Source organism: Mesorhizobium sp. CA15, assembly GCF_020165215.1.
In the GTDB taxonomy this organism is placed as follows: domain Bacteria; phylum Pseudomonadota; class Alphaproteobacteria; order Rhizobiales; family Rhizobiaceae; genus Mesorhizobium.
Genome location: NZ_JAIUHQ010000025.1, coordinates 1 through 55,947 on the forward strand (window position 1 = coordinate 1; position 55,947 = coordinate 55,947).

Here is a 55,947-nt window from a genome sequence, read left to right on the forward strand (position 1 = left end):
GGGGCGATGCCCTTCCTCCTTCTCCCCTTGTGGGAGAAGGTGGATCGGCGCGCAGCGCCGAGACGGATGAGGGGTGTTCCAGCGGAATGAGACGCTGGCTTTCCCTGGAGCACCCCTCATCCGTCGCCTTCGGCGACACCTTCTCCCACAAGGAGGGCTTTGCACGGGAGCCGATATTTGGCGCACATGACACATGGACGTTTTTTGAAAGGCGATCGGGCCGCCTTTGCGAGGTAATTTTGCCCGGCTCCTGGAGCCTCAGGCCGCCGTCGCGGCGGATTTTGGGCAGACTCCGCCTCATGCCGGCTTCCTCCTCGGGTAGAGGACGGCGGCCGCTCGCTGCAGATTGTAACCGCAGCCGGCAAGCATGCATTGTGTCCGGTTGGTCGCCAGGTTGAAGAAGCGCAGCCGCCGCATGCCGTAACGTTGCTTGAACACCGCAAACGGCCGCTCCACCGCCGCCCGTATCTTCGAGATCAGCCGGTTGCGCAGCTTCTGGCGCGGCGTCAGCGGATGGTGCTTGTTGGCTCGATGCATCAGCCGGTCCTTGATGCCGGCCCGCTTAAGTCGGGCATGCCGGGCATGGGTGTAGTAGGCCTGGTCGCCATAGGCCGCCTCGTCATCCCCGCTGATCAGGCCGTCGGCCGGCTCGGTGTCGGTGATCGATGCATCCGTGAAGTCCATGCGCCGGATCAGCGTGTGAGCATCGTCGACGCCGTTGTGCACCTTATAGCCGAACACGGTCTTTTTGCCCTTGCGCCCCCAACGCGCATCAGTGTCGGCCGATGGCCGCACCGATTCCTCCTCACCCTTCTTCGGCTTCGCCGGCGGGCGCGCGGCGGCCTGCATGAAGGAGGCATCAATCAGCGTGCCGCGCTTGACGATCAGCCCTTTCTGCTCAAGCTGCCGCGTGATCTCATCGAACACCCCATCGATCAGCCCATCGCGCTTAAGCTCTTCGCGGAAGCGCCACAATGTCGAATGGTCCGGCGTGCGGTCCGAGAGGCTGAAGCCGGCAAAGCGGCGGAACGATAGCCGGTCGCGCAGTTGTGCCTCGAGGGCGGGATCGCTCAGATTGTTCCACACGCCCAGAAGCAGACAGCGCAGCAATGCCTCGGCCGGATAGCTGGTGTTGCCCCGTCCCGACCCGCTGCGCTGACCAAGAAGCGCCTTGATCGGTACCCAGTCGATCACTCGCGCGATCTGGTCGAGCTCCGTCGTGTCCGACCATGCCAGCCCATCCGCAAGGCTCAGTTGACCAAGCATGCGATCGACCATCCGAATCATCCCCTATTCATTCCCTACGCACGGAATCACCAACCTGGTTCCGTGCAAAGTCCTCACAAGGGGAGAAGGAGAAAGGCGCTATCGCCGCAGCAACTTCTCCAACTCGCCCGCATTCGTCACCACCGGCATGCACACCTGCCCGCTGCAGAACCAGGCGCCGGGCTTATCCGTCGGCGGCAAAACGCCGCCCGGCAACAACGGTCGATTCGCTTCCGAACCGACCGGAACGACAATGTCGACCCGGCGCGGGTCTGGATTCCGATTCGCAACCGGAACGAGGCGTGGTGAATCTAGCTCGTCTACAATGACGAGCTTCAGCGGCTCGAGCGTCAGGGCACAGGCGTTGACGATGCCGGCCTGGCCGTAGGCCTGCTGCGAGGCGCGGCCCATTGCATGCTCGGCGGTCGTCCACGCCTTTTCCCAGAGAGCGATATCGCCGGTGAGCGATGACAGCCGCACCAGCGCCTCGACGATCTGGCTGGTGGCCGACGGGATTGCTTCATCCACATCACCGCGGATGCGGATCGGAACGTCGCCGCTGTCCGACGCCGTCAGCCAGTAGCCGCTCTTTTGTTCATCCAGGTGCCAGCGGTCGAGCTCGCCGACGAACTGCCTGGCGCGATCGGAATAGGCCGGATCGCCGGTCGCCTCGAACAGCGCGATCGCCGCGTTGGTCATGGCGGCGTAATCGCTGGACAGCGCCGGAAAGAGCTTTTTCGCGCCTAGCATGGAATGCGGCAGCCGTCCGTCCTGGCCGGCCTCGACGATATGGCCGAAGGCTTTTGCGGCGGCGTCGATCCAGTCATGCCGCCCAAGCGAGCGGCCCGCCTCGGCGAGCGCTGCGATCATCAGCCCGTTCCAGTCGGTGAGCGCCTTGCCGTCGCGGCCCGGCCTGACCCGCCCTTCGCGGACGCCCAACAGCTTTGCCTTCAGAGACGCCAATTGCGCATAGTCGGCGATGCCTTGAGCTTGCTGCGCCTCGCTCTGGCGAATGATCGGCTTGCCTTCCCAGCCATGCGCTGCGGCGAGCTCGAAATACCGGAAGAAGGTCGACGTATCGTCGCCGAGCGCGGCTTCGACTTCGTCGCGATTCCATGTGTAGAAAAGCCCCTCCTCGCCGTCGCTGTCGGCGTCGAGACTGGCGGCGAAGGCGCCGCCTTCGACCAGCATCTCGCGCAGCAGCCAGCCGACGGTCTCTTCGATTCGTACCCGGAACAAACCGTTGCCGGTGGCCGCATGGGCCCAGTTGCACAGGCGGATGAGCTGGGCGTTGTCGTAAAGCATCTTCTCGAAATGCGGCACCAGCCATTCGGCGTCGGTGGAGTAGCGGCTGAGACCGCCGCCGACATGATCGTAGATACCGCCGGCGAGCATTTTTTCGAGGCTGGCGAGCACCGCGTGGCGATGCGCGGCCTCGCCGTCACGCAGCCAGGACAGCCAAAGCGTGTGCATGAAGGGCGCGTTGGGGAATTTCGGCGCGCCCTTCAAGCCGCCGAGATCGCGGTCGATCATGCCGCCGATGCGGGTGGCGAGGTCGGCCAGCGTGTCGCGATCGAGCACCGCCTTGCCCGTCGCGCCGGCGAGCCGCTGCTCGACATGGGCGGTCAGCCCGTCGGCGCTTTCGGCGAGGCTCCGCTGCTTCTCGCGCCAGGCCTTGTCGACCGCTTCCAGCACCTGGATGAAGCCCGGCCTTCCGTAACGCGCCTCGCGCGGGAAATAGGTGCCGCCCCAGAAAGGCTTGCCGTCGGGTGTCAGAAACATGGTCAGCGGCCAGCCGCCCTGCTCGCCCATGGCATGGAGTGCGGCCATATAGATCTGGTCGATGTCGGGCCGCTCTTCGCGATCGACCTTGATATTCACGTAGAGCCGGTTCATGACGCCGGCCACGGCGTCGTTCTCAAAGCTTTCATGGGCCATGACATGGCACCAGTGGCAAGCGGCGTAACCGATGGAGAGCAGGATCGGCCGCCCGAGCTGCTTCGCTTCGGCAAGGGCCGCAGGCGACCAGCCGCGCCAATGGACAGGATTGTCGCTGTGCTGCTGCAGATAAGGGCTGGCCTCTTCGGCAAGCAGGTTTCGTGCGGGTAAGGTCACAATGGACGGCTCTTTTTTGGGTCTGATGCATCAACGCTGGAGCATGATGCCGAAAAGTGTGAAGCGGCTTTCGGCCGTGCTCTATCTTTCAATCTAGGCGGTTCGGCAGGTCCGGCAAATGGTTTCCCCAATGGCTTCGAAGGATTCGATCGTCTCACTGTCGAGCGGCCGCTTGCCGGCAGGCATCGCCGTCATCCGAATTTCCGGCCCCAAAACTCGGTTCGTGGTCGAAACGATAGCCGGATCCGTTAAGGATCGGTTTACCACGTTGCGAAGGCTCCGGGCGGCGGACGGCTCGATCATCGATCACGGCCTCGTCCTGTTCTTTCCAGGTCCCGGCAGCTTCACCGGCGAGGACGTTGCCGAGTTCCAGGTCCATGGCAGCCGCGCCGTCGCGGCCAAGATGCTGGAGACGATCACGCAGTTCGATGGGGTGCGGCATGCGGAGCCGGGCGAGTTCACCCGGCGCGCCTTTCTCAACGGCAAGCTTGACCTCGTCGAGACCGAGGCGCTCGCCGATCTGGTCAATGCCGAGACAGAAGCGCAGCGCCGCTTTGCCCTGCGCAATGCCGAAGGCGCGCAGAGCGAGCTTTATTCGAGCTGGCGCCGCCGGCTGATCCATGCACGAGCCATGATCGAGGCGGAGATCGACTTCGCCGAGGAAGAGGATGTGCCAGGTTCCGTTTCGGAGGCGGTCTGGTCCGACGTGTCGGCAATGATCGGGGAAATCGATCGCCATATGGGAGGTTTCAAGGCCGCGGAGATCATTCGCGATGGTTTCGAAGTCGTGATCCTCGGCGCCCCGAACGCCGGCAAGTCCAGCCTGTTCAACGCCTTGGCGAAGCGCGAGGCTGCGATCGTCACCGACGAGCCGGGCACTACGCGCGATCTGCTCGAGGTGGTGATGGACCTCAATGGGCTGAAGGTGCGGCTTGTCGATACGGCCGGTCTGCGGGAGGCTGCGGGCAAGATCGAGTCGATCGGTATCGAAAGGGCGCGGGCCAAAGCTGACGTGGCGGATCTCGTTCTGCTGCTGGAGGATATGGCTGATCCGGCGCCCGTTGGGGGTATTCCAGGTGGAGCTCCGGTGCTGAGGATCGGAACGAAGTCGGATATCGCCAATGCCGGCGCCGGGAAATATGACCTCGTGATTTCTTCCAAGGACGGCGGCGGTCTGGACCGCCTTCTGAACGAGATAGGGGCCCGCGCCGCCGCTGCGGTTGGCGAGGTGGGTGACGTGCTGCCATCCAGGCTGCGCCATGTAGAGTTGCTCAAAGAGGCAGCGGATTTCCTGCGGGCGGCACTGTCGGGCCAAAGCCAGGAGCTGCGCGCCGAGGAACTGCGGCTGGCGGCCGAGCGTCTTGGCCGGATTGTCGGCGCGGTCGATGTCGAGGATTTGCTCGACGTCATCTTTTCGCAGTTCTGCATCGGTAAGTGATTCACGTGAAACACGGATTGGGGCGCTACCCCGCAATGATTCACGTGAAACACCGCCGCCGCTGCCAGCTTCGCAGTTGTCGGCTGGGATCGCAATGCTCGCCATTCATTGTTTCACGTGAAACGAGTCCACCTCTCCTTGACACCAGCCGCCGTCGGGGACATCTGTCAACCCAATCTCTGAAAGCGGATTCTTGGAAAAATGACCAATCACTATGATGTGGTGGTGGTGGGCGGCGGCCATGCCGGTTGCGAGGCGGCGAGTGCTGCCGCGCGCGCCGGCGCCAGGACCGCACTGGTAACTCTGCGCTTCGAGACGATCGGCGTCATGTCCTGCAACCCGGCGATCGGCGGTCTCGGCAAGGGGCATCTCGTGCGCGAGATCGACGCCATGGACGGGCTCATGGGGCGCATCGCCGACGCCGCCGGCATCCAGTTCCGCCTGCTCAACCGCCGCAAGGGGCCGGCCGTGCGCGGTCCGCGCACCCAGGCCGACCGCAAGCTTTATCGCTTGGCAATGCAGGAAGCGATTCGGCAGCAGAACGATCTCGACGTGATCGAGGGCGAAGTCCTCGACCTTGAGATCGAAAACGGTAGCGTCGCAGCCGTGCTGGTTTCCGGCAATCGGCGGCTGGCCTGCGGCGCCGTCGTGCTGACCACCGGAACTTTCCTGCGCGGGCTGATCCATATCGGCGAAAGGAAGATCGTCGCCGGGCGGATGAACGAGCAGGCAAGTCTCGGCCTGTCGGCGACGATGGCGCGCGCGGGTTTCAAGCTCGGACGCCTGAAGACCGGAACGCCCCCTCGCCTCGACGGCCGCACCATCGACTGGGCCTCGCTGGATGTCCAAGCGGCCGACGAGGATCCAGTGCCGTTCTCGCTGATGACGGACAAAATCGCCAATCCGCAGATACATTGCGGCATCACCCGCACCATGCCGGAGACGCATGAGCTGATCCGCGCCAATCTCGGTCGTTCGGCCATGTATTCCGGCTCGATTGAAGGCATCGGGCCGCGCTACTGTCCCTCGATCGAGGACAAGATCGTCAAGTTCGGCGACCGCGAGGGCCATCAGATCTTCCTCGAGCCCGAAGGCCTCGACGACGACACCGTCTATCCGAACGGCATCTCGACCTCGCTGCCGGAAGACGTGCAGCTCGACATGCTGAAGACGATCCCCGGGCTGGAAAAGGCGACGATGCTGCAGCCCGGCTATGCCATCGAATACGACCATGTCGATCCGCGCGAGCTGAAGACGACGCTGGAGACGAAGCGGCTCGCCGGCCTGTTCCTGGCCGGGCAGATCAACGGCACGACCGGTTATGAAGAGGCTGGCGCGCAAGGCCTGCTCGCCGGCATCAACGCCGCGCGGGCGGCATCCGGCGATGAGCCGTTCGTGCTCAGCCGCACCGAGGCCTATATCGGCGTGATGGTCGATGACCTGACCAGCCGGGGCATCGCCGAGCCCTATCGCATGTTCACCTCGCGCGCGGAGTTCCGGTTGTCGCTGCGCGCCGACAATGCCGACGAGCGGCTGACGCCGTTGGCGGAAAAACTCGGCATCGTGTCAACAGAGCGGCTGCAGCGTTTTGGCGCGCTGGCGCAGAAGCTCGACGAAGCCCGCACGCTGGCAAAGTCTGTGACGCTTACGCCGAATGAAGCGGCACGGCATGGGCTGGAGATCAACAAGGACGGCGTGCGCCGCTCGGCCTATGCGCTGCTGGCGCATCCGGGCGTCGACATGGCCTGGCTGAAAAGGGTCGAGCCGCGCTTTGCCGAACTGGACGCCAAGACGGCGGAGCGGCTCGAAACGGAGGCGAAATATTCAGTTTACCTCGATCGCCAGCAAGCCGACGCCGCACAGATCAGGCATGAGGAATCGCGGCTCATCCCCGAGGCGCTCGATTTCGCGGACGTTCCGGGACTTTCAAACGAGCTGAAGCAGAAGATGAAGGCGCGCCAGCCGCGCTCGATCGCCGATGCGCAGCGCATGGAAGGCATGACACCCGCCGCGCTTGCCATCATTGTCGCGCATGTCCGCAACGCCGAGTTCGCAGCGCGAAGGGACGTGGCGTGAGCGCGGATGCCTGGGCGAGCCTGCAAAAGGCAGCGGGTCCGGTTTCACGTGAAACATTCGAGCGGCTGCAGGCTTTCGAACAGCTGTTCCTGAAATGGAACCGCAGCATCAATCTGGCGGCGCCGTCGACACTGGACGATGTGTGGCGCCGCCATATCCTGGACAGCGCCCAGCTTGCGCGAATCGCACCCACCGCGACACGCTGGATCGATCTCGGCTCAGGCGGCGGTTTTCCCGGCCTGGTACTGGCTTTCCTGCTGGCGGAGCGCCCCAGCGCATCGATCGCCCTGGTCGAAAGCAACCGCAAGAAGGCGTCGTTCCTGCAATCCGTCATAGGCCAGTTCGATCTGCCGGCGCGTGTCGTGGCCAGGCGCATCGATGACAGCTATGCGCCTGTTTCAACACCGGAAATCGTCACAGCCAGGGCGTTGGCAGCTCTTCCGGACCTGCTCGACCTGTCGGCGCCCTGGCTGACTAGGGGCGCACGCGCGCTCTTTCACAAAGGCCGGGATTACCGCGCCGAGGTGGAAGAAAGCACTCACCGCTGGGGCTTCGATCTGGTAGAACATTCGAGCATGACCGACGCCGAAGGCGTCATCCTCGACATCACCGACTTGCGCCCAGCGAAACAGCAATGAATTACTGGCATAAATCCATGAAAACCGGACCGCGTATCATCACTGTCGCCAACCAGAAAGGCGGCGTCGGCAAGACGACGACGGCCATCAACCTGGCCACGGCGCTGGCCGCGATCGGCGAGCGCGTGCTGATCGTCGACCTCGACCCGCAGGGCAATGCCAGCACCGGGCTGGGCATCGACCGCAAGGATCGCACGGTTTCGTCCTATGACGTGCTGACCGGCGAGCTCGAGCTGGAGCAGGCCGCGGTGCCGACAGCGGTGCCCGGCCTCTCCATCATACCCTCGACGCTCGACCTTCTCGGCATCGAGATGGAAATCGCCTCGGCGCCCGACCGCGTGCTCAAGTTGCGCAATGCGCTGCGCGCCGCCTCCGAGCGTTCGGCGCCGTTCGGCTATGTGCTGATCGACTGCCCGCCCTCGCTCAACCTTTTGACTTTGAATTCAATGGCGGCGGCCGATTCCGTTCTCGTGCCGCTGCAATGCGAGTTCTTCGCGCTGGAAGGTCTCAGCCAGTTGCTGGAGACGGTCGAACAGGTGCGCAATACCATCAATCCGGACCTCACCATCCAGGGTATCGTGCTCACCATGTATGACGGGCGCAACAACCTCGCCAACCAGGTGGTGCAGGATGTGCGCACCCATATGGGCGACAAGGTCTATGAGACGATCATCCCGCGCAATGTGCGCGTCTCCGAGGCTCCGTCCTACGGCAAGCCGGCGATCCTCTACGACCTGAAATGCTCGGGCAGCCAGGCCTATCTGCAGCTCGCCTCCGAGGTGATCCGCCGCGAGCGCAAGCTGCGCGCCGCCTGAGCATCATCGCGCGGCTTGGTTAATCAGCCGATCCGATTCCGAAACGATCTGGACAAACTCATGAGCGAAGACCAATCGAGAAAAAGACTGGGCCGCGGCCTCGCGGCGCTGATCGGCGAAATCGACCGTCCGGCGGCGCCCGAAAAGCCGGGCGCGGCGGTGGCGGCCGACGGCAAGGTGCCGATCGAGTTCGTCAGCCCGAACCCGAAGAATCCGCGCCGGCATTTCGGCGATGCCGAGCTCACCGACCTGGCCCAGTCGATCCGCGAGCACGGCGTGGTGCAGCCGGTCGTGGCGCGCCCCTCGCCGTCGCAGCCCGGCCGCTACGAGATCATCGCCGGCGAGCGGCGCTGGCGGGCGGCGCAGCGCGCCGGTCTGACCGAAATCCCGCTGATCGTGCGCGACGTCAACGACCGCACCGCGCTGGAGCTGGCGATCATCGAGAACGTCCAGCGCGCCGATCTCAATCCTGTCGAGGAGGCGCAAGGCTACCAGCAGCTCATCGACGAGCATGGCTACACGCAGGCCGATCTCGGCCAGGTGATCGGCAAGAGCCGCAGCCATGTCGCCAACACGCTGAGGCTGTTGAAGCTGCCCAACGTCATTCACGACATGCTGGTCGACGGCGATTTGTCGGCCGGCCACGCCCGAACGCTGGTCACCGCCGAAGACCCGGCCGGGCTCGCCAAGCGCATCGTCAAGGAAGGGCTTTCGGTGCGCCAGGCCGAAGCCTTGGCGCAAATGCCCGCCGGCCCCACGCCAGCCAAGGTGAAATCCCCCGCGAGCCCGCCCGAGAAGGACCCCGACACGCTGGCGCTCGAGAAGCTGATGACCGACACAATCGGCATGATCGTGAGCATCGAGCACAAGGGCAAGGGCGGCACGCTCAAGGTCAACTACCGCTCGCTGGAACAACTCGACGAGCTCTGCCGACGTCTGAAGGACGAGCGGTAGGGGGCCGAGGCGCCATGTTATTTGGCGGTAGCTGAGGTTTTGGCTGAACGTTGGATACCTCTGATATATCCGTGATAGACATAAATGGGCTGGCGATGCGCCGGCCCTTTTTTTGTTTGCGCGGTGCGCGGCTAAGATGCCGGGAACTGCGAATCCTTCCCTGCGAGAAGATGCCCCGGCAGGACAGACGAGCGTGCTGTCCCGTCAACCTGTCCTTCGTCATTCTAGGGCGGAGCAAGGAGCGAAGCGACGCGCGCAGACCCTAGAATCCATGCCGGGACGGTCGAGAGCCGCCAGGGTGCAGAACGCTCACCAACCAATTCCGCGAAACAGCTCGAACCATTCCGGATTGCTCTTTTCGATCAGTTCAATCTTCCATCGCCGTGGCCAGCGTTTCAGTGACGTCTCACGCTGGATGGCATCAGCGATGTCGAAATATTCCTCGTACCAGACGAGACGCTGCACACCGCAACGGCTGGCGAAGCTGGAACCTTGGCCATTCTTGTGCTCGGGTATGCGGCGGGCAAGGTCATTGGTGACACCGATATAGATCGTGCCCCCTTTCTGGCTAGCAGTCATGTAGACATAGCCGGTCATCTGGCGATCCTAGCTGGCGCAGCCATCGGCGCCTATTCTGGACCGCAGCATTCTACGGCCAATGCCATGGCATGGATTCTAGGGTCTGCGCGCGTCGCTCCGCTCCTTGCTCCGCCCTAGAATGACGAAGGATATGTCGGCGAGAGACAGCGCCCCTCCCCAGCGCCCTCCGCTTGACAGTCCACGGCAACGGCGTACGCTCTATTAGCTTGACCTTAAATTACTGCCCCGGCGTGCCGATCAGTCGCGGTGAGGGCTATCTGCCGTTCTCCGTGAAACGGCAGATAGCCTCGCCAAAGCCGGACACGCCTGACACAATGGGAGGTGTAAATGGCAGTCAGTTGGCGGTTGTCTGGAAGCTACTTCGAAAACTGCAGCTGCGATGTCGTATGTCCTTGCCTGTTGTCCACCCAGGCGCAGCTGACATCGAAGCCGACGAAAGGCGTTTGCGACGTCGCCTTGGTCTTTCATATCGACAAGGGCAGTTTCGGGGACGTTCGATTGGACGGGCTCAATGTCGCGATGGTTGCTCACACGCCAGGCCCGATGGCGGAGGGCAATTGGACGGCCGCAGCCTATATTGACGACCATGCGGATGACAGGCAGACCGAAGCGCTGGGCGCCATCTTCACCGGCGCCGCGGGCGGGCCGATGGCCGCCTTCGCGCCGATGATCAGCACCAATCTCGGAGCCAAGAAGGTGCCGATCAGATACCAGGCCGACGGCAAGAAGCGGTCGGTGGAGATTGCCGGCGTGATGCAGCTGGCGGTCGAACCGTTGCCGACAATGCGCGAGGACGGCGAGATGTGGGTGGCCTCCGGCCATCCCGTCAATCCCGACTGGCTCGGTATGGCGATGGGCGTGGAAGGCAATACTTTCAGCGACCATGGCATGAGTTGGGACAATTCCCGCCGAAACGCGCACTACGCTCCGATCAATTGGTCCGGCCAGCAATAGTCCCGCACGCATGGTCGGAACGGCCTCGCCCATGACGCTGACATTGCAGCGAAACATCATTCTCGCCCTGTTGGGCGCGGTCGCCGCGGCGGCGTGGGTCTTGCTCATCCGGCAGCGGATCGGCGCGGACGCAGATATGCGCATGGAGATGTACTCACCCACCATGGGCATGGCGGCGCCGCTGTTTCTTGTCGTCTGGATGATCATGATGATTGCCATGATGTTTCCGACGGCGGCGCCCATGATCCTGACCTTCCACCAGGTCCAAGCCGGCAAACGAGGTCGCGGCGAAGCCTTTGTCGCTACCTTGCTATTCGTGGCAGGCTATATGCTGGTTTGGGGCACGGTGAGCGTTTTGGCTTTTGCCGGTGCCGCAGGTGCCGAGACGCTTGCCGATCATGCGGGATTGTCTACGGCGACGGCCGCGCGCATTGGCGGCGCCCTGCTGATCATTGCCGGCGCCTACCAGCTCTCGCCACTGAAGGATCTGTGCCTGGCCAAATGCCGCACGCCAATCGGTTTCATCCTGACCTCCTGGCGCGATGGTTCTTGGGGCGCGGTCCGCATGGGCCTTGAGCACGGCGCCTTTTGTCTGGGCTGTTGCTGGCTCTTGTTTCTGGCACTTTTCCCGCTCGGGATCATGAACGTCGCCGCAATGGCCGTGGTCACGCTGCTGGTCTTTGCGGAAAAGACCTTCCCGGCGGGAAAGGGCATAGCCAAGGTGTCGGGCGTCGCCCTGCTCCTTTACGGCGCGGCGGTGCTGGTCTTTCCCCAGGCGCTGCCGACCTTTCAGCCGGCCGACATGATGATGAATTGACCAGCGGTAGGGCAGGACGAAAAATACGCTGGCGGGACAGCGCCCTTTGGCCTGCCGTCCTTCGCAGCAGCTGCGCTGCAGCTCCGGAGGGGTGGACCGGCCATCTCCCTACAGGGGGAGATCAGCTGTCGCCCCGGCCGTCGCCAATCGCCGGCGTTTACCTTTGCCCCAGCCTCGCGCTCTCGATGGCAATGCCAAGCAGCGCCTGGCGTGCCAGCGCTTCCGACAGGTCCGGTCGTTTGCGGGTCTGCAGCACCGCCGTCTGCAGCCGGCCGAGCGCACGTGCGAGCGCCTCGACAGTCCAGCGCTCCAGCGTCTTTTCCACCAGCTTGCGGCGCGAGAAGAACACCGGGGGGCGGGCGCCGGCGACGACCGAAGCGGCGTTGCGGCCGCCGGTCTCCATCTGGCCGCGCATCGCTTGGATCGCCTGCAATTGCCGCATCGCCGATGACAAAACCAGGAACGGATGGCCGCCGGACTGGCAGTGACGGTTGAAGGCGATGTCGAAATCGCCGACCTTGCCGTCCAGCATGGCGTCGACAGCGGCGTCGAAGGAAGCGCCGGAGACGTCGCCCGACAGCGCGTTGACGTCGTCGACGCCGATCTCCTTGTGGCCATGCGCGTAGAGCACCAGCTTCTCGATCTCGCCGCGCGAGGCGAGACGATCGCCGCCGAGATTGCGGCGCAGCGCTTGCCTGGCGTCCAAGGTCATCGACATGCCGGCCTTGCGCAATTCGTCGTCGATCACCGAATCCAGGTCGCGGGCCTCGTCGGCATAGCAAGGCAAGGCAATGGCGTTGCCGGCGGCCTCGACGATGGCGCGCAGGCCGGTGCCTTTCTTCAGGTCGCCGGCTTCGATGAGGATGATGGCGTCGCGCGCGGGCTCGGCGGTCAGCGCCTTGATGTCGTCGGCCAGCGCCTTCTGGCCGCTGGCATTGCGCACCCAAAGCAGCCGCCGGTCGGAAAACATCGGCACCGTGCGGGCTTCGTCGAGCAGCCGCCCCTCATCGCGGTCGACTTCGGCGCCGTCCAGCCTGACGACAGAGAAGGGGTCGTCGAGCGGCAGGCCGGTTTTCGCGGCGAAGGTTTTCGCCCGCTCGGCGACAAGGCCGCGGTCAGGGCCGTAAAGCAGGACGATTGCCATGGCCGGATCGGGCTTCGCCAGCCACGAATCGACCTCGTATCCTTTCTTCTGTGCCATGCGGGGTGAGTTAGCACGGGGCGGGGGCCGAGTGAACGGAGAAGCGGCCGGCAGCGCACTTACCTTCTCCCCTTGCGGGAGAAGGTGGATCGGCGCGACAGCGCCGAGACGGATGAGGGGTGTTCCAGCGGAGTGAGACGCTGGTGGCATCTGGAACACCCCTCATCCGTCGCCTTCGGCGACACCTTCTCCCACAAGGGGAGAAGGGGAAGGCCGCGCCCGGCTCCACCTCCCAATCGCATTTTCTGGCGGCAATCGCCCCGCAAACTTCCGCCAAATTGCGCGCGGCGTGAAAACATCGACAAGAAATTTCGCCGCCATATCTGCATCTTGGCGTCTGTGCCGCATTGCTCAACCGAGCTGACGTCCGGGGAGGATGGCCGTGGCGAGGTCCGGCGAATTGGCACTGGTCTGGCGGCGCGGATGTGCAAATATCGCACCGGCAACATTGGAGGATGTGAGCTCATGGCCGACGCTGGATTGTTGCGCTTCCATGTGCCCGAGCCAGAGGTTCGGCCCGGCGGCACGCCGGATTTCTCGAATGTGACCATTCCCAAGGCGGGCTCGGTGCCGCGTCCGGAGATCGAGGTCGATCCGCGCAGCATCCGCGACATGGCTTTTTCCATCATCCGGGTGCTGAACCGCGCCGGCGAAGCGGTCGGGCCGTGGGCCGGGCTGCTCAGCGACGAGGAGCTGCTCGAAGGCCTGCGCCATATGATGACGCTCAGGACCTTCGATGCGCGCATGCAGATGGCGCAGCGCCAGGGCAAGACCTCCTTCTACATGCAGCATCTGGGCGAAGAGGCGGTGAGCTGCGCTTTCCGCAAGGCGCTCAAGCCGGGCGACATGAATTTCCCGACCTACCGGCAGGCCGGCCTTCTGATCGCCGACGGCTATCCGATGGTCACCATGATGAACCAGATCTATTCCAACGAGGCCGATCCGCTGAAGGGCCGTCAACTGCCGATCATGTATTCGTCGAAGGAGCACGGCTTCTTCTCGATCTCCGGCAATCTGGCGACGCAATATATCCAGGCGGTCGGCTGGGCGATGGCCTCGGCGATCTCCAATGATTCCAAGATTGCGGCAGCGTGGATCGGCGACGGCTCGACGGCGGAGTCCGACTTCCATGCGGCGCTGGTGTTTGCTTCCACCTACAAGGCGCCTGTCGTGCTCAACGTCGTCAACAATCAGTGGGCGATCTCGACTTTCCAGGGCATCGCGCGCGGCGGCTCCGGCACGTTCGCAGCGCGGGGGCTCGGCTTCGGGATCCCGTCGCTGCGCGTCGACGGCAACGACTATCTCGCCGTGCATGCGGTGGCCAAATGGGCGGCGGAGCGGGCGCGCGCCAATCTCGGGCCGACGCTGGTCGAATATGTCACCTACCGCGCCGGCGCGCATTCGAGCTCGGACGACCCGTCGGCCTACCGGCCGAAGGCGGAATCCGATGCTTGGCCGCTCGGCGATCCGGTGATCCGGCTGAAGAACCACCTCATCCACAAGCAAGTCTGGTCGGAGGAGCGCCACACCCAGGCGGAGGCCGAGATTCTCGAAACGGTGATCGCGGCGCAGAAGGAGGCCGAAAGCCATGGCACGCTGCATGCCGGCGGCAAGCCGTCGACGCGCGACATGTTCGAGGGCGTCTATGCCGAGATGCCGCCGCATCTCAGGCGCCAGCGTCAGCAGGCGGGGGTCTGACCATGCCGAGACGCACGATGATCGAGGCGATCCGTGACGCCATGGACGTTTCGATGGGGCGCGACAGCCAAGTCATCGTCTATGGCGAGGATGTCGGCTTCTTCGGCGGCGTCTTCCGCGCCACGCAGGGCCTGCAGGCCAAATACGGCAAGAGCCGCTGCTTCGACGCGCCGATCAGCGAATCCGGCATCGTCGGCTCGGCCATCGGCATGGCCGCCTATGGGCTGAAGCCCTGCGTGGAGGTGCAATTCGCCGATTATGTTTATCCGGCTTACGACCAGATCGTATCGGAGGCGGCGCGCTTGCGTTACCGTTCGAACGGCGATTTCACCTGCCCGATCGTGGTACGCATGCCGACCGGCGGCGGCATTTTCGGGGGCCAGACGCACAGCCAGAGCCCGGAAGCGCTGTTCACGCATGTCTCCGGCCTGAAGGTTATCGTGCCCTCCAACCCGCATGACGCCAAGGGGTTGCTGATCGCGGCGATCGAGGATCCGGACCCGGTGATCTTCCTCGAGCCGAAGCGGCTCTACAACGGCCCGTTCGATGGCCACCACGACAAGCCGGTGACGCCGTGGTCGAAGCATGAGCTGGGCGAGGTCGCGGACGGCCATTACACGATCCCGCTCGGCAAGGCGGCGATCCGCAGGCCGGGATCTGCGGTGACGGTGCTTGCCTACGGCACCATGGTCTATGTCGCGCAGGCCGCGGCCGAGGAGACCGGCATCGACGCCGAAGTGATCGATCTCAGGACGCTGCTGCCGCTCGACCTCGAGGCGATCGTCGCCTCGGTGAAGAAGACCGGCCGCTGCGTCGTCGTGCACGAGGCGACGCTCACCTCGGGCTTCGGCGCCGAGCTGGTGGCGCTCGTGCAGGAGAACTGCTTCTACCATCTGGAAGCGCCGGTGGCGCGGGTCGCCGGCTGGGACACGCCCTATCCGCATGCGCAGGAGTGGGACTATTTCCCCGGCCCGGCGCGGGTCGGGCGCGCGCTGATCGAAACATTGGAAGCTTAGAGTGGGGAGGCCTGAGATGGGCGAGCACGTCATAAAGCTTCCCGATGTCGGCGAAGGCGTCGCCGAGGCCGAGCTTGTCGAATGGCACGTCAAGGTCGGCGACCTCGTGCGCGAGGACACGGTTCTCGCCGCCGTCATGACCGACAAGGCAACCGTCGAGATCCCCTCGCCGGTCGACGGCGAGATCCTGTGGCTCGGCGCCGAGATCGGCGACACGGTGGCGATCGGCTCGCCGATCGTGCGGCTGAAGGTGGCCGGCGAAGGCAATGTGAAAAACACGTCGCCAGGCGAGAGTGGTGCCGACGGCATCCCCGCTGGAGCGAGCCATGGCGATCGTCTTTCCCCTGCGCAAAACGCAGCGCCGTCATCCTCGGGCTTGTCCCGAGGATCCGCTGGTTCGCCGGAACTGGCGTCGCATCCACGCAGGTCGGCAGATCCTCGGGACAAGCCCGAGGACGACGGCGTTAAGAAGGATCGCGCCATGCCCAGCCTTTCGGGCGCGCCGCGCGCGGAAGGCGAGAAGCCGCTGGCCTCGCCTGCCGTCCGCCTGCGCGCCAAGGAAGCCGGCATCGATCTGCGCCAGGTTGCGGGCAGCGGTCCGGCCGGGCGCATCAGCCATGAGGACATCGACGCATTCCTCGCGCGCGGCCCGCAAGTCGCCCGCGCCACCGGGCTTGCCCGGAAAGACGGCGTCGAGGACATCAAGGTCGTTGGGCTCCGGCGCAAGATCGCCGAAAAGATGGCGCTCGCCAAATCGCGCATCCCGCATATCACCTATGTCGAGGAGATCGACGTCACAGCATTGGAAGACTTGCGCGCCACCCTCAACAGGGAGAAGCGCGCCGATCGCCCGAAGCTGACGCTGCTGCCTTTCCTGATGCGGGCGATGGTCAAGGCGATCGGCGAGCAGCCGAACCTCAACGCGCTGTTCGACGACGACGCCGGCATCATCCACCGGCATGAAGGCGTCCATATCGGCATCGCCGCGCAGACGCCGAACGGGCTGGTGGTGCCGGTGGTGAAACATGCCGAGGCGCGCGACCTGTGGGATAGTGCTGCGGAAGTCAACCGGCTGGCCGATGCGGCGAAGGCCGGCACGGCGAGCCGCGAGGAGCTTTCCGGCTCGACCATCACCATCACCTCGCTCGGCGCCATGGGCGGCGTGGCGACGACGCCGGTCATCAATTACCCGGAAGTGGCAATCGTCGGCGTCAACAAGATCATGGTGCGGCCGGTGTGGGACGGCACGCAGTTCATCCCGCGCAAGATGATGAACCTGTCCTCCAGCTTCGACCATCGCGTCATCGACGGCTGGGATGCCGCGGTTTTCGTGCAGCGCATCAAGGCGCTGCTGGAGACGCCGGCGCTGATCTTCGTGGATTGAGGGAGATGGGGTCGGTCTCGAACGTCGCGGCGCCGAAATGCGCGCTCCCCCTTCTCCCCTTGTGGGAGAAGGTGTCGCCGAAGGCGACGGATGAGGGGTGCTCCAGGGAATGCCAGCGTTTCATTCCGCTCGAATGCCAGCGTCTCACTCCGCTGGAACACCCCTCATCCGTCTCGGCGCTGTCGCGCCGATCCACCTTCTCCCACAAGGGGAGAAGGAAAAGGCGCGTCGCCGCCTCCGCCGAAAGGAAGCAGCCGTCATGAAAGAAATCTCCTGCAAGCTGCTCGTCATCGGCGCCGGGCCGGGCGGCTATGTCTGCGCTATCCGTGCCGGCCAGCTCGGTGTCGACACGGTCATCGTCGAAGCCGGTAAGCCTGGCGGCACCTGCCTCAATGTCGGCTGCATCCCGTCCAAGGCGCTGATCCACGCGGCGGAGGCGTTCGAGAAGATCGCGCATATGGCCGGCGGCAAGGATCCGCTGGGCATCAAGGTCGCCGCGCCGACGCTCGATCTTGCGAAAACTGTCAGCTGGAAGGATGGAATCGTTAGCCGGCTCAACAGCGGCGTGGCCGGCCTGTTGAAGAAGGCCAGGGTGAAGACCGTGCATGGGTGGGCAACCTTCCGGGACGGCAAGACCGTCGAGGTCGAGACCGAAACCGGAACCCAGGTGATCCGCGCCGAGACCGTCGTCATCGCCACTGGTTCGGCGCCGGTCGAATTGCCGTTCCTGCATTTCGGCGGCCCGGTCATCTCGTCCACCGAGGCGCTGGATCTCGGCGAAGTGCCGGAGAAGCTCGCGGTCGTCGGCGGCGGTTATATCGGGTTGGAGCTCGGCATGGCCTTCGCCAAGATGGGCGCCAAGATCACCGTGGTCGAAGCCCTGCCGCGAGTGCTCGCGCAATATGACGCCGAGCTGACAAGACCGGTGCTGAAACGGCTCAGCGAGCTTGGCGTCGAGGTGATGACAGGGGCGAATGCCAAAGGCCTGTCGGCCAAGGGCGACGCGCTGCTGGTCGAGACCGCCGAGGGCAAGAACGCCAAAGTCGCGGCCGACAGGATTTTGGTCACGGTCGGCCGCAAGCCGCTGACCGAGGGCTGGGGGCTGGAGCAGATCGACCTCGACATGGCAGGAAAATTCATTCGCATCGACGACCAGTGCCGCACCTCGATGCGCGGCATTTTTGCCATCGGCGACGTCACCGGCGAGCCGATGCTGGCGCACCGTGCCATGGCGCAGGGCGAGATGGTGGCCGAGATCGTTGCCGGCCACAAAAGAAGCTGGGACAAGCGCGCCATTCCGGCGATCTGCTTCACCGATCCGGAGCTGGTCACCGCCGGGCTGTCGCCCGAAGAAGCGAAGGCGCTCGCCGGCGAGATCAAGATCGGCCAGTTCCCCTTCGCTGCCAACGGGCGCGCGATGACGAAACAGGGCGAGGACGGGTTTGTGCGGGTCGTGGCACGCGCCGACAACCATCTGGTGCTGGGCATCCAAGCGGTCGGGCAGGGCGTATCGGAACTATCGGCGGCGTTCGGCCTGGCGCTGGAGATGGGCGCTCGCCTGGAGGACATCGCCGGCACGATCCATGCGCATCCGACGCAGGGCGAGGGATTCCAGGAAGCGGCACTGAAGGCGCTGGGCCACGCGCTGCATGTCTAGCTCCCCCTTCTCCCCTTGTGGGAGAAGGTGTCGCCGAAGGCGACGGATGAGGGGTGCTCCAGGGAAAGCAAGCCTCTCACTCCGCTGGAACACCCCTCATCCGTCTCGGCGCTTGCGCGCCGATCCACCTTCTCCCACAAGGGGAGAAGGAAGAGACCTCAGCTCGCCAGCCGGCTTACCATCTCGTGCTGGGCATAGGCGCGGCCGAAGCGGTTGGCGAGGAAGGCGTCGAGGGCGATGTCTTCCTGCTTGACAAAGCCCTTCGCCGGCAGCGAGCCGTCGGCCAGCATGTCGAGCACGGCGCAGATGCCGGATGCGGTGGTGATCTGGATGGCGCTGCGCACGATGTTGCCGACGCGCTGCGAATAGATCTTGTTGGCGTAGGTCTCCTGCAGCAGGCGGCCGTTGCGGCGGCCCGAGACGGTGACGAAGACGATGACCACATCCTGCAGCGTCGCCGGCAGGGCGCTCTCGAAAATGTCCTTGAGCACGTCGCGGCGATGACGCAGGCCGAGGTCGTTGAGCAGCGCCTTCATGATCGCGGCGTGCCCGGGATAGCGGATGGTGCGGTAGTTCAGCGTGCGCACCTTGCCCTTCAGCGTCTCGGCGAGCGTGCCCAGACCGCCGGAGGTGTTGAAGGCTTCGTAGGTGACGCCGTCGAGCGAGAATTCCTCGCGCTCCTCCAGCGGCGGCACCTCGATCAGCTCGCCCTCGACGATCGCCTCGCAGGGCTCGCAATATTCGTTGATGACGCCGTCGGTGCTCCAGGTGAGGTTGTAGTTCAGCGCGTTGGACGGATATTGCGGCAGCGCGCCGACGCGCATGCGCACGCTTTCCAGCGTGTCGAAGCGGCTGGCGAGGTCGTTGGCGACTATCGAAATGAAGCCTGGCGCCAGGCCGCATTGCGGGATGAAGGCGCTTTTGGCGTCACGCGCGAGCTCCTTGACGCGGCGGGTCGAGACGACGTCCTCGGTGAGATCGAGATAATGCACGCCGGTGGCGGCGGCCGCCTCGGCGATGCGCGTGGTGAGGTGGAAGGGCGCGGCGCTGAGCACGGCGAATTTGCCGGCAAGCACGTCTTCGAGCTCACCCGAGGCAGTGATATCGAGCTCCTGCGTCGCGATGCCGGCCGGCAATTCGGCGGCGGCAAGCTGAGCCGCCGAGCGGTCGACCAGCGTGACGTGGTAGTCGCCCGTGGCGTTCAGCATTTCGGCGATGGTCGAGCCGATCTTGCCGGCGCCGACGACAACGATGTTCTTCATGATCATATCCCCTGCCAATGCTGAATTCGATGTGGCGAGAATCCTTGCAGCTTGCCGGTCGAAAGGAAGCGTGGAATCTGGCAATATGAAGCATAAGTTTGAGCGATATGCCGAAAGGTTTCGTCGAAATGATCAGTGAAGCCGAACAAGCCCTGCTTACCTTGTTGCGCGCCAACGCCCGCGCCTCGACCGCCGAGCTCGCGCGTCAGCTCGGCGTGTCGCGCACCACGGTGCAGAGCCGCATCGAGCGGCTGGAGCAGCGCGGCATCATCACCGGATATGGGGTCAGGCTGTCGCCCGATTATGAGCAAGGGCTGGTCAAGGCGCATGTGCTGCTCACTGTCACGCCGAAACTCGCCGACAAGGTGGTGCGCAGCCTCGCGGCGATGCCGCCGGTCCGCACAGTGCATTCGGTGAGCGGCAATTTCGACATGATCGTCATCGTCGACGCGCCGTCGATCCGCGACCTCGACGCGCTGCTTGATCGGATCGGGGCGATGGATGGGGTAGAGCGGACGTCGTCTTCGATTATTTTGTCGACGCGGGTGGATCGGTAGGGCCTGAGATGTTGGCGCGAGGCCCCCCTCTCTGTCCTGCCGGACATCTCCCCCTCAAGGGGGGAGATCAGATGTCACGCCGGCTTTCGCCAATCACCAATGCTGCAGAAAAGGCGCCGGCGTCGAAGCTGCCAATCTCCCCCGTTGAGGGGGAGATGCCCGGCAGGGCAGAGAGGGGGCGAAGGAATGAGGCGTTTGTTTTTCCTCGCTCCGATCAAGCCCTGCGTCTCTCTGGGCCCTCATCCAGCCACGCTACATCCTCCGGCGTCAGCTTGATATCCAGCGCCCTAAGACTGTCCTCCAGCTCGTCCAGTGTGCGCGGGCCGATCAGCGGGACCGAGGGGAAGGGCTGCGACAGCACGTAGGCGAGCGCGACATGGATCGGGCTCTTGCCTAGTTTTCGCGCCAGTTCGATCGCCCGGTCCCGGCGGCCGAAATTCTTTTCCGAATACCAGACCCGCACCAGCTCTTCATTGTCGGTCCGGTCGCGGCCGGCGCGGTCGGTGAAGAAGCCGCGGCCCTGGCTCGACCAGGCGAAGTTCGGCATCTGCCTCGCCGTCAGCCAGCCCTTCCAGTCATCCGTGGAAGAGGTGACGCAACCGGGCCAGATCGGCTCCAGCATCTCGGCCAGCGAGAAATTGTTGGAGAGCGCGCCGGGCTTCTGCTTACCGTTCTTTTCGGCATAGGCAATCGCCTCGTCCATGCGCTCCATCGTCCAGTTGGAGCCGCCGAACAGGCCGCGGATGCGGCCGGCTTTCGCCTCGCGATCCATCGCATCGACGAATTCGCCGACCGGCACGTCCGGATTGTCGCGATGCATGAAATAGATGTCGACATGGTCGGTCTGCAGCCGGTCGAGCGACTGCGCCAGCTGCTTGCCGATCACATCGGGATAGCAGAGCGGCGAATGCGCGCCTTTGGCGATGATCACAGACTGCTCGCGCACGCCGCGATTCCTGAGCCATTGGCCAAGCAGCGTCTCGGTGTAGCCGGCGCCATAGACGAAGCCGGTGTCGAACAGATTGCCGCCGGCCTCGAAATAGGCGTCGAGCAGGATCGAGCCGGAGGAGAAGGTGCGGAAATCCTCGAAGCCGAGCGCCAGCAGCGACACTGCGCGCGGCAGGCCGGGAATGGCGCGCTTGCCGATTGCCTTGCCATCGGTCCGCAGCGGCCGGCCAGAGAGGGTGTTGACGCGCTTAGCCGGCTTTTCGATGTCATATTCCAGCCCGACCGCGGCGCGCCATTTGTCGAGAACGCGCAGCGTGCCGACGCTGTCGTTCCAGCCCATGCCCGGCCAGGCGAACTCCTGCCGTCCGGCAAGAATCGCCTCGCCGGCGGCATCGACCTCGAAGGAATAGAGGTGGCGGGTCTCGCCGAGGCTGATCACCTCGCGAGCCGCCCCGGACCGGATCACCTCGATCCGGCCCGGTCCGACGTCGCGGTTGCCACCGGCGAACCAGAAATCGGGCACCTCGATCTGACCCTTGGTGCCGAAGATGCGCAACACATTGTCCTGGTTGAGCGAGATGCTGCAGGAGATCTCGGCGACGATGCCGTTGGGGAACGTGAGCAGGGCCGAGGACCACTCATCGACGCCCGATTGGCCGAGATGGGCAGCGCCCACGACCTTGTCCGGCTCGAGGAAAGGCTGCCCGGCGGCGGCGCCCGCGATCAGCCGCGCCATCGACACCGGATAGCCGCCGACATCGAGAATGCCGCCGCCGGCCATGTCGTTGGCATAGAGCCGATGTTCCGGCATGAAGCCCGGCATGGCGAAGCCGAAGCTCGACTTGATCATGCGGATCTCGCCGATGGCGCCCGACTTGATCAGCTCGACCAATTGCAGCGTCTGCGGGTGCAGCCGGTACATGAAGGCCTCGCCGAGAAACGTGCGGGCCTTGCGCGCTGCATGCATCATGGCGTCGGCCTCGAAGGCGGTCAGCGCCAGCGGCTTCTCGCACAAGACATGCTTGCCGGCCTCGGCGGCCTTGATCGCCCATTCGGCATGGCCGGGATGCGGGATCGAAATGTAAACGGCGTCAACTTGCTTGTCGGCGAGCAGCGCGTCATAGCCGTCGAGGATGCGCGCGCCCGGAAAGCTCTGGGCCAAGCCCGGCTTGGCGGGATTGCGGGCGCCGAGCGCGACCAGCTCGCCGTTGCGGGACCCCGCCACGCCGCCGGCAAAGGATTTCGCGATGCTGCCGGGTCCGAGAATGCCCCAGCGGATTTTTCCAGATGTCATGTCGAATTCTCCATGGTCGCCGCCACGCCTGGCATGCCGGCAAAGAAAATTTGCGGGTCAGCGGATCCTGGCGCCCGCCTTGTCGAAGAGCAGCGCCCGTTCCGCCTTGATTGAGACCGTGAAATGGTCGCCGCTGGCGCGCTGGCGCGAGGCCTCGCGCTCGACGATCAGCTCCTCGGGTCCGGCATTGGCGTAGACGTAGCTCACCGAGCCCAGATGCTCGGCGACGTCGGCCTTGACCGGGATGTCGCAATCGCCCTGGCCGGCCTCGAAGAAATGCTCCGGCCTGACGCCGAGCACGACCTCGGCGCCGACGGCGGGAAAAGTCTCGCAAAGCGGCTTGCGCAATCTGGCGCCGCCGTGATGGGCGAGCTCGAGGATGGCTGCGCTGTTGGACGTGTCGACGATCTTGGCGCTGAGGAAATTCATCTTCGGCGAGCCGATGAAGCCGGCAACGAAACGGTTGGCCGGGTCGTCATAGAGATCGAGCGGCGCGCCGATCTGCTCGACATTGCCGGCTTTGAGCACAACGATGCGGTCGGCCAGCGTCATCGCCTCGGTCTGGTCATGCGTCACATAGATCATGGTGACGCCGAGCTCCTTGTGCAGGCGCGAGATCTCGACCCGCATCTGCACCCTGAGCTCGGCGTCGAGATTGGAGAGCGGCTCGTCGAACAGGAAGACCTGCGGCTCGCGCACGATGGCGCGGCCGATGGCGACACGCTGGCGCTGACCGCCGGACAATTGCTTCGGCCGCCGCTGCATCAATTCGTCGATGCGCAGGATTTCCGCCGCTCGCTTCACCCGGCGCTCGGTGTCGGCCTTCGGGTTGCCGTTCATCCTCAGCCCGAAGGAGAGGTTCTGCTCGACCGTCATATGCGGGTAGAGCGCGTAGGACTGGAACACCATGGCGATGCCGCGGTCGGCCGGCTCGACATCGTTCATCACCTTGCCGCCGATGGCGATGTCGCCGCCGCTGATGTCCTCCAGCCCAGCTATCATCCTCAGCAGCGTGGACTTGCCGCAGCCGGAGGGACCGACGAAGACGACGAACTCGCCGTCGGCGATGTCGATGTTGGCGCCGTGGACGACTTCGAAGATGCCGAAGCGTTTAACGACATTGGTGAGGGTGACGGCCGCCATGTTAGAGCGAGATATAGCTAGGTTGGATCATTCTGTGTCCCAGTGGGCGAGGCATTTCGCGCTCTCCTATTTGACCGCGCCGGCGGCGATGCCGGCGATGAAATGGCGCTGCAAGAGCACGAAGACGATCAGCATCGGCACCGTCAGCATCACGGCGCCGGCCATGATGCCGCCCCACGAAACCTTGGTCAGACCGATCAGCGTGCCGAGCGCCACCGGCGCCGTCATCGCGCCCGGCTGGCTGTTGATCAGCAGCGGCCACAGATAGTTGTTCCACGAGGCGAGGAAGAGGATGATCGCAAGCGCCGCCAGCATCGGGCGGGCCAGCGGCATCGCCACGAACAGGAAGATGCGCCATTCCTTGACGCCTTCGACGCGGGCGGCGTCGAACAGCTCGGCCGGCATCATCGAAAAGGCCTGGCGCATGAAAAGCACGCCCAGCGAATTGAACAGCGGCGGCACGATCAGCGCGATCCAGGTGTTGGCCATGGCGAAGTCGCGCGCCACCATGATGAATTGCGGGATCAGCACCACCGCATAGGGAAGCGTGATGGTGCCGAAGATGATGGCGACGACCGCGCCCTTGCCGTGGAACTCGTAGCGCGCCAGCGCCCAGCCGGCCATCGAGGTGAGCAGCACCGAAAGGATCGTGTAGGTCACCGCCACCGAGACCGAGATGCCGATGGCGCCAATGAAATTGGTGTCGCGCTGCAGGTTGGCGACATTGTCGAGGAAATTGTCGTGCGGCAGGAGCTCGATGCCGGGGCTGAAGATGCCGTTATCGGGCATGGTGGAGAACACCACCATCATCCACAGCGGAAACAGCCAGACCAGCGCCAGCGGCGTCAGGAAAAGATGCAGCGCAATGACGCGGCCGAGCCGTCTTTGCGAGCGCGAGGTCATTTCGGCTCCCTCATCAACCAGAGCTGCACCAGGGTGATGGCGATGGCGAGCCCCGCCATGGTATAGGCGACGGCCGAGGCGTAGCCGAAATTGAGCGAGCGGAAGCCTTGGCGGTAGAGCAGCAGGCCGAGCGTCTCGGTGCCGCCGCCCGGGCCGCCGCGTTCAGTGATCAGGAACGGCTCGGTGAAGAGCTGCATGGTGCCGATAATCGACAGCACGGCGCAAAAGACGATGACCGGCTTCAGTAGCGGCAAGGTGATGTAGAAGAACTGCTTCACCCTGCTGACGCGGTCGAGCGTCGCCGCCTCGTAGACATCCTCCGGGATCGACTGCAGGCCGGCCAGGATGATGATGGCGTTGTAGCCGGCCCAGCGCCAGGTCACCGCGATCATGATCAGCGCCATGGCTGGCGTGACGTTGGAGAACCAGTCGATCTTTGAGATGCCGACGCTCTCCAGGAGCTTGTTGACGATGCCGAAATCGAGGCTGAACATCAGCCGGAAGACCGCCGAATAGGCGACCTCGCCGACCACAACCGGGGCGAAGAAAGCGAAGCGGTAGAGGCCGCGGGCTTTAAGCAGCGGCGAATTCAGAAGCACCGCCATGACGATCGCCAGCGCAATCATCACGGGCACCTGGATGACCAGGATCAGCAGCGTGTTCTTCAGCGCATTGTAGAAGGCGGGGTCGCCGATCAGGCGGCCCCAGTTGAAGGTCGGCGCGAAGCGCCACGGCACGGTGCGCGTCGCCTGGAAGGAGATGATGAAGGAAGAGATGATCGGCCAGATCCAGAAGATGGCGAAGATCAAAAGATAGGGCGTGAGGAAGCGGTACGCGGTGGCGTTCTGGGTGCGCATCAGCTTCCTCCTTTCGTCTGTCTTTGCCTTCTCCCCCTGTGGGAGAAGGTGGCCGCGAAGCGGCCGGATGAGGGGTGTTCCAGCGGAATGAGACGTTGGCGTTCCCTGGACCACCCCTCATCCGTCTTGGCGCTGCGCGCCAATCCACCTTCTCCCACAAGGGGAGAAGGGGAGGCGGCGCACTATTTAACCGGCAAACCTGTCGCGGCGGCGATCTGCTTGGCGGCGTCGTCGAGCGCGGCCTTGGCGTCGGGATAGCCGTTGGCCAGATATTTGGTCTGCACGGCGCGGACGATGATCTCGGCGTCGCTCTGGAACTGCGTGCCGCGGCTCGGCACCACCTTGGGCAGCGTGGCCAGGATATCCTTCCAGACGGCTTGGCCGCCCCAATAGGGCTGCGGCTGCGAGACGTAAGGATCGTCGAGCGCCGAGATCAGCGACGGCACCAGGCCGAAATCCTTCAGCATGGTGATCTGGCCGTCATTGGTCTCGAGCGTGTATTTCAGATAGGCGTAAGCCGCCTCCTTGTTCTTGGAGGCCGAGGTGATGGCCAGGGACGAGCCGCCGAGATTGGCGGCGCGCGGGCCGTCGGCGGTCAGGCTCGGCATCAGATAGACGCCCCACTTGCCGCTCTCCTTCGGCGATTCGGTGCGGATCGTGCCCTCGTACCAGCCGCCATAGACCTGGCTGGCAACGGTGCCGGCGGTGTTGTTGGTGATCTTCGTCGACCAGTCGGCCGACGACACGATGCCGGCGTCCTTCATCTCCTTGACCTTGGTCATGGCGTCGACGCATTTCGGCTCGGCCACGGTGATCGACTGGCCATCCTCGGCGAAATAGGCGCAGCCCTGCTCGTTGGAGATCATGCGGAAGAATTCGGTGTCGCCGTTGAAATCGGCATTGGTCATCGACACGCCCGGATTGGCGTCCTGGATCTTCTTGCCGGCGGCGATGAAATCGTCCCAGGTCTTGATCGAGGCGGGATCGACGCCGGCCTTCTCGTAGAAGTCGCGGCGGTAGAAGACGGCGACCGGGCCGGAATCCCAGGGCATGGCATAGGCCTTGTCGCCGACTTCGAGCTCGGTGCGCTTGAAATCGGGGAATTTCTTCTGGTCTTCCGCCGTGTAGCCCAGCGTGTGCAGGTCGACGAAGCAGTCCGGGAACTGGCTCCAGTAATTCTCTGCCTCGCCGTTCTCGATCGAGACGATATCGGGCAGGCCGACGCCGCCGGCGGCGCAGCCGGCGATCGATTTGTCATAGGTAGGCTGGTTGCCGAGGTCCTGAACCGTGACCTTGATGTCGGGGTATTTCTTGTTGAAGCCCTCGACCGTCGCCTTCAGCGATGAGGCGGCGATGTTCCAGCTCCAGATGGTGATCTCGCCGGACTGCGCCAGGGCCGGGCCGGAACCCAGAGCAAGCATAAGCGCGGCGCAGGTCAGTGTAGTGCGCATTGAAATCCTCCCATTTCATTTGCTCTCTCACTGTGAGCATGGCTAGACTATGCGGCGCGGAAGGCTTGTCCCCGTCGAAGGGAATGAGAAGTTGGCGGAAAGTAAGATGCCGGAGCGTCCGTTCTACCAGCCTGGCGCGAGCAGCGTCGAAGGACTGCCGCTCATGCTGCAGATGTTTTACAACCACCCGTTGGTGATGTTGAAGCCCCACTGGCACGCCCAGGTCGAGGTGAATTTCATCGTGCAGGGCCGCGTTCATTACCTCATGGCCGAGCACGAGATTTCGCTCTCGGCCGGCGAGATGTGCCTGTTCTGGGGCGGCCTGCCGCACCAGATGGACGATCTTTCCGACGACGCCATCTATGCCGGCGCGCATCTGCCGCTGGTGCATTTCTTTCGCCTGCATCTGCCGGCCGACATACGCCATCGGTTGATGACCGGCGCGACGCTGGTGACCAACGCCACCGACCAGTCGGACAACGACAATTTCAAGCGCTGGAACGAATATGCGCGCTCGGGCGATCCGGCCAGGGCCGAACATGCCGTCAACGAGCTGCTGCTGCGGCTCGAGCGGGTGCGCTTCGAGCCTTACCGGCTGGTGCCGGAAAGGGTGGCTGGGCAAGGCGCCGGCAATGCCTTCGACCAGCAGTCCTCGCGCAATGTCGGGCGCATGTGCGATTTCATCGCCGAGAATTTCCTTTACGACGTCGACTGCGTGACCATCGCGGCTGCGGCCGACATCCACCCGAAATACGCAATGAGCCTGTTCAAGAAATCGACCGGCATGACGCTCAACGAATATGTCAATCTGCTGCGGTTGAGCTACGCCCAGGCGCTGCTGATGCATGAGGACGCTAATGTGCTGAGGGTCGCCATGGACTCGGGCTTCGGCTCACTCAGCGCCTTCAACAAGTCGTTCCGCAAGCTCGCCGGCATGTCGCCTTCCGATTTCCGCCGGGCGGGCGGGGCGCGGTAACGTATCGCGTTAGCGGGATCATCAGGCGGATGCGACGGCGGGAAAGCTGACGGTCACGCCGAGACCCGGATTGCGGTCCTCGAGCGTTATCGCGGCACCATGCAGGTCCGCCACCGCCTTGACCAGGCTGAGGCCCAAGCCGCTGCCCGGCGTCGTGCGGCTGGCATCGAGCCGATAGAGCCGGCGGAACACTTTTTCGCGCTCCTCGGCGGGGATGCCCGGGCCATTGTCGCGGACATGAATGAGGACGTGGTTGCCTCCGCCGGTCACCGAGAGTTCGATCGCGGTGCCCGGCGGACAGTGTCTCAGCGCGTTCTCGACCAGATTGGCCAGCATCTGCATGAGCAGGTCGCGGTCGCCGTGCACATGCCATTTCGTGTCCGGAACGATCGTCGTGGACAGGGACTTGCCATCGTCCTCGGCGACATCGGCATAGACATCGCCGATAGTTTCGACGACCGGCCCGACGTCGAGGTCGACGAAACGCGCCTTGCGGGCGCCGGCTTCGATCTGGGCGATGCGCAGCAAGGCGTCGAAGGTGCTGTTGATCTGCTGGCTTTCGGCGCGGGCGTCGGTCAGCTCGGTCGAGACATCCTCGCCCGACACCGTCTTGTCGGCGGCGGATTCCAGGATCATCTGCAGCCGGTTGAGCGGCGTCTTGAGATCATGGGCGATGTTGGCGCTCACCTCCCGCATGCCGTCGACCAGGGCCGACAGGCGATCGAGCGCGGAATTCACCTGGGCCGAGACGGCGTCGATGTCGTCGCCATTGCCGGTCAGCGGGATGCGGGCATCGAGACGCCCATGCGAAACGTCGACCATAGTATTGGCGATGCCGTCGAGGCGCCGCTGGACGCGCGAGGCAAGCACGGCGCCGCCGCCGATCGCCAGGACGGTGATGAACAGCGTGGCCCAGCCGAAGCTCATCAACACGATCCTCTCCAGATCCTCGGTTTCCGAAAGCGAGAAGGCGACCGTCAGCTTGTTGCCGCCGACCGTGCCCGAATAGGCACGATATTGGGTATCGGGCGGCACGCCCGGCAAGTCGGCGGCGAAGATGGAAAAGCCGTCCGGCAGGCTGGAGGCGGTGAAATCCCCGGCGAGACGGTTGCCGTTCCGATCGGTGAGGGAAAAGATTTCGTCCTTGTCCTGGCTGAACTGGGCATGGTCCCTGACGGTTGAAACGAGATCCTCCTCGTCGCCCTCGGCATGGGTCGCGGCGATCAGCGAATAGGTCTCCTTGATCGATTGATCGAGCTGCCTGGCGAGCGAGGCGCTCATCAGCTGATAGACAATCGCGCCCGACAGGATGAAGGCCAGCAGGAACAGGAAGGCGAAGGTCAGCGCCAGCCGGAACGGCGTGCTGCGCAGCAGGCTGGAGCGCGTCCCGCTCATGCGATCGCGGAAGCGGTTGGCCGCCCCGCGATTGCGGAGGCAAGATCAGGCCGGGACATGCAGGCTGTAGCCGGTGTTGCGCACGGTGTGGATCAACGGCACGTCGAAGGGCCTGTCGACCTTGGCCCTGAGCCGGCTGATATGCGTCTCGACGACACTGGTCTTGGGGTCGAAATGAAAATCCCAGACGCGCTCGAGCAACATGGTGCGGGTGATGACGCGGCCCTCGCCGCGCATCAGCACTTCGAGCAGGCTGAACTCGCGCGGCTGCAGGTCGATCGGCTGGCCCTGCCTGGTGACGCGGCGCTGGATAAGGTCCATTTCGAGGTCGGCGACACGCAAAGCCGTCTTCTGCTCCTGCGCCGCCGGCCGGCGGCCGAGCGCATGGATGCGGGCAAGCAGCTCGGAAAAGGCGAAGGGCTTGACGAGATAGTCGTCGCCGCCGGCCTCGAGGCCCTCGACCCGGTCGTCGACGCCGCCGATCGAGGTCAGGAAAATAGCGGGCGTGCGGATGCCGGCGGCACGCACCGCCTTGATCATCGACAGGCCGTCGAGGCCGGGCACCATGCGGTCGGCGACGATCACGTCATAGGCGTTGCGGGTCGCGGCGAAGAGCCCGTCATGACCGTCGCGCAAGAGATCGCAGACATGGCCGGCCTCGGTCAGTCCCCTGATGATATAATCCGCGGTTCTCGGATCGTCTTCAACAAGCAGAAGTCGCATTGTCCGGTGCCGTCCTTGCCACCTCAACCATTTGTTTTTACGAGCTTTCAGACCGAGTGCCGCTACACATTTTTGCGAGGGACAGCCGATATCCGTCGCGACCGCCGACGGCAGCGGCGAAGAACCGGGCGGCCGGCGGCGAGAGCGACCTCATGGTCGTCCCGCGCTCGCGCCCAGCGTGAGAAGAAGCTCGTCCAGTTGCTCGAACGTCTCGCCCATCGCATCGGCCGCCCCGGTGCCGGCAGCGTCGAGAGCTTCTTTCGAGGGATAGAGCTCGTGCATCACCAGCAGCGTCTTGCCGCCCTTTTCCTCGAAGGTCACCGTGGTGACGGGTCCACCGTCGCCGCCTTCGTCATTGGTCCAGGCGAGGCGCGAGTACGGCACCACTTCGATATACCGGCCGAAGAACTCGGCGGGGTTCGAGGGGTCATGGCCGAACGCCAAACGGTACCCGCCCCCGACGCGAACATCCATCTCGCAGGAACGCAGGATCATGCCCATCGACTTCGGCGCCCACCACCGCTTGAACAGTTCGGGCTTGGTCCACGCCTCGAACACGATGCGTGCGGCGGCGTCGAAGGTTCGCGTAACGACCAGCTCACGGTCGGACCTCCGTTCTACTGTCGTGCGAGCAGGCTCACTCCGTTCCATCGACTTCCTCCTTCCGTTTCAGTTCCTCGACAACCTTGTCCAGCTCTTCGAAGCGTGCGTCCCAAAGCCGGCGGTAGCTCTCGATCCAAGCCGCCTCCTCCTCCAGTCCGCGCAGGCCGAGCGTGCAGGTCCGCACCCGCCCGGCTTTCCGGGTGGTGACGAGCCCCGCCTGTTCCAAGACGCCGATATGCTTCTTCATGCCTGTGAGGGTCATGTGGAATTTCTCGGCAAGGTCCGTGATCGAGGCCTCCGCGCGTCCGAGCTGCTCCAGAACGCCGCGCCGTGTGGCGTCCGAGAGCGCGGCGAACGAGACATCGAGGCGGGCTTTCGGATACTGAACCATTTGGTTCAGTATCTAGCGCATCGTTGAGCGGCGCGCAAGGGGATAGCGGGCGGGCTGCGCTGCCGGCCCTCCCGGACCGAGCCAGTCTCGCTGCTGCAGCTTACGGTCAATCGCGACATGCTCTAGTCGAGGAGCGCCAGCTCGTCTTCGTCGATCAGTTTTCTCAGCGTCATATGGAGAACGATGGCCACGATGCAGCCGAGGAAAATCAGGCTGGTGAAGGTGGCGCCGAAGCCCAGCCCGCCATAGTCGACCGGATGCGAGAGCAGGTCGCCGAAGGAGGCGCCGAACGGCCGGGTCAGGATATAGGCAAGCCAGAAGGCAAGGACGCTGTTCAGGCCGAGGAAGAACCAGGCAAAAGCGATCGCCGCGATCACGCCGCCAAAGATGAGGCCGGTAGCGAGATAGCCGATATCGAAGCGCTCGGCCACCAGATCGCCGGCAGCCGTGCCGAGCGAGAAGGTGAAGAGGATCGCTAGCCAGTAGAAGATCTCGCGCCTGGCGGTGAAGATGGTGTGGATCGAGAGGGTCCTTTCGCTGGCATACCAGACCGCGAAAGTCAGTGCGAGGGCGACCGAGAAGACGATGGTCGTCGTCTCCAGCCGCACGCCGAAATCGTCGATGAGGTTGTCGGCGACCAGGGTGCCGACGACGCTGATCAGCACGACGGCGAGCCAATAGGCCCAAGGTACATAGCGTTTCTGCGCGAATTGCAGGACGAGCGCGACGATGAGGATGCCGCCCATGATCAAGGACGTGACGGTAAGGCCGAGGCCGAGCTTCACGGCGAGGTAGTCGGCCGCCGTCTCGCCCATGGTCACCGCCATGATCTTGACCAGCCAGAAATCGATGGTGACGTCCGGGACGCGGTTGGGGGCGAGGTTGTCGGCTTGAGAGATCATGGCGCGATCCGCTGTTCGTTCGAGCCGCCTCGAATTCCGTATGGCGGCGACGCCCAAATTAGGCAGGCGAATTCACCGCGGCCTGTCCGCGTTCTTACAAATTCGTAAGGTTGGCCAAAAACATCCGCCGAGCCTCGTCATGCCGCCAGCGAAGAGATAGACAAGCCTTGGCGCCCCCTGGCTGCGCCGGAGCGGTGAGAAGAATGGCATCCCCCAAATCGACGCCGAATGCGTTCGACCAGCATAAGCGCCTGATCGTCGTGCAGCTGGCCGCCGTGCTTGCCGTCATCCTGCTCCTGTTCAGCAAGCCGGCGTTGGCCGAGGGATCGGACGGTCACGAAGTCATGGAGACGATCGGCTTCGCGATGGTGCTGATCTGCTTCCTCGGCCGGCTGTGGAGCATCCTCTTCGTCGGCGGCAGGAAGAATGACGAGCTGATCGTGTCCGGCCCGTTCTCGATGACCCGGAACCCGCTCTATTTCTTCTCGACGGTCGGCACGGCTGGCATCGGGCTGATGTTCGGCTCGCTGCTGGCGGCCCTCATGCTCGGCCTGGCGAGCTTCCTCGTCTTCCGCTTCACCGCGCGCAAAGAGGCGGAGTATCTTGCCGGCAAGTTCGGTGCGGCTTACGCGGCCTATGCCGAACGCACGCCGTCCTTCTGGCCGAATCCGCTGCTTTACCGCGACGAGGCGCAGTGGCTGTTTTCGACCGGCGCGCTGCGGAACACGTTCCGCGACGGGCTCTATTTCCTGGCTTTGTTTCCGGTGATCGAGGCGGTCGAGTATTTGCGCCTCAGCGGCGACCTGCCGACGCTTTTCACGGTCTATTAGTTTTCCGGTACAGAATGACCGACGGCTCTGTCTGCCTTGGCAGGCGGCATACGTTGGAGATTGACTGACGCGCTTGTCAGATCGTCATTCTATGGCGGAGCAAGGAGCGAAGCGACGCGCGCAGACCTTAGAATCCATTCCGTGACATCGAGGCGTTGCCACGGTGCAGAATTCTGCTCCGCTGCTTTCCTCGACCAAGGTCACGGAATGGATCCTCGGGTCTGCGCTCCGCTTCGCGTCGCTCCGCCCGTGGATGACGAGGTTGTGAAGCTTCCGCCAGTCTCCAGCGTTGCGCTGATTTCGCGGAAAATAAACCCCGGTCAGCGCGCCCTGCCGCGCGCGGCGCGGCGTGTGCTCTGCAGGAGAATTGCCAGGCAGCCGGCGAGAAGCAGGAAGCCGCCGATGAGCGGCGGCAGCGTCAGAAGCTTTACCGCGGCGGTGATCAGCGCGATCAGGATCAGCGCGAGCAGGGCGAGATTGCCGTCGTCGACGAACATGCCGACGAGCTCCTTGAAGACCAGACGGATCATCGGGCAACTCCTTCGGCGGGTTCCGGGTAGGCGCCGCGCAGCCAGCGCACGATGGCGAAGGATGCGGCGGCAATGACGGCGAAGATGGCGAGCAGAGCGAGGTCGGCGCCCGGCCACTCGGCGCCGAGGCCCTCGCCGGTCCAGAACACGCCGAAGCTGGTCAGCATCAGGCCGACGACGAATTTCAGCGCATTCTCGGGCACGCGGGCTAAAGGACGATGCACGGCAAGGCCGATCAGCATCACCAGCACGAAGGCCGCCAGCGCGCCGAGGCCGGCATAGAGCGTCTGCCCGTGCGCGGCGCCGACGGCGATGACGATGAACACCACCTCGACGCCTTCGAGCAGCACTGCCTTGAACGATGCGACGGCCGCCAGATAGTCGGCGCGGCGGTCGGCGGCCTGCCGCTGCAAGGCGGCCGTCTCCTTGGAAAAGGCCTGCTCCTCGTCATGCAGCGCGATGACGCCGACGCTGCGCAGGATCGCCTTTCTCAGCCAGCGCATGCCGAACAGGATCAAAAGCACGCCGACCACGAATTGCAGGACGGTGATGGGGACGAGCGCCAGCAGCGGTCCGAAAACAAGCACCAGCGCCGCCAGCAGGGCGAGCGCCAGCGCCGCACCCGTCAGCGCCGGTCGCCAGCTGCGCGTCACGCCGACGGCGAGCACGATGGTGAAGGCTTCAACCACTTCGACGAAGGAGGCCAGGAACGAGGCGGTCACGGTGGAAAATATGGGTGTCAGGCCATGCATCAAGGCTTCGTCCAATGCTCGGGAATCATCGGGTGGCGAGAACGATACAGCGCTCCGGCGCCGGCGAGAATGCCAGGATGAGGCGATCGGCGCCGCCTCCGGCCCCATCACGTCCCGACGCGAGGGCGGACATTTCGCAGGACGCATTGACGGTCTGTATCCGTTCGGTGTCCGTTGTATCGCGGCGCTGCCCTGGCTATCTGCTGGAGCAACAAGAAGTTCAAGCGGTCGTTGGGCCGCTCCAGCAGGAACGGAGCACATGAAGAAGATCGGATTTCTGTCGTTCGGGCATTGGTCGCCCTCGCCGCAATCGGGCACGCGCTCGGGCGCCGACGCGCTGCTGCAGTCGATCGACCTCGCGGTCGCGGCCGAGGAACTTGGCGCGGACGGTGCCTATTACCGCGTCCACCATTTCGCCCGCCAGCTCGCCTCGCCGTTTCCGCTGCTTGCCGCGGCCGGCGCCAGGACCAAGCGTATCGAGCTCGGCACCGCCGTCATCGATATGCGCTACGAGAACCCGCTCTACATGGCCGAGGACGCGGGCGCCGCGGACCTGATTGCCGGCGGGCGTCTGCAGTTGGGCATCAGCCGCGGCTCGCCCGAGCAGGTGATCGATGGCTGGCGCTATTTCGGCTACGTGCCGGAAGAGGGCAAGAGCGATGCCGACATGGCGCGCCGGCACTCCGAGATCTTCCTCGACCTGCTGCGCGGCGAAGGCTTCGCCCAGCCCAATCCGCGGCCGATGTTCCCCAACCCGCCCGGCCTGCTCAGGCTCGAGCCGTTCTCGGCCGGCCTGCGCGAACGCATCTGGTGGGGCGCGGCCACCGACGCCACGGCCGTGTGGGCGGCCAAGCTCGGCATGAATCTGCAAAGCTCGACGCTGAAATTCGATGAGACCGGCGAGCCGCTGCATGTCCAGCAAGCCAAGCAGATAAGGGCCTACCGCGCCGCCTGGAAGGAAGCAGGCCATGCCAGGGAGCCGCGCGTCTCGGTCAGCCGCAGCATCTTCGCTCTCGTCAACGACATGGACCGCGCCTATTTCGGCGGCAGCGAGGGCGAGGACCATTTTGGCTATATCGAGCCGGAAAAGCGCGCCGTGTTCGGCCGCACCTATGCCGCCGAGCCGGACGTGCTTATCGAGCAGTTGAAGGAGGACGAGGCGATCGCCGAGGCCGACACGCTGCTGCTCACCGTGCCCAACCAACTCGGCGTCGACTACAACGCCCATGTCATCGAGTCGATCCTGAAGCATGTCGCGCCGGCGCTGGGCTGGCGGTGAGGTGGCGAAAACCGCAAAACGCGTAATCTCCCCCGCAAGGGGGGAGATCAGACTTCACGCCGGCTTTCGCCAATCACCAACGTCAGCCTTGGCACCGCCTTCCCTCTCGTCCTTCCCTCGACGTTGACATCTGATAAAATAGCAATCTACTTTGGCGCGTAATCGGTTACGTAACCGATTACGGCTCAATCAAGTGGAGGAGACTAATGAGCAAGATTTCGAACAAGCATGGGCTTGGCCCGCTCTCGCGCCGCCAGTTCCTGAAGACCAGCGCCTTGGCTGCCGGCGCGCTGGCGCTGCCGCTCGGACCGGTTCTCGCCGCCGACAAGCCGAAGGTCGGCCTGGTCATGAAGTCCCTGGCCAACGAGTTCTTCAAGCAGATGCAGGCTGGCGCGGAGGAGTATGCGGCCAAGAACAAGGACAAGTTCGATTTCGCCGCTGTCGGCATGAAGGACGAGCGCGACTTCGCCGCGCAGGTCGACGCCATCGAGAACTTCATCACCCAGAACTACAACATCATCGTCGTCGCCCCGGCGGATTCGAAGGCCATGGTTACGCCGATCGCCAAGGCGCTGAAGGCCGGCATCAAGGTCATCAACATCGACGTTGCGCTCGACACCGAGGCCAAGAAGAAGGCCGGCATCGACCTCGCCTTCTTCGGCCCGGACAACCGCGCCGGCGCCAAGCTGGCCGGCGACGCGCTCGGCAAGGCGCTGGGCAAGGGCGGCAAGGTCGTCATCCTCGAGGGCAATCCCGAGGCCGACAACGCCAAGCAGCGCAAGCTCGGCTTCGACGATTCGGTGAAGGAATACGGCCTCGACCTGCTCGACTCCAAGACCGCGCATTGGGAGACCGAGGAAGCCAACACGCTGATGACCAACTTCCTCACCCAGCATCCCGACATTCAGGGCGTGATGGCGGCCAACGACTCCATGGCGCTCGGCGTCGTCAAGGCGATCGACGCTGCCGGCAAGTCCGGCCAGATCAAGGTCGTCGGCTTCGACAACATCCCGGCCGTCGGTCCGCTGCTGAAGGAAGGCAAGATGCTCGCCACCGTCGAGCAGTATGGCGCGAAGATGGCGGCGATGGGCATCGACTACGGCCTGCGCGAGCTGGCCGGCGAGAAATTCTCCGGCTGGGTCAAGACCGACGTCAAGCTGGTCACCGCATGAGGCGAGCCGGGGCGCCGGCGCTCCCTTCCGGCGCCAGGCTTTGTCTCTCTCGTCACCGCCGCCGCCAGTTCCGGCGGCGGTGACGGAGCACCCGCCGCTGTCGTCGCCGACGGGCACGGTTTAGGATTCTGCCGCCCATGGATGCGATTCTCTCTCTTGAAAGGGTCGAAAAGATCTTTCCCGGCGCCGTCGCGCTGAGCGAGGTGTCGCTGTCGATCGCACGCGGCGAGACCCATATCATCCTGGGCGAGAACGGCGCCGGCAAGTCGACGCTGATCAAGCTGCTCGCCGGCATCTACCAGCCGGACTCCGGCTCGATCGCCTTCAACGGCCAGCCTTACCGGCCGAAGACGCCGCATGATGCGCAGCAGAGCGGCATTCGCGTCGTGCATCAGGAGCTGAATCTCCTGCCCTATCTCAGCATCGCCGAGAATCTGATGCTGGAAAGCCTGCCGCGCCGCGCCTTCGGCATCGTCGACCGCAAGGCGCTCAATAGCCGCGCGGTGGCGCTGCTCAAGCAAGTCGGGCTCGACATCGATCCGCGCATCCGCGTCGAGGCGCTCGGCGTCGCGCAGATGCAGCTGGTCGAGATCGCCAAGGCGCTGAGCTACGACTCGAAGCTTCTGGTGCTCGACGAGCCGACGGCGACGCTGACGCCGCCGGAGATCGAGCGGCTGTTTTCCATCATCAAGCGGCTGAAGGCCAAAGGCGTCACCATCATCTACATCTCGCACCGGCTGCACGAGGTGTTCGAGATCGGCGACCGCGTGACCGTCTTGCGGAACGGCAGGCTGGTCGCGACGCGCGACCTTCACGGCCTTTCCGTGCCGGATATCGTGCGCATGATGATCGGCCGCGACATCGCCGACGAATATGGTTTCGATGCCAGGGTCGTGCCGGGCAAGGTGGCGCTCAGCGTCGCCAATCTGAAGCGCGACGCCTCCACCCCGGAGATATCGTTCGCCGTGCGCCATGGCGAGATCCTCGGCGTTGCCGGCCTGGTCGGCAGCGGCCGCACCGAAGCTATGCGCGCTCTGTTCGGCGCCGATCCGAAGCTCGACGGTGTCGTCGAGATCGACGGCAAGCCGGTGGCGATCGCCGCGCCGAAGGACGCGGTGCGGCATGGCTTGAGCCTGCTCACCGAGGACCGCAAGGGCCAGGGCCTTCTGCTCGACATGGCCGTCGACAAGAACATCACCATCACCGATCTCAGCAAGATCTCGCGCAACGGGCTGCTCAACCGAAGGACGGAGGCTGCGGCCGCCAACGATCTCGTCGGCCAGCTGCGCGTCAAGGCGAGCTCGATCGAGCAGGCGGTGCGCAACCTCTCGGGCGGCAACCAGCAGAAGGTGGTGCTGGCCAAATGGCTGTTCCGCGGCACCTCCACGCTGATCCTCGACGAGCCGACGCGCGGCGTCGACATCGGCGCCCGGCGCGAGATCTACCAGCTGCTGTGGATGCTGGCGGCGCGGCAGAAGGGCATCATCATGGTGTCGTCCGACCTGCCTGAATTGATGGGCATGTGCCACCGCATCATCGTCTTTTCGAAAAACAAGATCGTCGGCGAAGTGCCGCGATCCGAATTCGACCAGGAGCGCATCCTGTCGCTCGCCTATCAGGAGTATGTGCGACCATGAGCGAGACGTCCGAGATAGCCGTGGCGGCGCCTGTTTCTCCGGGCCGGGCGAAGTTCCTGCGCTTCCTGGTGCGCGATGCCGGCGTGCTACTGGCGCTGGTGCTGATCACGCTGTTCTTCTCGGCCACCGCGCCTTATTTCGCCACCTCCGGCAACGCGCTGAAGATCTTCGTGCAGATCGCCATCAACACGGTGCTGGCGGCCGGCATGACCTTCGTCATCCTCACCGGCGGCATCGACCTTTCGGTCGGCTCGGTGCTGGCGCTGTGTACGGTCGTCGGCGCCACCGTGATGATAAACGAAAGCCTGTCGCCGGCCGTCGCGATCACACTGGCGCTGCTGGCCTGCATGGCGACGGGTGCGGTGTGCGGCTTCCTCAATGGCTGGATCTCGACGCGCTGGAAGATCCCGTCCTTCATCGTCACGCTGGGTATGCTCAACATGGCGGCGGGCGCCGCGCGCGTGGTCAGCGACAATTCCACCATCACCGGCCTGCCGCAGAGCTTCGTCGATTTCGGCAATCTGATCATCGGCGGCTTCCTGCCGTCGATCTTCCTCGTCGCGGTGCTGGTGATCGCCGCCGGCTGGTTCGTGCTGCGCTTCACCGTCTTCGGCCGCATGATCTTCGCCGTCGGCACCAATGACGAGGCGGTGCGGCTGTCTGGCCACAATCCGGATTTCTACAAGGTCGCCGCCTTCACCATCAGCGGGCTCACCGCCGGCATCGCGGCCATGGTCTATCTGTTGCGCCTCAACATCGGCAGCCCGATCGCCGGCGTCGGCTACGAGCTCAACGCGATTGCCGCCGTCATCATCGGCGGCACCAGCCTCAGCGGCGGCAAGGGCTCGATCATCGGCACGCTGGTCGGCGCCTGTATCCTGCAGGTGCTTTCCACCGGATTGCAGCTGCTCGGCGTCGGCGACAATTTCAAACCGATCGTGATTGGCCTTGTCATTGTGCTCGCGGTCATCCTAGACGCGTACCGGGAGAGGCTGTTGCGGAAAATCCGCTGAGGGGAACGGGCTATGACGACGATTGCCGATGTCGCGCGCCGTGCGGGGGTGTCCGTCGCCACCGTCTCGCATGTGATGAACCATACGCGTCATGTCGAGCCGGAAACGGCCGAGCGCGTGCGCGCCGCGATCGCGGCGCTGCGCTACAGCCCGAACTCGGTGGCGCGGAGTCTTCGGCGCGGCGAAACCAAGACCATCGGCCTTTTGCTCCCCGACAATTCCAATCCCTTCTTCGCCAGCGTGGCGCGGCAGATCGAGGATGCCGGCTTCGTTTCCGGCTACACGGTGATCCTGTGCAACTCCGACGGCAATGCCGAGAAGGAGGAGCGCTATCTCTCGGTGCTGATGGCCAAGCAGATAGACGGGTTGATCTTTGCCGGCTCGTCCGACCACGCGCGGGTGTTCGCCCGCCTCCTGCCCAGCGTGCCGGCGGTGCTGCTCGACCGCGAGATCCAGTCGGTCAATGTCGATTCGGTGCTGGTCGACCACGACCATGGCGGCTATCTCGCCGGCAAATACCTGGCCGGCCTCGGCCACAGGAAGATCGGCGTCATCGGCGGTCCGCGCGATTCGAGCTCCAGCCCGGCCCGCCTGCGCGGTTTTGTCCGCGCGCTTGGCGAAGCAGGCGTTGAGCTGCCGGCGTCGTCAATCGTCGATTCCGACTATCATTTCGCCGGCGGCCGCCTAGCGATGGAGCAGCTTATGGTACAGGCGGCCGGCATCACCGCGGTGTTCGCCTGCAACGACCTGATGGCCATGGGCGCGGTCACCGCGCTGCGCTCGCGGGGCATGCACGTTCCCGACGACATGTCGATGATCGGCTTCGACGACATCCCCTATGCCGTCACCACCTGGCCGCCGCTGACGACGATCGCGCAGCCGGTGGAAAAGATCGGCACGCTGGCGGTGAGCCTGCTGCTCGAGAGGCTGGGCGAGCCGGAAGCGCCGTCAAGGCGCGAGGTGCTGGCGCCGGTTCTGGTGGAGCGGGAAAGCTGCGCGGCGCGGGGGTAGTCTGGCAATCGTCGACGTAGGCACTGCCCCCGCTCCGTCTCGGCGCTGCGCGCCGATCCACCTCTCCGCCATTTCATCTACGGCATGCACACCTTTCAAAGCGGCCGGCCTTTGGCGATAGCGTGCATGGCAGCGCGCTGGTCGACCCCCACTCCGTCTCGGCTTCGCCGAGCCACCTCTCCCCCGATCGACGGGGTAGAGGAAAGGCGCCAAGCCTTTTGCCGTCAGCGCCCGAACCACCTGGCAATCAAGCCTCGGCCTGATCAGTCGCGCCAGTCACAGAAGATGTGCTTAACGTAGACGAAGTGGTGAGAGGTGGCTCGGCGAAGCCGAGACGGAGAAAGGGAGCGCCCTATGCGATTATCCCGCCGCATGAAATCGCCTCAGCGAACCGCCTCAAGCCGCCGGCTGCATGGCGGCCCTGAGCAGCATGCCGAACAGATCGCGCGGCTCGTCGGGGTCGGCGAGCAGGTCGAGCTCCTCATAGAGGCCGGTGGCCTGGAGCTGGTCGCGGACGTAGCGCAGCGCGGAAAAATCTTCCGTGGCGAAGCCGACGGAATCGAACAGCGTGATCTGCTCGGCCGACTTGCGGCCCTCGGCCTTCCCGGTCATCACCTGCCACAGCTCGGTCACCGGATGATCGGGGTCGAGCTGCTGGATCTCGCCCTCGATGCGGGTCTGCGGCGGGAACTCGACGAAGATGTCGGAGCGTAACAGGATGTCGCGGTGCAGCTCGGTCTTGCCGGGGCAGTCGCCGCCGACCGCGTTGATATGGACGCCGGCGCCGACCATGTTGTCGGTAAGGATCGTGGCATACTGCTTGTCGGCGGTCACCGTGGTGATGATGTCGACGCCTTCCACGGCATCCTGCCCGGTCGAGCAGATGGTGATATCAAACCCCTTGCCGGCGAGGTTGCGGGCGCATTTTTCCGAGGCCGAGCGGTCGATGTCGTAGAGCCGCAGCCGGTCGATGCCGACGAGCGCCTTGAAGGCGATGGCCTGGAATTCGGACTGGGCGCCGTTGCCGATGATGGCCATGGCGCGCGAATTCTTCGGCGCCAGGTATTTTGCCGCTACCGCCGAGGTGGCCGCCGTGCGCAGCGCCGTCAGGATCGTCATTTCGGTGAGCAGCATAGGATAGCCGGAGCCGACATCGGCGAGCACGCCGAAAGCGGTGACGGTCTGGCGGCCTTCGCGCATGTTCTTCGGATGGCCGTTGACATATTTGAAGCCGTACATCTTGCCGTCGCTGGTCGGCATCAGCTCGATGACGCCGTCATGGCTGTGCGAGGCGATGCGCGGCGTCTTGTCGAACAGCTCCCAGCGGCGGAAATCCTCCTCGATATAGGCGGCGAGCTCGGTGAGGAAGCGCTCGACCCCGATGGCGAGCACCAGCTTCATCATGCGATCGACGCTGACAAAGGGAACGATGGCAAGGCGCGAAGGCTGGGTCATGATCAGAGGTTTCCGGAATGGCTGCGGGTCGGGCGATCCATGATGCGGCGGCCCATCAGGCTGGCGGTGAGGTCGACCATCAGGGTGGCGGTACGGCCGCGCTCGTCGAGGAAGGGGTTCAATTCGACCAGGTCGAGGCTTGAGACGAGGCCTGAGTCGGACAGCATCTCCATCACCAGATGGGCCTCGCGGAAGGTGGCGCCGCCGGGCACGGTGGTGCCGACGGCCGGCGCGATCGAAGGGTCGAGGAAATCGACGTCGAGGCTGACATGCAAGAGCCCGTTCTCCTCCTCGACGCGGGCCAGGAAGGCGCGCAGCAGCGGCGCGATGCCGTGCTCGTCGATGGCGCGCATGTCGTGCACGGTGACGCCGGCTTCAGTAAGCGCGCGGCGCTCGGCCGGATCGACGCTGCGCAGGCCGATGGCGCAGATACGGGCCGGGGCGACCGCTTGCGGCAGATCCGGGAAATAGCCCTGAAAACCGGCCTGGCCGCTGGCATAGGCGAGCGGCACGCCGTGCAGATTGCCGCTGGTGGTGGTGTCGAGCGTGTGGAAATCGGGATGCGCGTCGAGCCACAGCACGAAGAGCGGCCGTCCGCGCTCGGCCGCGCGGCGCGCCACGCCCGACATAGTGCCGGCGGAGATCGAATGGTCGCCGCCGAGGAAGATCGGCATGGCGTCCCGCGAAGCCGCGTAGGCGGTCTCGGCGATCGCCGCCGTCCAGGCGGAGATCTCCGGCAGCGCCTTCAGCGCGAGATTGCCGTGCGCCACGGGCCGCGCCGCGGCTTTCTCGACCGCGCCCCAGTCCTCGACCTCGTGGCCGAGCTCGGCCAGCACCGAGACCAGCCCTGCTGTGCGCAGTGCGCTCGGCCCCATCTCGCATCCCATCCTGCCCGCGCCGTCCTGCACCGGCGCGCCGACGATCCTGCAGCGCATCTTTTCTCACCTTGCGATTGATCGAAGGAGTGAACCATCAGCCGCTGGCGGCTTGAACAGTGAAAATTGGCATTTCGAGAAGACTAATCTACCATAATGGTCAGACGATTTGATCGAAATGGAAGCCATGGACGCATTGGACGAGAAACTGGTGACGCTGCTGAGGCACGATGCGCGGCGCAGCGTGTCCGACCTCGCCATCGATCTCGGCGTGTCACGCGCCACCGTCAGGTCGCGCATGGAACGGCTGGAAAAGTCTGGCGAGATCATCGGCTACACGGTGGTGCTGCGCGCCGACGCGGTCGACCAGAAGATACGCGGCGTGATGACGATCGAGATCGAAGGCCATGCCGCCGACCGCGTCGTCAAGGCGCTCGGCGGCCTCGCCGAGGTCTCGACCATCCACACCACCAACGGCCGCTGGGACCTGGTGGTCGAGCTCGGCACCGCCACGCTGACGGACTTCGACGCGGTGCTGCGGCGCATCCGGCTGATCCCCGGCATTACGGGGAGCGAGACAAGCCTGCTGCTGGCGACGCCAAGGACGACGCGGGCGCGGCTGGCGTAGCGGCAGGATCGGTTACGGCAGCGCCAAGGCGTGAAGCGGTTCGGCGATCTTGCGAAACGCCGGGCCGCTTCAGGTTCTTATTTCGTGCGACGCGGGCCGAAGGCGACGGGCCGGGCCGCGGTCCGGCTTTCCCGGAATTGCTCCATGACTGCCGCATGGCACCGCTCATGCAGGCGGTCAGCCGTTCGGATAATAGCCGCCGTCCGAGCCGTCGCCCATATAGATTCCCTGGCCGGTAGCGTTTCGGAGCCGCTGGTCCAGCTCATTGATCCGCCCGATCGCCGAACGGCCTCCGGTGGGCTGGATGCCATCGGCCTGCCGCATCAGGTCGCGAGCCTGTTCCTGCGTGATCTTGCCGGCCTGCCTGGCCGCACGGATACCTTGCTTCACGCCAAGCAGCTGCTGCGTCGCGGCTCTCGCTTCGGGCTTCGCCGGCACTGACGCCGTGGTCATTGTGTCGACCTGCGCCCTATGGTGGCGGTGCACGGCATAGGCGCTCGAAAGCGGTATGGCCGCGAAGATCGAGGCGGCCGCGATGAGTTTTGGGGTGGAAGAACGCATGATGACATCTCCTCGTGATGGAGGAAGCGGCAAGACCGCTTTTTCCGAAAACGGGCCGTCCGGTCGCGTCGTGTCGCGGTGCTGGCCATTCGCCGCCGGCGGATCTCGGCCCAGGGAGGAGATATAGAAACCGCCGCGGCGTTGAAATGGAGCAGCACGCAAACGTTATCCGATGTGATCTGGGGTTGAATCGCCGATGCGCCGTCGGCGAGGCGGGTTCCCAAGCCCAGCCGTCTTCAGGCGACGCTGGCGAGCGGGATCGGCCAATCGATCGCCTGCCCGATTAGCCCGGCATTGGCCTGGTCGGCAAGTCGCTCGGCTTCGCCTTGCGTCAGCCCGATCAGCAGCCGGCCTGCTATCTCCGCCGGGAGATCGGAAACCAGATCGCAGACAAGCCAGTCGTCGCAAGGATCCTGTATTGCCGCGAACCTCATAGGCGCTCCTTGTTTTAGCGCAAGCTAAAGTTCTGATGATGCCCAATCGTTCCATTGCGGGGCGATCAAATATCGAGAAAGAGGCACGGCCGAGCGCGGCACCGAGAGGAATTCATCTGCCTGGCCCGCGAGCTGCTCCGCCTCCTCGCGAATCGGGCCAAGCAGCAACATGTCCGGCATTCGCGCCGGGAAACCGGACCGCAAATCGAACACCATCCGTTGGCCGCACGGATCCTGTAAGGCTGTGAACCTCATGGCCGACGTTCTATCTTTGCTTTGACGCAACTCCGAACGGAAGACTGCGGCGAAGTCGCCGAGCATAACCGCTCACCCTTTTCTGGAAACGCTCCAGCTATGCCCCAACGTAACGACTTGCGGGAATGCCTCCCGCGAGACTGCCCGGCCGGATTATTCCAGCACTTTCATACAACATATAGTTGTCGGGCGCCCGACAAAAGAGGCTCTACAGTCCCTTCGGCATGCGACTCAAGTCTGATGGGCAGCGGATACTTTCCGGATAGCGGACGTGGCTGTTTGAAGGAAAATATCGCGTGAACCATCTGCCAGATATTTCACGGGAGATCCGTGGGGATGCGGCAATGCGCGTTGCCGACGGTCCAGACGTAACTCCGGCGCTGTGCCGCGGGTGGGTTTCCCGCTAGCCGCAAACGCGAAAAAGCCGCGGAGACCGCGGCTTTTCGTTTGCTTGATCCCTTGAAGGAAACTGGAGCGGGTGAGGCGATTCGAACGCCCGACCCCAACCTTGGCAAGGTTGTGCTCTACCCCTGAGCTACACCCGCTCGCGCGGCCTTGGGCCGCAAGCCGCGCCTATATGGCCGAAGAGCGCGGCGATTGCAACAGGGAAATGACGGTCTTTTTTGGCGCGAATTCTTCCCGCGGCGACGTTCGCGTCGAAAGCACCGAAGCGGCGGCGAAACCGGACGGCTCGCAAATCCGCAGGCAAGCCGCCGCCCGCTTTGCCCGCAATGGCTCCGGCGGCCTTGCCCCGACGCCACGGTTGGCCGTAAACGGCATGACGCCTTTTTTGACCGCGCGAGGACCGATGCCGAAGACCGAAGCCGAGCTCAACGAATTTCTTGCCGATCTCGGCATTTCCGTCTCGACGGTCAGGCACCCGCCGCTGTTCACGGTCGCCGATTCGCAAGGACTGCGCGGCGAGATTCCCGGCGGCCACACCAAGAACCTGTTCCTCAAGGACAAGAAGGACAATTATTTCCTCGTCACCGTCGGCGAGGACGCCGTGGTCGACCTGAAGCAGATCCACCACCTGATCGGCGCCGCCAGCCGGGTGTCGTTCGGCAAGCCGGAAATGCTGATGGAGCTGCTCGGCGTCATCCCCGGCGCGGTCACCGTTTTCGGCCTGATCAACGACACGGAAGGCAAGGTCAAGCTCGTGCTCGACGAGGCGTTGATGAGCCACGACGTCATCAACGGCCATCCGCTGACCAATGAGGCGACGACCTCGATCGCCGCCGCCGACCTGATCAGATTCGTCGAGGCAACCGGCCACGATCCTGTTATCCTGAAGGTCTCATGACCTTGAAAGTGCCCTTGCCTTGAAGGCCTTATTGCCTTGAAACTCTGGGGCTGATCGCCACATGGAAGGCGGTTGCGAAATCCGACAATGACGCGCCGGGCGCCGACGCCTGAGAGCGTGACCGAAAGGGCGACAAAATGAGTGACAACAATCCGTATAGCGGCGCGTTTGGCGGCAATGGCGGCCAGTATGCCCAGACGGTGCAATATGGCGGCGGCGACCGCGCCAAGGTTTCGCTCGGCGGTGCGCCGGCGGCGGCCGACCTTATCAAGGACACCACAACCGCGACTTTCGCCGCCGACGTCATCCAGGAATCGCGCCGCCAGCCGGTGCTGGTCGACTTCTGGGCGCCATGGTGCGGGCCTTGCAAGCAGCTGACGCCGCAGCTCGAAAAGGCGGTGAAGAACGCCGGCGGCAAGGTCAAGCTGGTCAAGATGAACATCGACGATCACCCCTCGATCGCCGGCCAGCTCGGCATCCAGTCGATTCCCGCGGTCATCGCCTTCAAGGACGGCCAGCCGGTCGACGGTTTCATGGGCGCGGTTCCGGAAAGCCAGGTCGCCCAATTCATCGAGAAGGTCGGCGGCAAGGGCGGCGGCGCGCCGCAGATCGCCGACGCGCTTGCGGCGGCGGCCGAGGCGCGCACGGCCGGCGACGTCCAGACCGCGGCCGATATCTACGATGCGGTCCTCGAGCAGGCGCCGGAGACGATCGAGGCGATCGCAGGCCTGGGCGAGATCCTGTACGATGCCGGGGACGTGGAAGGCGCCGAGGCCGTGCTGGCGCGAGCGCCCGAGGACAAGAAGGACGCGCCCGCGCTGGCTGCGCTGCGCGCCAAGATGACGCTTGCCGCGGAAGCGGCCGCGCTCGGCAATCCGGCCGAGCTCGAGCGCCGGCTCGCCGCCAACCCCGCCGACCATCAGGCGCGTTTCGATCTGGCGATGATCCAGAACGCGCGCGGCGAGCGTGACGCGGCCGCCGACAATTTGCTGGCGATCGTCAAGGCCGACCGGACCTGGAACGACGACGGCGCCAGGGCGCAGCTGTTGAAGCTATTCGAAGCCTGGGGAATGACCGACGAGGCGACGCTCGCGGCACGCCGCAAGCTCTCGTCGCTGCTGTTCTCGTAGGACGGTTTCGGCGATTCACAGAGCCGCTGAACCGCTTTAAGTTCGGTTTGCGCAATTCCAGACGGAAAGCTGCGGCGAATTTGCCGACCCCAACTGATACTTTCCCGGAATTGCCGTGAATTTTTTGCCGGCTGTCGCGGCCGGCAGGCTTGCGCAGTGGGACATCAGCGCCAGATAAGGGCGGGGCCGGATGCCGATCGTGACGAATTCGCCGGTGCGAGAGGAGATTGCAGCTTGATACGCTTGCCGGCGTTGCTTTGGGAGGGTCGCGGTGCGCGTCGGTAACGCACTTTACAGGCTTGCCAAGGATCTGCCGGCGGCAATCCCGGTTTTCCCGCTCGCCGGCGCGCTGCTTCTGCCGGGCGGCCGCATGCCGCTCAACGTTTTCGAGCCGCGCTATCTGCAGATGATCGATCTGGCGATGGCCGGCTCGCGGCTGATCGGCATGATCCAGCCCAGCCTCGACGGCGCATTGCGGGACGACGGCGAGCCTGAACTGTGCAGCGTCGGCTGCGCCGGGCGCATCATCTCGCTCGCCGAGACGGGCGACGGGCGCTATTTGATCTCGCTGCAGGGCGTGTGCCGGTTTCGCATTGTGCAGGAGCTTACGGCAAAGGCGCCGTTCCGGCAGTGCAAGATCGCGCCGTTTCTCGCCGACCTCGAGGAAGACCCGGCCGGCGCCGACGTCGACCGGCCGGCGCTGCTCAAGGCTTTTCGTTCCTATCTGCAGGCCAACGACCTTGAGGCCGACTGGGAAAGCGTCAGCCGCGCCGAAAACGGCATGCTGGTCAACGCGCTGTCGATGATGGCGCCCTACGGGCCGGCCGAGAAGCAGGCGCTGCTGGAAGCGCCGGACCTGAAGACGCGCGCCGAAACGCTGATCGCCATCACCGAAATGACGCTGGCGCGCGAGGATGATGAGTTTGGCTCGAGTCTACAATAGCTTGCCGGCACGGGGATGAGTTCATGGCGGACGGACGCGACGGACGAAAAGCCACGGTCGACCCGAAGCTGCTGGAGCTGCTCGCCTGCCCGTTGACCAAGGGACCGCTAACCTGGGACCCCGAGCGCAACGAGCTGGTCTCGCGCGTGGCGAAGCTCGCCTATCCGGTGCGCGACGGCATCCCGATCATGCTGCCGTCGGAGGCGCGCACGATCTCGGCCGAGGACATGCTGACCCCACCGCCGCGGCTCGGCGGGGCTTCGTGAGTGGGCTGTGCTTGGTACAGTGACGTAGGTAGGCGATCCTTCGCGCCCCCCTCTGGCCTGCCGGCCATCTCCCCCTCTAGGGGGGAGATTGGCAGCTTGGGCCTCCCGTCCATTCTGCAGTGTAGGAGATTAGCGAAAAGCCGGCGTGACGTCTGATCTCCCCCCTTGAGGGGGAGATGTCCGGTAGGACAGAGGGGGGGCGCTGTCCCGCCGACATCAAAGTTGTGCATCGTGACGGCACACGCAGTCGGGCGTCTGCTTCCCGTATCGTTCTACTGAAAATTCCGCCCTTTCGGCATGACTTGTTGCGCGGCACCCGACAGGGCCTCGATCTCCTGATGGACAGGCCGGCCACGGCTTGTGGCGGCTCCAACCGGCCGTTCGGCGGGATTATGCTCGATGACCGGTCGGTTGGCGGACTCCAGCAGCACGCCCAGCCAGGACGTCAAATCCTCGACCCGGTCGGCGACGATGTGGATGACGTCCGATTCATGCTGCAGCTTGCCGGTGACGCGGATGAAGCGCGCGCCCATGACCACCGGGCGGAAGCGGTCGAAGACGCGTGGCCAGATGATGACGTTGGCGATCGACTTTTCGTCTTCCAGCGTGAGGAAAATGGCATTGCCCTTGCCCGGACGCTGGCGCACCAGCACCAGTCCGGCGACGGAAACGCGGCGGCCGTCGCGCACAGACGGCAAACGGGCGTTGGGGGTGACGCCGGCGCGATCCAGCCGTTCGCGCAGGAAGGCGACGGGGTGTTCCTTCAGCGACAGGCCGAGCGAGCGGTAATCGTGGACGACATGCTCGCCGAGCGGCATTTTCGGCAGTTTCGTTTCCGGCTCCAGCTCGCGCAGGCGAAGCGAGGGCTGGTCGAACAACGGCAGTTTCTCGGCGGCGCTCTTGCCGTCAAGGGCGCGGACTTCCCAGAGCGCGGCACGGCGGTCGAGGCCGATCGAGCGGAAGGCGTCCGCTTGCGCCAATCTTTCGATCTCGCCGACATCGAGGCCCGAACGCAGCCAGACGTCCCTGACCGAGCGATAGCCGTCGCCGCGGCGGGCAACGACTATATCCATGCGCTCTTCGGACAGGCCCTTGATCTGGCGGAAGCCGAGGCGGACGGCGTGAGCCGTCTCGATGACGCTGCGCATCGAGGCGTGGCGCTCGAGGATGCGGGACGAATCGAAGGCGGTTTCCTCCAGTGTGCAGTCCCAGACGGAATGGTTGATGTCGACCTCGCGTATCTCGACGCCATGGTCGCGCGCATCGCGCACGAGCTGGGCCGGCTGGTAAAAACCCATCGGCTGGGAATTCAGGATCGCGGCGCAGAACACGTCCGGATAAAAGGTCTTGAACCAGCAGGAGGCATAGACAAGCAGCGCAAAGGACGCGGCATGGCTTTCGGGAAAGCCATATTCGCCAAAGCCTTCGATCTGCTTGAAGCAGCGCTCGGCGAACTCTCTGGGATAGCCCTTCTTGACCATTCCCTCGACCATTCGCGTTTCATAGTTTCCTATCGTGCCGGTGCGTTTGAAGGTCGCCATGGCGCGGCGCAACTCGTCTGCCTCACCCGGCTTGAAGCCGCCGGCGACGATGGCGATCTTCATCGCCTGCTCCTGGAACAAAGGCACTCCAAGGGTCTTGCCGAGAATCTCTTCCAACTCAGGCTTGGGGTATTCGGCCTTCTCCTTGCCCTGCCGCCGGCGCAGATAGGGATGCACCATGTCGCCCTGGATCGGGCCGGGGCGCACGATCGCCACCTCGATGACGAGGTCGTAGAAATTTGCCGGCTTGAGGCGCGGCAGCATCGACATCTGCGCGCGCGACTCGATCTGGAAGACGCCGAGCGTGTCGGCTCTTTGGATCATGGCGTAAACGCGCCTGTCCTCTTCGGGAAGGGTCGCGAGCACATAAGGCTGTCCAAACGGATCCCGCGCCCGCGGATAATGATCGGTGAGCAAGGTGAAGGCGCGCTTCAGGCAGGTCAGCATGCCGAGCGCCAGCACGTCCACCTTGAGGATCTTCACAGCATCGAGATCGTCCTTGTCCCACTCGACCATCTTGCGCTCCTCCATCGCCGTCTTGACGATGGGCACGACCTCGTCGAGCCGGTCGCGGGTGATGACGAAGCCGCCGACATGCTGGGAAAGATGGCGGGGAAAGCCCATGATCTCGTTGGCGCGCTCCAGCACCTGCCGCGATAGCGGATCGGTGCGGTCGAGGCCGCCGGCATTGGCTTCCCTTTCGCCGAGCTCGGAGGTCGACCAGCCCCAGATGGTGCTGGAGAGCGCGCTGCGGACATCCTCCGACAAGCCCATGGCCTTGGCCACCTCGCGCAGGGCCGAGCGGCCGCGATAGCTGATGACGGCGGCGGCCAAGGCGGTGCGCTTGGCGCTGTATTTCGTATAGATGTACTGAATGACCTCTTCGCGCCGCTCATGCTCGAAATCGACGTCGATGTCGGGTGGCTCGTTGCGCTCCTCCGAGATGAAGCGCTCGAACAAGGTGTCGATGCGCTCGGGGCCGACCTCGGTGATGCCGATGCAGAAGCAGATGATCGAATTGGCAGCCGAACCGCGGCCCTGGCAAAGAATGCCCTGGCTGCGGGCGAATTTGACGATATCATGGACGGTGAGGAAATAGCGGGCATAGTTCAGGCGCTCGATCAAAACGAGCTCGCTGTCGATGCGTTTCAGCACATCCTCGGGAACGCCGGCCGGATAGCGAACGGCCGCGCCTTCCCGCGCCAACCGTTCGAGCTCGGCCTGCGGTCCAAGCCCGGATTCGGTCGGCTCGTCCGGATAATTGTATTCGAGGTCGCTGAGCGAGAAGGCGAGCTCGTCGGCGAAGCGCAGCGTCTCGGCCAACGCCTGCGGGTGGCGGCGGAAAAGCCGCGCCATCTCCAGCGGCGGCTTCAGGTGGCGCTCGGCATTGGCCATCAGCTCCAGCCCGACCTCGGAAACCGGCGTGTTGAGGCGGATCGCGGTCAGCACGTCCTGCAGCGGCCGGCGATCGGCGGCATGGTAGAGCACGTCGTTGGTGGCCATCAGCGGGACGCGGGCATGCTCGGCCATCGCGGAAGCCTGCTCGATGCGGAAACGGTCGTTGCCGGCATAATCCGGCGCCACGGCCAGCCGGAGCGCCGCGCCGAAGCGATCCTTAAACCGGCTAATGAATGCCAGGTTGTCTTGTGCGCCTGCCGACAGATCGGGCAGGATCGCCAGCGACATCCGATCGCCCCATTCGAGCAGGTCGCTCAACTGGAGCAGCGTCGCGCCCTTCTCGTTTTCGTCGCGCAGATTGGCTTGTGTGAGCATGCGGCAGAGATGCCCCCAGCCCTGGCGGTCGCGGGGATAGGCGAGGATATCCGGCGTGCCGTCGCCAAACACCAGGCGGCAGCCGGGATGATAGGCGAGCTTTTCCACCCTGGCCTGTTGCCAGGCGCGCACGACGCCGGCGACCGTGTTGCGGTCGGCAAGGCCGATCGAGGCAAAACCGTAGAACTTCGCCGTCACCACCAGCTCCTCGGGTTTCGAAGCGCCGCGCAGGAAGGAGAAATTCGAGCTTATGCCGAACTCGGCATAGGGGATGACGGTCAGCGCATTCATGCGAACACCCCATGCATGAACCAGCGTGGCGGCGCGGCCTGCGGCGCGCTGCTGTAGAGACCCTGGCGGTAGAGCCAGTAGCGGCGCCCCTCGCTGTCCTCGATGCGGTAATAGTCGCGGGTCGGCGCCTCTTTCTCGCCGGGCAGCTGGCGCCACCATTCGGCGGCGATGCGCTCCGGCCCCTCGGCGCGGGCGACACGATAGAGCGCGCGCCGCCAGCGGAAATTCATTGGCGGGCCCTCCGGGATCTCGGTCGCCGGCACCTCGATCGGCTCGGGCGAGCGGAACAGGCGCACCGGCCGCTCCGGCGGGTAAACGGTCATCGGTGGCGCTGTTCGGGGCGGCGGCGTCCGTCCGGCCGCCGGGGCGCGTCCTTGCGGCGCTTCGGCGAAAGGTACGGTTTTGACGGCGCGTTCCGGCAGATGGCTTTCGACGACCACCGGCTTCAGCACGGCGGCTTCGCCGAGACGGGCGCGGACGCGGTCGGCAAAGAGCGCGATGTCGGCGTCATCGTCGTCGGTCTCGCCGGTGAGGTCGCCCTGAGCCAAGTCGAAGGCCGCGACCGACAGCACGGACAGCCGCACGAGATCGAAGCCGAAGCCGGCGTCGATGCTCTGCTCCAGCGCGGTGAGCCGCTCATGGAACAATCTTTGGATCAGCCGCGGCTCGCGCATCGGGCGCGAGGTGCCGACGGCGATGCGGTTGACGGCGCCATCGACGCGGAAGAGAAGCAGCGCCAGCGTCCTTGCGCCCTCGCCGCGGCGTTCGAGGTCGGTCTTCAAGGCGATCGCCAGCCGGCTCACCAGCCGCTCGATGTCGTCGGTGAGCACGACCGGCTCGGCAAGATGGCGCTCGACCGAGAGCGGCGCGACGGGAAGGCGCGGCGACACGGCCTCGTCGAGGCGGCCGAGCGCCTGGTCGAGGCGCAGAAGCAAGGTGGCGCCGAAACGGCGGGCGAGCGGCGCGCGGGGTGCTGCCATCACCGCGCCGGCGGTGCGCAGGCCCACACTTTCCAGGCTGGCGCGGGTCTCCGGCGCGATGCGCAGCGCCGACAAGGGCAGCGGCGAAAGCAGCGCCTCCTCCTCGCCGCCGGCCACGATGCGATCGCCATGGAAGCGCGCCGCCGCCCAAGCGGCGCCCGGCGTCGAGGCCAGCCCGGCGCGGACATCGAAGCCCTGCTGGAAGAAGCGGGCGAGGATCTCGTCCTGCATGGCGCGCTCGCCGCCGAACAGATGCGTGCAGCCGGTGACGTCGAGGAACAGCCCGTCCTCGCCGTCGATCGCCACCAGCGGCGTGTAGCGGTCGCACCAGTCGGCAAGGCCTTCGAGCAGGCGGCGGTCGGCTTCCGGGTCTGCCTCGACCACATCGATCGAGGGATGCATGGCGCGCGCATCGGCGATGCCCATGCCGCGCTTCAATCTGAGCGCCTCAGCCCGCTCGTCGAGGGCTGCGATGCGCTGGGTGTTGTTGTCGCGATGGCTGATCACCAGCGGCGGCTGAAGCGACGGCAGGCGATGCGAGGGCCGGGAACGCCAGGACCGCCCCAGACGCTGGCGCAGGATCCGCTCCGCGGCCAGATGCGGGAACCACAGCGACAGAATTCTCTGTTCTTTCTGCAAAAGCGTGCTCATCGGGGTTCCACTCCAGTGTGAACTGTCCAGGCAGGGCCGTGCGGCTCTTGCCGATATCGACTTTGAAGGCGGGGCGGCCGATCGAGCCGGCGAGCGGCCCGGCGAGGGTCTCGCGACTTGCCGCGGGCGCCGCCGAAACGATGAGGCGCACCGGAGCGGCGGTGGGATCGGCCTCGCCGGCCTGGCGCAGCAACAGCAGCGGGCGGCCGGCGCTCCGGGCCCGCGCATGCAGCCGGCGCGTGGCGGTGAGGTCGAGAAGCCGCGGACTGCCGCGGATCTCGAGGATGACCGCGGCAAAGGCCGTCATGCGGGCCGCCTCCTCGGCGATCCACAGCGCGTCGAGCAGCTTCGGCGCCTCGGAAAACAGCAATTGCCCCGGCTCGATGCCGAACAGGGCATGAAGGCCCCTGGCATAGGGCATGCCGGCCTCGTGGAAGATTTCCGCCGTGCCGACCCAGAGGATCGGCAAACCCTGCTTCTCCCTGAGGACCAGGCTTACAAGCGAGAGCGCGAAGCCGGCAACGGCGCCGGCATCGCGGGTCTCCAGGCCATGGATTTCGCTGAGCGCCGTCTTGGGCAGGCCGCCGCCAAGCGCTGCATCGAGCCTATCGATGCCGGTGTGCAGGAAGGCATCCGCCGAAGCCACGGCAAGGCCGCGCCGGACAATCGTCATGTCCGGCCCGGCGGCATCGCTGGATGTTTGGTTTTGCGCCATTCCGGAGGGAAAACTGCTTCGCACTTTTCCTGGAATTGCTTCGGGCGCGCACCCCGAGGGCGCCTGCAGGCGCTCGGGCAGCGTTCCCTCGATCTTCGCGATCTGGCGGCGCAGGGCAAAAACAGTGTCCCGCGCCACGGCACTCATCGCCATGACGTTCACTTCCAGCAGCAATTGTTCCTGTTATGTTCCTATAGATTCCAGAGGCGCCCGGAAGAGTCAAGCAGAGTCGCAAGGAATTTATTCCTTCGCCTTTTACCCTGAAAGCGAACACCCCAGCCGGTCCATTTGCCTCAATCGGCGTGAAAGCCTATATGCCGGGATTAAAGGACATTTCATGGCCCGCATCTACAAGACCCGCACCTGGCACGACCAGCTCTCGCCGTCGATGGACGAGATGGAGCTTCTGGCGCTGGAGGCCTATGCCCATCTGCCGGACGAGTTCCGCAAGCTCACCGGCGAGATCATCATCCAGATTGCCGAGTTCCCGACCGACGAGATCATGGACGATCTGTCGCTGGAGACGCCCTTCGACCTGCTCGGCCTGTTCGAGGGGCGCGGCATCGCCGAGCGCTGGAACCCGCAGACCGGCGAAGGTCCAAACCGCATCACGCTCTACCGCCGCGCCATCCTCGACTACTGGGCCGAGAATGAAGAGACGATGGGCGACATCGTCACCCACGTGCTGATCCATGAGATCGGCCACCATTTCGGCCTGTCGGACGACGACATGGAGCGGATCGAGGAGGCGGCGGAGCAGGCGGCGGCAGGCTGAGCACGCACCTCGTCATCCTAGGGCGAAGCAAGGAGCGAAGCGACGCGCGTAGACCCTAGGATCCATGCCATTCCATCAGCACCAAGCCCGCGGTGCAGAACGGAACGCTTGCCGCCCGACACCCGCAAACGTCCCCTATATTCTGACTCGCTGCGCCTTTCGGCTCAGGTCCCGGCATGGATTCTAGGGTCTTCGCGACGGAGCTTCGCTCCTGCTCCGCCCTAGAATGACGAAGTAGGGGTTGCCTCCCTTCCTACCAGTCGCTGAGCTTGGTGTCCGGGCCGTAGTCCTGGCCTTCGACGTCCTTCACCACGGCCTGGCCGCAGCGCATCGACTTCGTCTGCTGGTCAAAGGCATAGGTCGGCGAGCCGAACAGGTGCCAGCCCTTGTTCAGGGCTGCCGTCACCTTGTGGCAGAAAGTTGAATCGTCCGGACCGGACAGAAAGCGGTAGAGTTTCATTTATCGAGCCTATCTTGAAGACCGGCGCATCATGCGCCGATGATCGCGGCCTTCGCCAGAAGTTTCTCGGCTTCCGCCAGATGCAGCCGCTCGACCATGCTGCCGTCCAGCGCAATCACGCCCTTGCCGGCATTCTCGGGCCGCGCGAACGCATCTTTGATCGCCCGGGCCGCAGCCAGCCTCTCGGGCGACGGCGAAAAGGCGCGGTTCGCCGGCTCGATCTGGGCGGGATGGATCAGCGACTTGCCGTCAAAGCCCATGGCGGCCCCGTCGGCGCATTCGCGGGCAAAAGCGTCGAGATCGCGAAAATCATTGGCAACGCCATCGATGACATCGAGACCGCCGGCCCGCGCCGCAAGCACCAGCTGCATCAGCCACGGCATCAGATAGCGTCGGTCGGGCGTCGCCAGGATGCCGGTCGCCTTCACCAGGTCATTCGTTCCGGTCACGAAACAAGCCAGCCTCGAAGCCGGATCGCGGCCGAGTTCGGCGATGGCGCCGATGTTGAGCAGCGCCCTCGGCGTCTCGACCATCGCCCATAGTTTCACGCTGTCCGGCGCGAAATTGTCGTCGAGCAGGTCGCCGGCCTCGAGGATGTCGCGCGGCGTGGCGATCTTGGGCAGAAGAATGCCGTCGGGCTCGGCCTTGGCCAC

52 protein-coding genes and 1 tRNA gene (1 of these 53 only partly in view) are annotated in these 55,947 nt (G+C 64.7%); 25 read left to right on the forward strand and 28 right to left on the reverse strand.

The annotated features are described in order from the left end of the window. Positions 1-297: 297 nt before the first annotated feature. Both LB515_RS26115 and LB515_RS26120 read right to left on the reverse strand, forming a co-directional pair. Complete coding sequence (locus LB515_RS26115; RefSeq protein ID WP_224709421.1) at positions 298-1,266, reverse strand: IS5 family transposase; 969 nt, start codon at positions 1,264-1,266, stop codon at positions 298-300. A gap of 99 nt (positions 1,267-1,365) precedes the next feature. Beyond that, complete coding sequence (locus tag LB515_RS26120; protein ID WP_224709422.1) at positions 1,366-3,381, reverse strand: thioredoxin domain-containing protein; 2,016 nt, start codon at positions 3,379-3,381, stop codon at positions 1,366-1,368. A gap of 130 nt (positions 3,382-3,511) precedes the next feature. Here LB515_RS26120 and mnmE point away from each other — a divergent pair, with 130 nt between their 5' ends. From mnmE to LB515_RS26145, 5 genes are all read left to right on the forward strand, one after another. After that, positions 3,512-4,819: a tRNA uridine-5-carboxymethylaminomethyl(34) synthesis GTPase MnmE gene (mnmE, locus tag LB515_RS26125; protein ID WP_224709423.1), complete on the forward strand. Its 1,308-nt coding sequence runs from the start codon at positions 3,512-3,514 to the stop codon at positions 4,817-4,819. 201 nt (positions 4,820-5,020) lie between these two features. Next, positions 5,021-6,895 (forward strand): tRNA uridine-5-carboxymethylaminomethyl(34) synthesis enzyme MnmG, encoded by a 1,875-nt coding sequence (gene mnmG, locus LB515_RS26130; protein ID WP_224709424.1) that lies wholly within the window; start codon positions 5,021-5,023, stop codon positions 6,893-6,895. Next, entirely contained in the window at positions 6,892-7,533 is a 642-nt protein-coding gene (gene rsmG / locus LB515_RS26135; RefSeq protein WP_224709425.1) for a 16S rRNA (guanine(527)-N(7))-methyltransferase RsmG, read from the forward strand. The genes mnmG and rsmG overlap by 4 nt, the downstream gene beginning before the upstream one ends. A 17-nt stretch (positions 7,534-7,550) precedes the next feature. Further along, entirely contained in the window at positions 7,551-8,348 is a 798-nt protein-coding gene (locus tag LB515_RS26140; protein WP_095769880.1) for a ParA family protein, read from the forward strand. A gap of 60 nt (positions 8,349-8,408) precedes the next feature. After that, positions 8,409-9,302, forward strand: coding sequence for a ParB/RepB/Spo0J family partition protein (locus tag LB515_RS26145; RefSeq protein WP_224709426.1), 894 nt, complete (start codon positions 8,409-8,411; stop codon positions 9,300-9,302). A 309-nt stretch (positions 9,303-9,611) separates the two neighbouring features. On the opposite strand, the gene LB515_RS26150 is transcribed toward LB515_RS26145, so the two are convergent. Next, positions 9,612-9,899, reverse strand: a complete 288-nt coding sequence (locus LB515_RS26150) for a GIY-YIG nuclease family protein (protein ID WP_140845978.1) — start codon at positions 9,897-9,899, stop codon at positions 9,612-9,614. Between the two features lie 330 nt (positions 9,900-10,229). Here LB515_RS26150 and LB515_RS26155 point away from each other — a divergent pair, with 330 nt between their 5' ends. Together LB515_RS26155 and LB515_RS26160 are read left to right on the forward strand one after the other, a co-directional pair. Continuing rightward, complete coding sequence (locus LB515_RS26155; protein WP_224709427.1) at positions 10,230-10,856, forward strand: DUF1326 domain-containing protein; 627 nt, start codon at positions 10,230-10,232, stop codon at positions 10,854-10,856. Between the two features lie 31 nt (positions 10,857-10,887). Beyond that, positions 10,888-11,673 (forward strand): DUF2182 domain-containing protein, encoded by a 786-nt coding sequence (locus LB515_RS26160; RefSeq protein WP_224709428.1) that lies wholly within the window; start codon positions 10,888-10,890, stop codon positions 11,671-11,673. Positions 11,674-11,830: 157 nt separating this feature from the next. Here LB515_RS26160 and holA read toward each other — a convergent pair whose 3' ends face one another. Further along, entirely contained in the window at positions 11,831-12,874 is a 1,044-nt protein-coding gene (gene holA, locus LB515_RS26165) for a DNA polymerase III subunit delta (protein WP_224709429.1), read from the reverse strand. 465 nt (positions 12,875-13,339) lie between these two features. Between holA and LB515_RS26170 the strand changes: the two genes are divergently transcribed. The 4 genes from LB515_RS26170 (at position 13,340) to lpdA (ending at position 18,629) form a co-directional block, all read left to right on the forward strand. Continuing rightward, positions 13,340-14,572, forward strand: a complete 1,233-nt coding sequence (locus tag LB515_RS26170) for a 3-methyl-2-oxobutanoate dehydrogenase (2-methylpropanoyl-transferring) subunit alpha (protein ID WP_095769878.1) — start codon at positions 13,340-13,342, stop codon at positions 14,570-14,572. A 2-nt stretch (positions 14,573-14,574) separates the two neighbouring features. After that, positions 14,575-15,588 (forward strand): alpha-ketoacid dehydrogenase subunit beta, encoded by a 1,014-nt coding sequence (locus tag LB515_RS26175; protein WP_140845359.1) that lies wholly within the window; start codon positions 14,575-14,577, stop codon positions 15,586-15,588. Between the two features lie 16 nt (positions 15,589-15,604). Beyond that, entirely contained in the window at positions 15,605-16,972 is a 1,368-nt protein-coding gene (locus LB515_RS26180) for a dihydrolipoamide acetyltransferase family protein (RefSeq protein WP_224532421.1), read from the forward strand. Positions 16,973-17,231: 259 nt separating this feature from the next. Continuing rightward, complete coding sequence (gene lpdA / locus LB515_RS26185; protein ID WP_224709430.1) at positions 17,232-18,629, forward strand: dihydrolipoyl dehydrogenase; 1,398 nt, start codon at positions 17,232-17,234, stop codon at positions 18,627-18,629. Positions 18,630-18,787: 158 nt separating this feature from the next. On the opposite strand, the gene LB515_RS26190 is transcribed toward lpdA, so the two are convergent. Beyond that, the gene (locus LB515_RS26190) at positions 18,788-19,891 is read right to left on the reverse strand and encodes a saccharopine dehydrogenase family protein (protein ID WP_224709431.1); all 1,104 of its coding nucleotides are present in this window, start codon (positions 19,889-19,891) and stop codon (positions 18,788-18,790) included. A gap of 128 nt (positions 19,892-20,019) precedes the next feature. Here LB515_RS26190 and LB515_RS26195 point away from each other — a divergent pair, with 128 nt between their 5' ends. Further along, positions 20,020-20,448 carry an Lrp/AsnC family transcriptional regulator gene (locus LB515_RS26195; protein ID WP_095769876.1) on the forward strand — a complete coding sequence of 143 codons (429 nt, stop codon included), beginning with the start codon at positions 20,020-20,022 and terminating at the stop codon, positions 20,446-20,448. 214 nt (positions 20,449-20,662) lie between these two features. On the opposite strand, the gene LB515_RS26200 is transcribed toward LB515_RS26195, so the two are convergent. From LB515_RS26200 to LB515_RS26220, 5 genes are all read right to left on the reverse strand, one after another. Next, positions 20,663-22,690, reverse strand: a complete 2,028-nt coding sequence (locus LB515_RS26200) for an aldo/keto reductase (protein WP_224709432.1) — start codon at positions 22,688-22,690, stop codon at positions 20,663-20,665. A 57-nt stretch (positions 22,691-22,747) separates the two neighbouring features. Then, positions 22,748-23,833, reverse strand: coding sequence for an ABC transporter ATP-binding protein (locus tag LB515_RS26205; protein WP_224709433.1), 1,086 nt, complete (start codon positions 23,831-23,833; stop codon positions 22,748-22,750). 66 nt (positions 23,834-23,899) lie between these two features. After that, positions 23,900-24,736 carry a carbohydrate ABC transporter permease gene (locus LB515_RS26210; RefSeq protein ID WP_224709434.1) on the reverse strand — a complete coding sequence of 279 codons (837 nt, stop codon included), beginning with the start codon at positions 24,734-24,736 and terminating at the stop codon, positions 23,900-23,902. Next, positions 24,733-25,593: a carbohydrate ABC transporter permease gene (locus LB515_RS26215; RefSeq protein ID WP_095769856.1), complete on the reverse strand. Its 861-nt coding sequence runs from the start codon at positions 25,591-25,593 to the stop codon at positions 24,733-24,735. Before LB515_RS26215 ends, LB515_RS26210 begins: the two co-directional genes overlap by 4 nt. Positions 25,594-25,775: 182 nt before the next feature. After that, the gene (locus tag LB515_RS26220) at positions 25,776-27,044 is read right to left on the reverse strand and encodes an ABC transporter substrate-binding protein (RefSeq protein ID WP_224532413.1); all 1,269 of its coding nucleotides are present in this window, start codon (positions 27,042-27,044) and stop codon (positions 25,776-25,778) included. A 106-nt stretch (positions 27,045-27,150) separates the two neighbouring features. Here LB515_RS26220 and LB515_RS26225 point away from each other — a divergent pair, with 106 nt between their 5' ends. Continuing rightward, the gene (locus tag LB515_RS26225; RefSeq protein ID WP_224709435.1) at positions 27,151-28,020 is read left to right on the forward strand and encodes a helix-turn-helix domain-containing protein; all 870 of its coding nucleotides are present in this window, start codon (positions 27,151-27,153) and stop codon (positions 28,018-28,020) included. A 21-nt stretch (positions 28,021-28,041) separates the two neighbouring features. Here the strand turns inward: LB515_RS26225 and LB515_RS26230 are convergent, their stop codons facing one another. The 5 genes from LB515_RS26230 to LB515_RS26250 form a co-directional block, all read right to left on the reverse strand. Continuing rightward, positions 28,042-29,415 carry a sensor histidine kinase gene (locus tag LB515_RS26230; protein WP_224709436.1) on the reverse strand — a complete coding sequence of 458 codons (1,374 nt, stop codon included), beginning with the start codon at positions 29,413-29,415 and terminating at the stop codon, positions 28,042-28,044. Positions 29,416-29,460: 45 nt separating this feature from the next. Next, positions 29,461-30,138 (reverse strand): winged helix-turn-helix domain-containing protein, encoded by a 678-nt coding sequence (locus LB515_RS26235; protein WP_095769853.1) that lies wholly within the window; start codon positions 30,136-30,138, stop codon positions 29,461-29,463. A gap of 150 nt (positions 30,139-30,288) precedes the next feature. Then, positions 30,289-30,789: an SRPBCC domain-containing protein gene (locus LB515_RS26240; protein ID WP_224709437.1), complete on the reverse strand. Its 501-nt coding sequence runs from the start codon at positions 30,787-30,789 to the stop codon at positions 30,289-30,291. Next, complete coding sequence (locus tag LB515_RS26245; RefSeq protein ID WP_140845933.1) at positions 30,776-31,132, reverse strand: ArsR/SmtB family transcription factor; 357 nt, start codon at positions 31,130-31,132, stop codon at positions 30,776-30,778. The genes LB515_RS26240 and LB515_RS26245 overlap by 14 nt, the downstream gene beginning before the upstream one ends. Positions 31,133-31,254: 122 nt before the next feature. Further along, positions 31,255-32,034, reverse strand: coding sequence for a hypothetical protein (locus tag LB515_RS26250; RefSeq protein ID WP_224544363.1), 780 nt, complete (start codon positions 32,032-32,034; stop codon positions 31,255-31,257). Positions 32,035-32,237: 203 nt separating this feature from the next. Between LB515_RS26250 and LB515_RS26255 the strand changes: the two genes are divergently transcribed. Further along, positions 32,238-32,864 (forward strand): methyltransferase family protein, encoded by a 627-nt coding sequence (locus tag LB515_RS26255; RefSeq protein WP_224544362.1) that lies wholly within the window; start codon positions 32,238-32,240, stop codon positions 32,862-32,864. Between the two features lie 320 nt (positions 32,865-33,184). Here the strand turns inward: LB515_RS26255 and LB515_RS26260 are convergent, their stop codons facing one another. Both LB515_RS26260 and LB515_RS26265 read right to left on the reverse strand, forming a co-directional pair. After that, a complete protein-coding gene (locus LB515_RS26260) occupies positions 33,185-33,394 on the reverse strand; it encodes a hypothetical protein (RefSeq protein WP_224544361.1) in 210 nt (69 codons plus the stop codon). Continuing rightward, a complete protein-coding gene (locus LB515_RS26265) occupies positions 33,391-34,146 on the reverse strand; it encodes a COG4280 domain-containing protein (RefSeq protein ID WP_224544360.1) in 756 nt (251 codons plus the stop codon). Before LB515_RS26265 ends, LB515_RS26260 begins: the two co-directional genes overlap by 4 nt. Before the next feature lie 259 nt (positions 34,147-34,405). Between LB515_RS26265 and LB515_RS26270 the strand changes: the two genes are divergently transcribed. From LB515_RS26270 to LB515_RS26290, 5 genes are all read left to right on the forward strand, one after another. Beyond that, positions 34,406-35,425 carry an LLM class flavin-dependent oxidoreductase gene (locus tag LB515_RS26270; protein WP_140544726.1) on the forward strand — a complete coding sequence of 340 codons (1,020 nt, stop codon included), beginning with the start codon at positions 34,406-34,408 and terminating at the stop codon, positions 35,423-35,425. Between the two features lie 206 nt (positions 35,426-35,631). Further along, complete coding sequence (locus LB515_RS26275) at positions 35,632-36,597, forward strand: sugar ABC transporter substrate-binding protein (protein WP_224709438.1); 966 nt, start codon at positions 35,632-35,634, stop codon at positions 36,595-36,597. Between the two features lie 137 nt (positions 36,598-36,734). Further along, positions 36,735-38,234, forward strand: a complete 1,500-nt coding sequence (locus LB515_RS26280) for a sugar ABC transporter ATP-binding protein (RefSeq protein WP_224709439.1) — start codon at positions 36,735-36,737, stop codon at positions 38,232-38,234. Next, positions 38,231-39,247 carry an ABC transporter permease gene (locus LB515_RS26285; protein ID WP_140845941.1) on the forward strand — a complete coding sequence of 339 codons (1,017 nt, stop codon included), beginning with the start codon at positions 38,231-38,233 and terminating at the stop codon, positions 39,245-39,247. The genes LB515_RS26280 and LB515_RS26285 overlap by 4 nt, the downstream gene beginning before the upstream one ends. Positions 39,248-39,259: 12 nt before the next feature. Further along, positions 39,260-40,258: a LacI family DNA-binding transcriptional regulator gene (locus LB515_RS26290; RefSeq protein WP_224532510.1), complete on the forward strand. Its 999-nt coding sequence runs from the start codon at positions 39,260-39,262 to the stop codon at positions 40,256-40,258. Positions 40,259-40,654: 396 nt separating this feature from the next. Here the strand turns inward: LB515_RS26290 and LB515_RS26295 are convergent, their stop codons facing one another. Together LB515_RS26295 and rocF are read right to left on the reverse strand one after the other, a co-directional pair. Then, on the reverse strand, positions 40,655-41,713 hold the full coding sequence (locus tag LB515_RS26295) for an ornithine cyclodeaminase (RefSeq protein ID WP_224709440.1): 1,059 nt from the start codon (positions 41,711-41,713) through the stop codon (positions 40,655-40,657). Between the two features lie 2 nt (positions 41,714-41,715). Then, positions 41,716-42,648, reverse strand: coding sequence for an arginase (rocF, locus tag LB515_RS26300; RefSeq protein ID WP_224709441.1), 933 nt, complete (start codon positions 42,646-42,648; stop codon positions 41,716-41,718). A 127-nt stretch (positions 42,649-42,775) separates the two neighbouring features. On the opposite strand from rocF, the gene LB515_RS26305 reads away from it, so the two are divergent. After that, entirely contained in the window at positions 42,776-43,216 is a 441-nt protein-coding gene (locus tag LB515_RS26305; protein WP_095769871.1) for an Lrp/AsnC family transcriptional regulator, read from the forward strand. 177 nt (positions 43,217-43,393) lie between these two features. Here LB515_RS26305 and LB515_RS26310 read toward each other — a convergent pair whose 3' ends face one another. From LB515_RS26310 to LB515_RS26325, 4 genes are all read right to left on the reverse strand, one after another. Continuing rightward, complete coding sequence (locus LB515_RS26310; protein WP_224709442.1) at positions 43,394-43,777, reverse strand: hypothetical protein; 384 nt, start codon at positions 43,775-43,777, stop codon at positions 43,394-43,396. A 236-nt stretch (positions 43,778-44,013) separates the two neighbouring features. Further along, on the reverse strand, positions 44,014-44,211 hold the full coding sequence (locus LB515_RS26315) for a hypothetical protein (protein WP_140845947.1): 198 nt from the start codon (positions 44,209-44,211) through the stop codon (positions 44,014-44,016). Positions 44,212-44,235: 24 nt separating this feature from the next. Next, positions 44,236-44,532 (reverse strand): hypothetical protein, encoded by a 297-nt coding sequence (locus LB515_RS26320; RefSeq protein ID WP_224709443.1) that lies wholly within the window; start codon positions 44,530-44,532, stop codon positions 44,236-44,238. A gap of 404 nt (positions 44,533-44,936) precedes the next feature. After that, positions 44,937-45,011: transfer RNA gene (locus LB515_RS26325), tRNA-Gly, on the reverse strand. A gap of 263 nt (positions 45,012-45,274) precedes the next feature. Here LB515_RS26325 and LB515_RS26330 point away from each other — a divergent pair. The 4 genes from LB515_RS26330 (at position 45,275) to LB515_RS26345 (ending at position 48,108) form a co-directional block, all read left to right on the forward strand. Then, positions 45,275-45,769 carry a prolyl-tRNA synthetase associated domain-containing protein gene (locus LB515_RS26330; protein WP_224709449.1) on the forward strand — a complete coding sequence of 165 codons (495 nt, stop codon included), beginning with the start codon at positions 45,275-45,277 and terminating at the stop codon, positions 45,767-45,769. Positions 45,770-45,906: 137 nt separating this feature from the next. Next, positions 45,907-46,899 carry a thioredoxin gene (gene trxA / locus LB515_RS26335; RefSeq protein ID WP_224709444.1) on the forward strand — a complete coding sequence of 331 codons (993 nt, stop codon included), beginning with the start codon at positions 45,907-45,909 and terminating at the stop codon, positions 46,897-46,899. 271 nt (positions 46,900-47,170) lie between these two features. Continuing rightward, a complete protein-coding gene (locus LB515_RS26340; RefSeq protein ID WP_095769837.1) occupies positions 47,171-47,842 on the forward strand; it encodes an LON peptidase substrate-binding domain-containing protein in 672 nt (223 codons plus the stop codon). Between the two features lie 23 nt (positions 47,843-47,865). Then, on the forward strand, positions 47,866-48,108 hold the full coding sequence (locus tag LB515_RS26345; protein ID WP_095769836.1) for a Trm112 family protein: 243 nt from the start codon (positions 47,866-47,868) through the stop codon (positions 48,106-48,108). Between the two features lie 272 nt (positions 48,109-48,380). On the opposite strand, the gene LB515_RS26350 is transcribed toward LB515_RS26345, so the two are convergent. The 3 genes from LB515_RS26350 to LB515_RS26360 are packed head-to-tail and all read right to left on the reverse strand — an operon-like array spanning position 48,381 to position 54,212. Further along, positions 48,381-51,713, reverse strand: coding sequence for an error-prone DNA polymerase (locus tag LB515_RS26350; RefSeq protein WP_224709445.1), 3,333 nt, complete (start codon positions 51,711-51,713; stop codon positions 48,381-48,383). After that, complete coding sequence (locus LB515_RS26355; RefSeq protein ID WP_224709446.1) at positions 51,710-53,200, reverse strand: DUF6504 family protein; 1,491 nt, start codon at positions 53,198-53,200, stop codon at positions 51,710-51,712. The genes LB515_RS26350 and LB515_RS26355 overlap by 4 nt, the downstream gene beginning before the upstream one ends. Beyond that, entirely contained in the window at positions 53,142-54,212 is a 1,071-nt protein-coding gene (locus LB515_RS26360) for an ImuA family protein (RefSeq protein ID WP_224709447.1), read from the reverse strand. Before LB515_RS26360 ends, LB515_RS26355 begins: the two co-directional genes overlap by 59 nt. Before the next feature lie 184 nt (positions 54,213-54,396). On the opposite strand from LB515_RS26360, the gene LB515_RS26365 reads away from it, so the two are divergent. Next, positions 54,397-54,834 carry a metallopeptidase family protein gene (locus LB515_RS26365; protein WP_095769832.1) on the forward strand — a complete coding sequence of 146 codons (438 nt, stop codon included), beginning with the start codon at positions 54,397-54,399 and terminating at the stop codon, positions 54,832-54,834. Between the two features lie 253 nt (positions 54,835-55,087). Here LB515_RS26365 and LB515_RS26370 read toward each other — a convergent pair whose 3' ends face one another. Beyond that, positions 55,088-55,294, reverse strand: a complete 207-nt coding sequence (locus tag LB515_RS26370) for a DUF1737 domain-containing protein (protein ID WP_095769831.1) — start codon at positions 55,292-55,294, stop codon at positions 55,088-55,090. Between the two features lie 29 nt (positions 55,295-55,323). Continuing rightward, positions 55,324-55,947: the 3' portion of an HpcH/HpaI aldolase/citrate lyase family protein gene (locus LB515_RS26375; protein WP_224709448.1), read on the reverse strand. Its footprint extends 255 nt past the window's final position; only the last 624 of its 879 coding nucleotides appear in the window; its start codon lies beyond the right edge, outside the window; the stop codon is at positions 55,324-55,326.

What these genes read in the sequence shown, in the direction of transcription:
- rocF (WP_224709441.1), bottom strand. Translation starts at nt 42,648, where the DNA reads ATGCGCTGCAGGATCGTCGGCGCGCCGGTGCAGGACGGCGCGGGCAGG.
- LB515_RS26240 (WP_224709437.1), bottom strand. Translation starts at nt 30,789, where the DNA reads ATGGAACGGAGTGAGCCTGCTCGCACGACAGTAGAACGGAGGTCCGAC.
- mnmG (WP_224709424.1), top strand. Translation starts at nt 5,021, where the DNA reads ATGACCAATCACTATGATGTGGTGGTGGTGGGCGGCGGCCATGCCGGT.
- LB515_RS26260 (WP_224544361.1), bottom strand. Translation starts at nt 33,394, where the DNA reads ATGATCCGTCTGGTCTTCAAGGAGCTCGTCGGCATGTTCGTCGACGAC.
- LB515_RS26350 (WP_224709445.1), bottom strand. Translation starts at nt 51,713, where the DNA reads ATGAATGCGCTGACCGTCATCCCCTATGCCGAGTTCGGCATAAGCTCG.
- LB515_RS26295 (WP_224709440.1), bottom strand. Translation starts at nt 41,713, where the DNA reads ATGACCCAGCCTTCGCGCCTTGCCATCGTTCCCTTTGTCAGCGTCGAT.
- LB515_RS26195 (WP_095769876.1), top strand. Translation starts at nt 20,020, where the DNA reads ATGATCAGTGAAGCCGAACAAGCCCTGCTTACCTTGTTGCGCGCCAAC.
- LB515_RS26205 (WP_224709433.1), bottom strand. Translation starts at nt 23,833, where the DNA reads ATGGCGGCCGTCACCCTCACCAATGTCGTTAAACGCTTCGGCATCTTC.
- lpdA (WP_224709430.1), top strand. Translation starts at nt 17,232, where the DNA reads ATGAAAGAAATCTCCTGCAAGCTGCTCGTCATCGGCGCCGGGCCGGGC.
- LB515_RS26330 (WP_224709449.1), top strand. Translation starts at nt 45,275, where the DNA reads ATGCCGAAGACCGAAGCCGAGCTCAACGAATTTCTTGCCGATCTCGGC.
- LB515_RS26115 (WP_224709421.1), bottom strand. Translation starts at nt 1,266, where the DNA reads ATGCTTGGTCAACTGAGCCTTGCGGATGGGCTGGCATGGTCGGACACG.
- LB515_RS26215 (WP_095769856.1), bottom strand. Translation starts at nt 25,593, where the DNA reads ATGCGCACCCAGAACGCCACCGCGTACCGCTTCCTCACGCCCTATCTT.
- LB515_RS26365 (WP_095769832.1), top strand. Translation starts at nt 54,397, where the DNA reads ATGGCCCGCATCTACAAGACCCGCACCTGGCACGACCAGCTCTCGCCG.
- LB515_RS26315 (WP_140845947.1), bottom strand. Translation starts at nt 44,211, where the DNA reads ATGAGGTTCGCGGCAATACAGGATCCTTGCGACGACTGGCTTGTCTGC.
- LB515_RS26250 (WP_224544363.1), bottom strand. Translation starts at nt 32,034, where the DNA reads ATGATCTCTCAAGCCGACAACCTCGCCCCCAACCGCGTCCCGGACGTC.
- LB515_RS26245 (WP_140845933.1), bottom strand. Translation starts at nt 31,132, where the DNA reads ATGGTTCAGTATCCGAAAGCCCGCCTCGATGTCTCGTTCGCCGCGCTC.
- LB515_RS26275 (WP_224709438.1), top strand. Translation starts at nt 35,632, where the DNA reads ATGAGCAAGATTTCGAACAAGCATGGGCTTGGCCCGCTCTCGCGCCGC.
- holA (WP_224709429.1), bottom strand. Translation starts at nt 12,874, where the DNA reads ATGGCACAGAAGAAAGGATACGAGGTCGATTCGTGGCTGGCGAAGCCC.
- LB515_RS26320 (WP_224709443.1), bottom strand. Translation starts at nt 44,532, where the DNA reads ATGCTCGGCGACTTCGCCGCAGTCTTCCGTTCGGAGTTGCGTCAAAGC.
- LB515_RS26285 (WP_140845941.1), top strand. Translation starts at nt 38,231, where the DNA reads ATGAGCGAGACGTCCGAGATAGCCGTGGCGGCGCCTGTTTCTCCGGGC.
- LB515_RS26145 (WP_224709426.1), top strand. Translation starts at nt 8,409, where the DNA reads ATGAGCGAAGACCAATCGAGAAAAAGACTGGGCCGCGGCCTCGCGGCG.
- LB515_RS26140 (WP_095769880.1), top strand. Translation starts at nt 7,551, where the DNA reads ATGAAAACCGGACCGCGTATCATCACTGTCGCCAACCAGAAAGGCGGC.
- LB515_RS26220 (WP_224532413.1), bottom strand. Translation starts at nt 27,044, where the DNA reads ATGCGCACTACACTGACCTGCGCCGCGCTTATGCTTGCTCTGGGTTCC.
- LB515_RS26150 (WP_140845978.1), bottom strand. Translation starts at nt 9,899, where the DNA reads ATGACCGGCTATGTCTACATGACTGCTAGCCAGAAAGGGGGCACGATC.
- LB515_RS26170 (WP_095769878.1), top strand. Translation starts at nt 13,340, where the DNA reads ATGGCCGACGCTGGATTGTTGCGCTTCCATGTGCCCGAGCCAGAGGTT.
- LB515_RS26190 (WP_224709431.1), bottom strand. Translation starts at nt 19,891, where the DNA reads ATGAAGAACATCGTTGTCGTCGGCGCCGGCAAGATCGGCTCGACCATC.
- LB515_RS26370 (WP_095769831.1), bottom strand. Translation starts at nt 55,294, where the DNA reads ATGAAACTCTACCGCTTTCTGTCCGGTCCGGACGATTCAACTTTCTGC.
- LB515_RS26255 (WP_224544362.1), top strand. Translation starts at nt 32,238, where the DNA reads ATGGCATCCCCCAAATCGACGCCGAATGCGTTCGACCAGCATAAGCGC.
- LB515_RS26160 (WP_224709428.1), top strand. Translation starts at nt 10,888, where the DNA reads ATGACGCTGACATTGCAGCGAAACATCATTCTCGCCCTGTTGGGCGCG.
- LB515_RS26280 (WP_224709439.1), top strand. Translation starts at nt 36,735, where the DNA reads ATGGATGCGATTCTCTCTCTTGAAAGGGTCGAAAAGATCTTTCCCGGC.
- LB515_RS26235 (WP_095769853.1), bottom strand. Translation starts at nt 30,138, where the DNA reads ATGCGACTTCTGCTTGTTGAAGACGATCCGAGAACCGCGGATTATATC.
- LB515_RS26175 (WP_140845359.1), top strand. Translation starts at nt 14,575, where the DNA reads ATGCCGAGACGCACGATGATCGAGGCGATCCGTGACGCCATGGACGTT.
- mnmE (WP_224709423.1), top strand. Translation starts at nt 3,512, where the DNA reads ATGGCTTCGAAGGATTCGATCGTCTCACTGTCGAGCGGCCGCTTGCCG.
- LB515_RS26155 (WP_224709427.1), top strand. Translation starts at nt 10,230, where the DNA reads ATGGCAGTCAGTTGGCGGTTGTCTGGAAGCTACTTCGAAAACTGCAGC.
- LB515_RS26180 (WP_224532421.1), top strand. Translation starts at nt 15,605, where the DNA reads ATGGGCGAGCACGTCATAAAGCTTCCCGATGTCGGCGAAGGCGTCGCC.
- LB515_RS26360 (WP_224709447.1), bottom strand. Translation starts at nt 54,212, where the DNA reads ATGGCGATGAGTGCCGTGGCGCGGGACACTGTTTTTGCCCTGCGCCGC.
- LB515_RS26210 (WP_224709434.1), bottom strand. Translation starts at nt 24,736, where the DNA reads ATGACCTCGCGCTCGCAAAGACGGCTCGGCCGCGTCATTGCGCTGCAT.
- LB515_RS26225 (WP_224709435.1), top strand. Translation starts at nt 27,151, where the DNA reads ATGCCGGAGCGTCCGTTCTACCAGCCTGGCGCGAGCAGCGTCGAAGGA.
- trxA (WP_224709444.1), top strand. Translation starts at nt 45,907, where the DNA reads ATGAGTGACAACAATCCGTATAGCGGCGCGTTTGGCGGCAATGGCGGC.
- LB515_RS26200 (WP_224709432.1), bottom strand. Translation starts at nt 22,690, where the DNA reads ATGACATCTGGAAAAATCCGCTGGGGCATTCTCGGACCCGGCAGCATC.
- LB515_RS26345 (WP_095769836.1), top strand. Translation starts at nt 47,866, where the DNA reads ATGGCGGACGGACGCGACGGACGAAAAGCCACGGTCGACCCGAAGCTG.
- LB515_RS26270 (WP_140544726.1), top strand. Translation starts at nt 34,406, where the DNA reads ATGAAGAAGATCGGATTTCTGTCGTTCGGGCATTGGTCGCCCTCGCCG.
- LB515_RS26230 (WP_224709436.1), bottom strand. Translation starts at nt 29,415, where the DNA reads ATGAGCGGGACGCGCTCCAGCCTGCTGCGCAGCACGCCGTTCCGGCTG.
- LB515_RS26290 (WP_224532510.1), top strand. Translation starts at nt 39,260, where the DNA reads ATGACGACGATTGCCGATGTCGCGCGCCGTGCGGGGGTGTCCGTCGCC.
- LB515_RS26265 (WP_224544360.1), bottom strand. Translation starts at nt 34,146, where the DNA reads ATGCATGGCCTGACACCCATATTTTCCACCGTGACCGCCTCGTTCCTG.
- LB515_RS26310 (WP_224709442.1), bottom strand. Translation starts at nt 43,777, where the DNA reads ATGCGTTCTTCCACCCCAAAACTCATCGCGGCCGCCTCGATCTTCGCG.
- LB515_RS26305 (WP_095769871.1), top strand. Translation starts at nt 42,776, where the DNA reads ATGGACGCATTGGACGAGAAACTGGTGACGCTGCTGAGGCACGATGCG.